The organism is Ruegeria sp. E5 (assembly GCF_056534105.1).
In genome coordinates, this window is sequence record NZ_JBQFPA010000005.1 from 54,204 (window position 1) to 110,520 (window position 56,317).

General features: G+C 53.4%; 58 protein-coding genes (2 of these 58 only partly in view). 38 read left to right on the forward strand and 20 right to left on the reverse strand.

Features of this window, described 5'->3' with window-relative positions:
• A protein-coding gene (locus tag ACR0BI_RS17475) for a caspase family protein (RefSeq protein WP_480562662.1) crosses the window boundary here: on the forward strand, positions 1–1,115 show its 3' portion. 625 nt of this gene lie to the left of the window's left edge; only the last 1,115 of its 1,740 coding nucleotides appear in the window; its start codon lies beyond the left edge, outside the window; its stop codon occupies positions 1,113–1,115.
• 255 nt (positions 1,116–1,370) lie between these two features.
• On the opposite strand, the gene ACR0BI_RS17480 is transcribed toward ACR0BI_RS17475, so the two are convergent.
• Positions 1,371–1,886 carry a hypothetical protein gene (locus ACR0BI_RS17480; protein ID WP_480562661.1) on the reverse strand — a complete coding sequence of 172 codons (516 nt, stop codon included), beginning with the start codon at positions 1,884–1,886 and terminating at the stop codon, positions 1,371–1,373.
• 211 nt (positions 1,887–2,097) lie between these two features.
• Between ACR0BI_RS17480 and ACR0BI_RS17485 the strand changes: the two genes are divergently transcribed.
• The 6 genes from ACR0BI_RS17485 (at position 2,098) to ACR0BI_RS17510 (ending at position 8,700) form a co-directional block, all read left to right on the forward strand.
• Entirely contained in the window at positions 2,098–2,322 is a 225-nt protein-coding gene (locus ACR0BI_RS17485) for a helix-turn-helix domain-containing protein (protein WP_367935763.1), read from the forward strand.
• Between the two features lie 256 nt (positions 2,323–2,578).
• Complete coding sequence (locus tag ACR0BI_RS17490; protein WP_480562660.1) at positions 2,579–3,274, forward strand: Tn7 transposase TnsA N-terminal domain-containing protein; 696 nt, start codon at positions 2,579–2,581, stop codon at positions 3,272–3,274.
• On the forward strand, positions 3,271–5,409 hold the full coding sequence (locus ACR0BI_RS17495; protein ID WP_480562659.1) for a transposase: 2,139 nt from the start codon (positions 3,271–3,273) through the stop codon (positions 5,407–5,409). Before ACR0BI_RS17490 ends, ACR0BI_RS17495 begins: the two co-directional genes overlap by 4 nt.
• Positions 5,402–6,394, forward strand: coding sequence for an ATP-binding protein (locus ACR0BI_RS17500; RefSeq protein WP_480562658.1), 993 nt, complete (start codon positions 5,402–5,404; stop codon positions 6,392–6,394). The genes ACR0BI_RS17495 and ACR0BI_RS17500 overlap by 8 nt, the downstream gene beginning before the upstream one ends.
• A complete protein-coding gene (locus ACR0BI_RS17505) occupies positions 6,391–8,229 on the forward strand; it encodes a TniQ family protein (RefSeq protein WP_480562657.1) in 1,839 nt (612 codons plus the stop codon). Before ACR0BI_RS17500 ends, ACR0BI_RS17505 begins: the two co-directional genes overlap by 4 nt.
• 120 nt (positions 8,230–8,349) lie before the next feature.
• Positions 8,350–8,700, forward strand: a complete 351-nt coding sequence (locus tag ACR0BI_RS17510) for a hypothetical protein (RefSeq protein WP_171181583.1) — start codon at positions 8,350–8,352, stop codon at positions 8,698–8,700.
• A gap of 113 nt (positions 8,701–8,813) precedes the next feature.
• Here the strand turns inward: ACR0BI_RS17510 and ACR0BI_RS17515 are convergent, their stop codons facing one another.
• From ACR0BI_RS17515 to ACR0BI_RS17545, 7 genes are all read right to left on the reverse strand, one after another.
• Positions 8,814–10,790, reverse strand: a complete 1,977-nt coding sequence (locus ACR0BI_RS17515) for a hypothetical protein (RefSeq protein ID WP_480562656.1) — start codon at positions 10,788–10,790, stop codon at positions 8,814–8,816.
• 453 nt (positions 10,791–11,243) lie between these two features.
• Positions 11,244–12,053, reverse strand: coding sequence for an NAD-dependent epimerase/dehydratase family protein (locus ACR0BI_RS17520; protein ID WP_480562655.1), 810 nt, complete (start codon positions 12,051–12,053; stop codon positions 11,244–11,246).
• The gene (locus ACR0BI_RS17525) at positions 12,041–12,943 is read right to left on the reverse strand and encodes a hypothetical protein (RefSeq protein WP_480562654.1); all 903 of its coding nucleotides are present in this window, start codon (positions 12,941–12,943) and stop codon (positions 12,041–12,043) included. Before ACR0BI_RS17525 ends, ACR0BI_RS17520 begins: the two co-directional genes overlap by 13 nt.
• Positions 12,944–12,995: 52 nt before the next feature.
• On the reverse strand, positions 12,996–13,991 hold the full coding sequence (locus tag ACR0BI_RS17530) for a substrate-binding domain-containing protein (protein ID WP_010437236.1): 996 nt from the start codon (positions 13,989–13,991) through the stop codon (positions 12,996–12,998).
• A 56-nt stretch (positions 13,992–14,047) separates the two neighbouring features.
• A complete protein-coding gene (locus ACR0BI_RS17535; RefSeq protein WP_174818509.1) occupies positions 14,048–15,034 on the reverse strand; it encodes an ABC transporter permease in 987 nt (328 codons plus the stop codon).
• Positions 15,035–15,036: 2 nt separating this feature from the next.
• Positions 15,037–16,590, reverse strand: a complete 1,554-nt coding sequence (locus ACR0BI_RS17540) for a sugar ABC transporter ATP-binding protein (protein ID WP_480562653.1) — start codon at positions 16,588–16,590, stop codon at positions 15,037–15,039.
• 147 nt (positions 16,591–16,737) lie between these two features.
• Entirely contained in the window at positions 16,738–17,409 is a 672-nt protein-coding gene (locus ACR0BI_RS17545; RefSeq protein WP_170663106.1) for a GntR family transcriptional regulator, read from the reverse strand.
• 106 nt (positions 17,410–17,515) lie between these two features.
• On the opposite strand from ACR0BI_RS17545, the gene ACR0BI_RS17550 reads away from it, so the two are divergent.
• The 13 genes from ACR0BI_RS17550 to ACR0BI_RS17610 all read left to right on the forward strand — a co-directional run bounded on the left by ACR0BI_RS17550 (position 17,516) and on the right by ACR0BI_RS17610 (position 28,229).
• A complete protein-coding gene (locus tag ACR0BI_RS17550; protein WP_480562652.1) occupies positions 17,516–18,385 on the forward strand; it encodes an SMP-30/gluconolactonase/LRE family protein in 870 nt (289 codons plus the stop codon).
• A 26-nt stretch (positions 18,386–18,411) separates the two neighbouring features.
• Positions 18,412–19,446 (forward strand): sugar ABC transporter substrate-binding protein, encoded by a 1,035-nt coding sequence (locus tag ACR0BI_RS17555; protein ID WP_480562651.1) that lies wholly within the window; start codon positions 18,412–18,414, stop codon positions 19,444–19,446.
• Positions 19,447–19,530: 84 nt separating this feature from the next.
• On the forward strand, positions 19,531–21,054 hold the full coding sequence (locus ACR0BI_RS17560; RefSeq protein ID WP_480562650.1) for a sugar ABC transporter ATP-binding protein: 1,524 nt from the start codon (positions 19,531–19,533) through the stop codon (positions 21,052–21,054).
• Complete coding sequence (locus ACR0BI_RS17565) at positions 21,051–22,052, forward strand: ABC transporter permease (protein ID WP_108861951.1); 1,002 nt, start codon at positions 21,051–21,053, stop codon at positions 22,050–22,052. The genes ACR0BI_RS17560 and ACR0BI_RS17565 overlap by 4 nt, the downstream gene beginning before the upstream one ends.
• 1 nt (position 22,053) lies before the next feature.
• Positions 22,054–22,842 carry an SDR family NAD(P)-dependent oxidoreductase gene (locus tag ACR0BI_RS17570; RefSeq protein WP_108861950.1) on the forward strand — a complete coding sequence of 263 codons (789 nt, stop codon included), beginning with the start codon at positions 22,054–22,056 and terminating at the stop codon, positions 22,840–22,842.
• A gap of 22 nt (positions 22,843–22,864) precedes the next feature.
• Positions 22,865–23,359, forward strand: coding sequence for a lactoylglutathione lyase family protein (locus ACR0BI_RS17575; RefSeq protein ID WP_108861949.1), 495 nt, complete (start codon positions 22,865–22,867; stop codon positions 23,357–23,359).
• On the forward strand, positions 23,352–24,383 hold the full coding sequence (locus tag ACR0BI_RS17580; RefSeq protein ID WP_480562649.1) for a C-terminal binding protein: 1,032 nt from the start codon (positions 23,352–23,354) through the stop codon (positions 24,381–24,383). The genes ACR0BI_RS17575 and ACR0BI_RS17580 overlap by 8 nt, the downstream gene beginning before the upstream one ends.
• Before the next feature lie 12 nt (positions 24,384–24,395).
• Entirely contained in the window at positions 24,396–25,085 is a 690-nt protein-coding gene (locus tag ACR0BI_RS17585; RefSeq protein WP_480492536.1) for an RraA family protein, read from the forward strand.
• A complete protein-coding gene (locus ACR0BI_RS17590) occupies positions 25,066–25,986 on the forward strand; it encodes a 2-dehydro-3-deoxygalactonokinase (RefSeq protein WP_170765392.1) in 921 nt (306 codons plus the stop codon). Before ACR0BI_RS17585 ends, ACR0BI_RS17590 begins: the two co-directional genes overlap by 20 nt.
• The gene (locus tag ACR0BI_RS17595; RefSeq protein WP_170347544.1) at positions 25,983–26,609 is read left to right on the forward strand and encodes a 2-dehydro-3-deoxy-6-phosphogalactonate aldolase; all 627 of its coding nucleotides are present in this window, start codon (positions 25,983–25,985) and stop codon (positions 26,607–26,609) included. The genes ACR0BI_RS17590 and ACR0BI_RS17595 overlap by 4 nt, the downstream gene beginning before the upstream one ends.
• On the forward strand, positions 26,606–27,307 hold the full coding sequence (locus ACR0BI_RS17600) for an SDR family NAD(P)-dependent oxidoreductase (RefSeq protein WP_170347545.1): 702 nt from the start codon (positions 26,606–26,608) through the stop codon (positions 27,305–27,307). Before ACR0BI_RS17595 ends, ACR0BI_RS17600 begins: the two co-directional genes overlap by 4 nt.
• Before the next feature lie 9 nt (positions 27,308–27,316).
• Positions 27,317–27,835 (forward strand): 2,4'-dihydroxyacetophenone dioxygenase family protein, encoded by a 519-nt coding sequence (locus ACR0BI_RS17605; RefSeq protein ID WP_010437260.1) that lies wholly within the window; start codon positions 27,317–27,319, stop codon positions 27,833–27,835.
• The gene (locus ACR0BI_RS17610; RefSeq protein WP_480562648.1) at positions 27,816–28,229 is read left to right on the forward strand and encodes a methylglyoxal synthase; all 414 of its coding nucleotides are present in this window, start codon (positions 27,816–27,818) and stop codon (positions 28,227–28,229) included. The genes ACR0BI_RS17605 and ACR0BI_RS17610 overlap by 20 nt, the downstream gene beginning before the upstream one ends.
• A 24-nt stretch (positions 28,230–28,253) precedes the next feature.
• Here the strand turns inward: ACR0BI_RS17610 and ACR0BI_RS17615 are convergent, their stop codons facing one another.
• The 4 genes from ACR0BI_RS17615 to ACR0BI_RS17630 form a co-directional block, all read right to left on the reverse strand.
• Positions 28,254–29,399 carry an alpha-hydroxy acid oxidase gene (locus ACR0BI_RS17615; RefSeq protein ID WP_480562647.1) on the reverse strand — a complete coding sequence of 382 codons (1,146 nt, stop codon included), beginning with the start codon at positions 29,397–29,399 and terminating at the stop codon, positions 28,254–28,256.
• Between the two features lie 45 nt (positions 29,400–29,444).
• A complete protein-coding gene (locus ACR0BI_RS17620) occupies positions 29,445–30,728 on the reverse strand; it encodes a TRAP transporter large permease (protein ID WP_010437263.1) in 1,284 nt (427 codons plus the stop codon).
• A gap of 10 nt (positions 30,729–30,738) precedes the next feature.
• The gene (locus ACR0BI_RS17625; protein WP_480562646.1) at positions 30,739–31,224 is read right to left on the reverse strand and encodes a TRAP transporter small permease; all 486 of its coding nucleotides are present in this window, start codon (positions 31,222–31,224) and stop codon (positions 30,739–30,741) included.
• A 78-nt stretch (positions 31,225–31,302) separates the two neighbouring features.
• Positions 31,303–32,301: a TRAP transporter substrate-binding protein gene (locus ACR0BI_RS17630; protein WP_010437266.1), complete on the reverse strand. Its 999-nt coding sequence runs from the start codon at positions 32,299–32,301 to the stop codon at positions 31,303–31,305.
• A gap of 116 nt (positions 32,302–32,417) precedes the next feature.
• On the opposite strand from ACR0BI_RS17630, the gene ACR0BI_RS17635 reads away from it, so the two are divergent.
• From ACR0BI_RS17635 to ACR0BI_RS17645, 3 genes are all read left to right on the forward strand, one after another.
• The gene (locus ACR0BI_RS17635; protein WP_480562645.1) at positions 32,418–33,089 is read left to right on the forward strand and encodes a GntR family transcriptional regulator; all 672 of its coding nucleotides are present in this window, start codon (positions 32,418–32,420) and stop codon (positions 33,087–33,089) included.
• A 442-nt stretch (positions 33,090–33,531) separates the two neighbouring features.
• Positions 33,532–34,413 carry an SMODS domain-containing nucleotidyltransferase gene (locus ACR0BI_RS17640; RefSeq protein ID WP_480562644.1) on the forward strand — a complete coding sequence of 294 codons (882 nt, stop codon included), beginning with the start codon at positions 33,532–33,534 and terminating at the stop codon, positions 34,411–34,413.
• 28 nt (positions 34,414–34,441) lie between these two features.
• Entirely contained in the window at positions 34,442–34,975 is a 534-nt protein-coding gene (locus ACR0BI_RS17645; RefSeq protein WP_480562643.1) for an SLATT domain-containing protein, read from the forward strand.
• Positions 34,976–35,071: 96 nt separating this feature from the next.
• Here ACR0BI_RS17645 and ACR0BI_RS17650 read toward each other — a convergent pair whose 3' ends face one another.
• The 3 genes from ACR0BI_RS17650 to ACR0BI_RS17660 all read right to left on the reverse strand — a co-directional run bounded on the left by ACR0BI_RS17650 (position 35,072) and on the right by ACR0BI_RS17660 (position 38,780).
• On the reverse strand, positions 35,072–36,850 hold the full coding sequence (locus ACR0BI_RS17650) for a hypothetical protein (RefSeq protein WP_480878989.1): 1,779 nt from the start codon (positions 36,848–36,850) through the stop codon (positions 35,072–35,074).
• Between the two features lie 311 nt (positions 36,851–37,161).
• A complete protein-coding gene (locus ACR0BI_RS17655) occupies positions 37,162–37,866 on the reverse strand; it encodes a hypothetical protein (RefSeq protein ID WP_480888634.1) in 705 nt (234 codons plus the stop codon).
• A 167-nt stretch (positions 37,867–38,033) separates the two neighbouring features.
• Positions 38,034–38,780 (reverse strand): IclR family transcriptional regulator, encoded by a 747-nt coding sequence (locus ACR0BI_RS17660; RefSeq protein WP_480562640.1) that lies wholly within the window; start codon positions 38,778–38,780, stop codon positions 38,034–38,036.
• Positions 38,781–38,996: 216 nt separating this feature from the next.
• On the opposite strand from ACR0BI_RS17660, the gene ACR0BI_RS17665 reads away from it, so the two are divergent.
• The 11 genes from ACR0BI_RS17665 to ACR0BI_RS17715 all read left to right on the forward strand — a co-directional run bounded on the left by ACR0BI_RS17665 (position 38,997) and on the right by ACR0BI_RS17715 (position 48,614).
• Positions 38,997–39,833 carry a cyclase family protein gene (locus ACR0BI_RS17665; protein WP_480562639.1) on the forward strand — a complete coding sequence of 279 codons (837 nt, stop codon included), beginning with the start codon at positions 38,997–38,999 and terminating at the stop codon, positions 39,831–39,833.
• Positions 39,834–39,894: 61 nt separating this feature from the next.
• Positions 39,895–40,239, forward strand: a complete 345-nt coding sequence (locus ACR0BI_RS17670; protein ID WP_419739867.1) for a cupin domain-containing protein — start codon at positions 39,895–39,897, stop codon at positions 40,237–40,239.
• Positions 40,240–40,250: 11 nt separating this feature from the next.
• Positions 40,251–41,036: an SDR family NAD(P)-dependent oxidoreductase gene (locus ACR0BI_RS17675; RefSeq protein ID WP_480562638.1), complete on the forward strand. Its 786-nt coding sequence runs from the start codon at positions 40,251–40,253 to the stop codon at positions 41,034–41,036.
• Between the two features lie 3 nt (positions 41,037–41,039).
• The gene (locus ACR0BI_RS17680) at positions 41,040–41,963 is read left to right on the forward strand and encodes a 3-hydroxyacyl-CoA dehydrogenase family protein (RefSeq protein ID WP_480562637.1); all 924 of its coding nucleotides are present in this window, start codon (positions 41,040–41,042) and stop codon (positions 41,961–41,963) included.
• Between the two features lie 43 nt (positions 41,964–42,006).
• On the forward strand, positions 42,007–43,287 hold the full coding sequence (locus ACR0BI_RS17685; protein WP_480562636.1) for an ABC transporter substrate-binding protein: 1,281 nt from the start codon (positions 42,007–42,009) through the stop codon (positions 43,285–43,287).
• 50 nt (positions 43,288–43,337) lie between these two features.
• A complete protein-coding gene (locus ACR0BI_RS17690) occupies positions 43,338–44,066 on the forward strand; it encodes an ABC transporter ATP-binding protein (RefSeq protein WP_480562635.1) in 729 nt (242 codons plus the stop codon).
• On the forward strand, positions 44,059–44,766 hold the full coding sequence (locus ACR0BI_RS17695; RefSeq protein ID WP_480562634.1) for an ABC transporter ATP-binding protein: 708 nt from the start codon (positions 44,059–44,061) through the stop codon (positions 44,764–44,766). The genes ACR0BI_RS17690 and ACR0BI_RS17695 overlap by 8 nt, the downstream gene beginning before the upstream one ends.
• A gap of 1 nt (position 44,767) precedes the next feature.
• Positions 44,768–45,631: a branched-chain amino acid ABC transporter permease gene (locus tag ACR0BI_RS17700; protein ID WP_480562633.1), complete on the forward strand. Its 864-nt coding sequence runs from the start codon at positions 44,768–44,770 to the stop codon at positions 45,629–45,631.
• Positions 45,628–46,656: a branched-chain amino acid ABC transporter permease gene (locus ACR0BI_RS17705; protein WP_480562632.1), complete on the forward strand. Its 1,029-nt coding sequence runs from the start codon at positions 45,628–45,630 to the stop codon at positions 46,654–46,656. The genes ACR0BI_RS17700 and ACR0BI_RS17705 overlap by 4 nt, the downstream gene beginning before the upstream one ends.
• 4 nt (positions 46,657–46,660) lie before the next feature.
• Positions 46,661–47,599 carry a 3,5-dioxohexanoate:acetyl-CoA acetone transferase gene (gene kce, locus ACR0BI_RS17710; RefSeq protein WP_480562631.1) on the forward strand — a complete coding sequence of 313 codons (939 nt, stop codon included), beginning with the start codon at positions 46,661–46,663 and terminating at the stop codon, positions 47,597–47,599.
• Between the two features lie 73 nt (positions 47,600–47,672).
• Positions 47,673–48,614 carry a YHYH protein gene (locus ACR0BI_RS17715; protein WP_480562630.1) on the forward strand — a complete coding sequence of 314 codons (942 nt, stop codon included), beginning with the start codon at positions 47,673–47,675 and terminating at the stop codon, positions 48,612–48,614.
• Positions 48,615–48,960: 346 nt separating this feature from the next.
• Here the strand turns inward: ACR0BI_RS17715 and yghX are convergent, their stop codons facing one another.
• From yghX to ACR0BI_RS17740, 5 genes are all read right to left on the reverse strand, one after another.
• Positions 48,961–49,848 (reverse strand): YghX family hydrolase, encoded by an 888-nt coding sequence (gene yghX / locus ACR0BI_RS17720; protein ID WP_170755656.1) that lies wholly within the window; start codon positions 49,846–49,848, stop codon positions 48,961–48,963.
• A gap of 89 nt (positions 49,849–49,937) precedes the next feature.
• Entirely contained in the window at positions 49,938–51,461 is a 1,524-nt protein-coding gene (locus tag ACR0BI_RS17725) for a malonate--CoA ligase (RefSeq protein WP_480562629.1), read from the reverse strand.
• Entirely contained in the window at positions 51,458–52,756 is a 1,299-nt protein-coding gene (locus tag ACR0BI_RS17730; protein ID WP_480562628.1) for a malonyl-CoA decarboxylase, read from the reverse strand. The genes ACR0BI_RS17725 and ACR0BI_RS17730 overlap by 4 nt, the downstream gene beginning before the upstream one ends.
• 1 nt (position 52,757) lies before the next feature.
• A complete protein-coding gene (locus tag ACR0BI_RS17735; protein ID WP_480562627.1) occupies positions 52,758–53,414 on the reverse strand; it encodes a GntR family transcriptional regulator in 657 nt (218 codons plus the stop codon).
• Positions 53,415–53,465: 51 nt separating this feature from the next.
• Complete coding sequence (locus ACR0BI_RS17740; protein WP_480562626.1) at positions 53,466–53,852, reverse strand: YciI family protein; 387 nt, start codon at positions 53,850–53,852, stop codon at positions 53,466–53,468.
• A gap of 84 nt (positions 53,853–53,936) precedes the next feature.
• Between ACR0BI_RS17740 and ACR0BI_RS17745 the strand changes: the two genes are divergently transcribed.
• The 4 genes in view from ACR0BI_RS17745 to ACR0BI_RS17760 are tightly spaced (at most 33 nt apart) and all read left to right on the forward strand, a layout consistent with a single transcriptional unit that may run on beyond the window.
• The gene (locus tag ACR0BI_RS17745) at positions 53,937–54,821 is read left to right on the forward strand and encodes a fumarylacetoacetate hydrolase family protein (protein ID WP_480562625.1); all 885 of its coding nucleotides are present in this window, start codon (positions 53,937–53,939) and stop codon (positions 54,819–54,821) included.
• Complete coding sequence (locus ACR0BI_RS17750; RefSeq protein ID WP_480562624.1) at positions 54,818–55,483, forward strand: malonic semialdehyde reductase; 666 nt, start codon at positions 54,818–54,820, stop codon at positions 55,481–55,483. The genes ACR0BI_RS17745 and ACR0BI_RS17750 overlap by 4 nt, the downstream gene beginning before the upstream one ends.
• An 18-nt stretch (positions 55,484–55,501) precedes the next feature.
• Positions 55,502–55,957 carry an OsmC family protein gene (locus tag ACR0BI_RS17755; protein ID WP_480562684.1) on the forward strand — a complete coding sequence of 152 codons (456 nt, stop codon included), beginning with the start codon at positions 55,502–55,504 and terminating at the stop codon, positions 55,955–55,957.
• Between the two features lie 33 nt (positions 55,958–55,990).
• On the forward strand, positions 55,991–56,317 hold the beginning of the coding sequence (locus ACR0BI_RS17760; protein WP_480562623.1) for a C4-dicarboxylate TRAP transporter substrate-binding protein. Its footprint extends 747 nt past the window's final position; 327 of the gene's 1,074 nt are visible here — the first part of the coding sequence; its start codon is at positions 55,991–55,993; its stop codon lies off the right edge, out of view.

Sequence of the window (56,317 nt, forward strand, 5' to 3'; positions counted from 1 at the left end):
AATGCTTCCGGCGCGTGTCCCAAGATGTCCTCCGTCATGAACGCCGACAGCAGGCATGGACCTACTCAAGTCTGGCTGAGACCCTCTCTTTTTCGGATTTGCCGCGCTTTTCGGCAATTCAACGCCACGCCGTGCCAAACCCAAACTCCGAGGGCGTCTATGCTTGGTCAACGATCGACGTTGAGGATCGCGGCGTGATTGTCGGCCTTGACAATCAAAGCGCATGGCGCGTGAGAATAACAGGATTAGAGATGGTATTCAGTACAGGTAATGATGACCTAACTGGTGCGGTGGCAATCGACAAACATCTACTGCTCTCAGGTTTGGAAGGCGCGCTGTACCAAGCTGGGGCCGGCTCTAAGCCTATACTTGATCTGAACTTACAGTCCGTTAATGGCCTGAGCGCAAACGCAGCAGGAACGAATTTTGTCTACTACGGGGCAGACACGGTCTACTGTTTCGAAGTCATATCAGGCACTATCAATTCGACCGCCCAGTACGATCTAGGGTTCGAAGTTTATTTTTGTGTGTGCATGCCCGATGGCTCGGTGTGGGCGGCTGGCGCAAATGGTAAGATCTGCGAGCTCGATCCAATCAATCCAACCTCCAAAGTTCGCGATATTGCACAATTCTCTTATCCTTTGAACGCGATGGCGGTGACATCGACGGGAGAAAACATTTTCATCGTGGGCCAGCACGGGTTGGCTGTTGAGATTGACCAGCATAGACAAGAGGTGGCGCAACTGCTACCGGATCGAAGGTTAAAGACGGCAGCCGGCATTCGCAACCGACTGGTCCCTTTCGCTGACGACGATAGTATTTACAGATTTATTTTTGATCAGACAAAACTTGAGCCGAACGTTCGTGATGAGTTAGATGAGGTTATCGGCTTCCCAAACTACCCTGCGTGCGCTATTGCGCCGAACCTCCCAATTCTTGCGATCTCTACGGATGAGAGTAGCGTTATCCTCATCGACACTCGAGATCGACAAGTGTTTCAAGAACTAGATGTCGGCTCAGGCTACTCATCCATGGTGACAGGTGTGCATTTTCTGTCGGATAAGGAACTGGTGGTTATTGGGGGGCGAGGAGATGTAACTTTCTTCAGCGCTTGAGGTAGCACTAAGTCCTCTTTTTGTAAGGTTAAAGTGTAGTGGTACACCAATGCGGATATAAGAAGTTTGCCCAGCTATTGGTTGAAAAGCCCTGTGGGCTATGATTTCGATTCGCCCCCGACTTCTCTTGTGCAGCGAAAGGCAAAAATGCGGACTGCGGCTGCAGAATGGCCGCACCGTGTCGAACGACCACTTTGGGCTGTGCCGAAGCTAGAATAGGTCTGCTAGAATGCCCCTGAGGCGCATACGAAAAACCTACGGCGGCCGTGATGATTTTGAGAGTTTTCTCGGTCGACCTTCATAACCCACGATCAGCTTTTCGTCCTTAAGTAGATATAACGCCGTTTCCCACCGAATATCGAACGCTCGCGCCACCCTGTTGATTACCTGTGTCTCAAACCAGATGCGGCGCAGCTTTTGTTTTGGCACTTTGGGCCTACGAACACCGCGCTGCACCTCAAAGCCGCGTTCCCTAAAGAGTTTGGACAGCGTTGCAGGCTTCATCCCGTTTGCGTTGGCGATATCTGAACAGGTCTTTCCCCTTTCATACTGCCTATAGAGGCGTTGAACATAGTCGACGCCAAGCAAGTCCAGGAGCCGACGCACAACCATAGGGCTAATTCCGAGCCGCTCAGCAAATTCCCTATGGGTTTTGCTAAGTTTGAGTAGAGCGAGGAGTTTGCGGCGCAGGTATGGCTGCCACGCATTTGGCGTCTCTCGCAGGAAAATAGTCGAAACTCTGCCGCATTTTATTTCGACTACTGTGTTCAAGCCTTATCCAGTTTCTTCAAGGTCATAGATCTTTGTTTGCATCCGTTGGCGCAAAGCCCTCGGCGTTACAGCAGCTTAACTGATGACGGCCTGACATTGCATTGAATTTTTGAGGCGCAAATGTGTAAATATCAGAAATTAAACAATAAAAATGACACCTGTAAAGTCATTTGTTAGGTTTCGTTAACTGGAATCAGTCGGAACATTTCACATGACAGGGAATTTGATTGTCGATCTCGCCAAGCATGAGCAGATCAAGTGTGACCTTCGGCTTAAAGGCAGTTCATTGGCCAAGCTGAGCCGTGACATCGGTCGTTCCATTAGCTCAGTGTCTACTGTGTCACAAGGATACAGGCGCTCCGACTATGTTCAGAAAGCCATAGCAGAGAAGCTTGGGACCACTCCCGAAGCTCTGTGGCCGGAACGTTATGGATAACGGAGGTGCCCAAATATGAGCTAGCAACAACCTCATAGGAAGGAAAGAAAAAGGCCTCGCAAGCCACTACACCGCGAGACCCTTCTATTCTGTATCGATAGCTTACCGATACACCTTCTTCCCCCGCCATGATCGCAAAGTCAACTGTTTCGTCGTCGCTTTTGGCGATGAGGTGGCTTGGCTTTGCCCAAGGAACATCAAAAGAAGGTGGAGAGGCACGATCGGCCCAAGCTGGTCGGCGCTCCAAATCACAGACATGAAAGATGAAGATTTCACATTAACGGGCGAGATGTCGCCCGAAACCAGCCGTGCGACACGGGGTATTCCCCGGAGATCAACACATAGCTCCCGAGGCGGAGTTGTTATGCAATTGCCTGGGCAAAACCGCCCGAGGGTCGTTCAATTTGAAAGTAAACTGGAACAGCGCGTACTGTTTTTGCTGCTGGCTAACCCTGCAGTGACCAATGTTTGGGAACAGCCACAATTCATCAGCTACCGCGATCAATCAGGCAATCGGAAAACTCACTTCATTGATTTTTTGGTGGAGCTAAAAAACGGTCGTCGATTGGCCGTAGCGGTGAAGCCGTGGAAGGTGGTGTTGGAGAAGAATTTCTGCCGCGAGCTGCAGCAGATCCGCGCAGCTATGCGCAAGGATTTTGCCGATGACATCGTGTTAGTGACGGAGCGCGATTTCACCCGCGCAGAGGCCCTAAACGCACAACGTTTTGTTGAGTTCTCAAAGACGCGAAATTCGGAGCATCAGGCTCATCTCAAATCCATCATCTGTGACGTTCGTTTTCCAGTAACGGTCAACGAGCTGTGCCAGTTGTTGGGTCTCGGTGGCGCAGGGTTCAGGAGCATCGTGATTGCGGTCTTTGAAAACGTTCTAACGGCCGACAGAAAGCACCTGATTGATCTCGACACTCTGCTTTCGAAGGGAGGTGCCGAATGAACCTGCCTTTCAGAGTGAGTGTCTTTGGCCGTCTGACGATCGATGGCCGGAAGTACAAATTAGACCGGAAAACAGACTTTGGTTACCACTTCGAAGATTCTGATGAGACTGGTCGAAACTTGTCTCTCACATTCGACGAATTTGCCGAACTCCTTCAAAGGCCCGATGTGACCTTTGATCCTGGGTATTTTCTGCCTGAACGCCAAGATGTGCGAATGAGTGCTGGTGTTGAAGCAATAGCAAGCCTGCCAGATGAAGTGAGATCCGAGGTGGTATGGCGTTTCTCCTGGGTCGACGGGTTCTATCAATTTGAGCGAGTCGATGAAGCGAAGCGGACCGATTTCTCGCTTCAGAGCGTCATTCCTTCCATTGAGGCCCATGTAAACAAACAGGCGCGGGCTGCCCAAAGCAATTGGCGGAATCCGAGGGCCGGAAAGAAGAACGTTTATCGGGACCCACCCAGTCCAAGAACCTTAAGGGAATGGGTGAAACGATACGAGAAAGCAGGCGGCTCTCCGCTCGGGTTGATCCCAGGTACACATAGGTCTGGCAACCGGACTGCGCGGTTCTGCCTGGAGGCTTCGAGATTGCTGGGCGAATGCCTCGAAGCCTATTTGACCCGGAAAAGACTCACCAAGAAGAACGTCGCGGATGTGTGCCGGGACCGGTTTAAAAGTGTGAACGAGCAACGAGCGGTGGAGGGTAAGCCGGAGCTCACAATTCCTTCGCGGCGCAAAGTTGAGCGCGCACTTTCTGAGCTTGATCCGTATTTCACATGCGTCCAACGGCATGGCGTCGACTACGCCAATCGCAAGTACGCGCTCTATGAAGAAGGTGTCGCAGCAAGCTACCCAATGGAGCGTGTTGAGATAGATGAATGGTGCGTTGATCTAATTACGATACTTGCTGAAAGGGGTGCGCTGGATCACTTGAGTCCCGAAGAGCTCGCCAAGCTAGATCGTGGGCGTCGTTGGCTTTACCTCGCGATCGACTGTGCCACGCGATGTGTGGTGGGTATGAGACTGGCGGAAAAGCCGAATTGCCAAGACGCCATGGCTCTTTTGTCTGACATCACACGCGATAAAACGGACCTTGCGATAGCGGCTGGCTGCAAATCGACCTGGCATCACTACGGCGGGGTGAGTTCCCTGGTGACCGATCTTGGCGTTGCTTTTGTTGACGATGAGTTTCGAAGTGCGGTCTTTGATGCGCATGGGGTTGTTGAGACGCCTCGTGGCGGGCTACCGCGTTTGCGCGGGCGCGTGGAGCGTATATTTCGAACCTTTGGGACGGCCCTGATGCCGCTCCTCGCGGGTCGCACATTTTCCGATCCTAAAGAGCGAGGAGATTACCCTTCGGAAGAGATGGCTTCTCTTTCAGATGACGTACTGATGGAAATCCTCATCAGGTTCGTTGTGGACGTGTATCACAACATGCCGCACCGCGGGCTGAACGGCGAAACCCCCAATAATTGCTGGAAACGCCTCGCCGATAAAATGGGTATTGTCCCCCAGCTCGCAGAAACCACCCGACGCAAAGCCTTTGGTGTGAGATATCGCAGGCGTGTTTTTGGCAAAGGAGTGAGGCTGTTTGGCATCGACTATACCTGCCAGGCACTACGTGAGTTTTATGTGCACGACCGCCGCCGTCACGTTCATTTAAAAGTTGACCTGAACGATCTCGGTTGGATCATGATTCAGATCGGGAAAAAGTGGTATGCGGCGCGCGCTCTGCAGAAGTGCTTTGACGCCGTGTCTTATGAACAGTGGGAAGCGACTGCGCGTCAGCTGCGGCTGAAACACAAGGCCGAGGCCGTGCTTCAGGAGAAGACTGTCTCTGACGCATTGCATGCCATCATCCAAAAGACCTCCGATGAAGAGCGCAGGTTCGGGGCTGTCCTGAAGCGTCAGACACCGGCAGGGCTTAGACGGGCCAGAGAAGATCTGTTCCTGGGTTTGAGCATCGAAACGGATGATCCTGAAAGCTTTGACCTTCCGCCGGAGCCAGATCTATTCGGCCATTTCATCCCGTCAATGGACGAAGGAGAAGACACCACCGAGGACGCAGCTGGCCAGGGGCAAAACCCCACTGGGGATCGTCCCAGAATTTCGAAATGGAGGATTGAAGATGACTGATCTCCGCGGCGACCCGTCTGATGAGATTGACGCCCAGATTGCGCGTCTTCGAGATATGTTCGTTTCACACCAGGTATTCCACGATTTCAAACTTGTTTTTGATCGCCATCTCCGCCGAAGAAGGGCGGCTATCCGATTGGGTAGCCGAAGCGAGGCGCGTGGTCTTGCTCTGATCGGGGCGTCCGGCAGTGGGAAATCCACTCTCGCAGACCGCTTGTTTGACAATCATACGGACCTGATCCTGCCAACGGAGGGCTTGGACGTGGCGGAAGTGATCCGGCTATTGGTGCCGTCACCAGCGACGCTAAAGAACGTTGGCACGACGATCCTGTCCAGTCTGGGGTATCCGCTCGCTCGGGACAAATCGGTTGGGATCATATGGACGCAGGTGCGTCAGTTTCTCCAAATGCGAAGGACCCTGTTTGTGCATCTGGACGAGGCTCAGGACCTTTACATCAGCAAAGGCGTCAAAACCCGCAATGATGTGGTGAACACCCTAAAATCGCTTATGAACGATAAGGACTGGCCGGTTGGTCTTGTTCTGTCTGGCACGCCCGATCTGATCGAGATGATCAATTCTGATGTTCAGCTTAAAAGGCGCATAGATGTTGTGTACCTGGGTGCAGTGAGCTGGATATCCCACGAACCCGAGGTCACAGAGATCTTTACTGAGTTCGTTGAGAAGTCTGGTCTGACACATTCCAACGAACTTCAACAGGGAGAGTTTCTCAAGCGGCTGGTTCACGCAGGCGGCAATGAGTTTGGAATGATCATCGAAATGTGTCTGAGTGGGATAGAAGAGGCGCTCTACGACGGAGAAACCCAGCTCCGACTTGGACATTTTGCAGAAGCATTCCGGCGCAAGTCGGGTTGTATACCTGCTTTCAACCCATTCCTTGCCCAAGACTACATTAGCATAGATGTTAGGACCATCATGGGCTGGTTGGATCACGGCGACCCCTCGTTGGACGGAGGGTTTCAATGAAACGACAACTCGCTCTCACTCTGCCTCATCATCACATGGAGACGCCTGCTTCCTATGTCGCCCGACTGTCACGTCGCAATCTTAGTGTTACGAGGGAGTTCTGTTCAGATCTGGGTCTGAGATGGCCCCATATCTGCTCGGCCCATCCGGATCAGCTTGAGCGGCTGTCACAACTGGCTGGAGTGTCATTTGAAGCGTTGGAGTTGGCGGCGGCCAGATTGGTTGGCCCCTGTCGGTACCGCGTCGGGCATTCCTTTGCCACCTCCGGTTCGTTCCGCCGGGCTACCACCCGGATTTGTCCGAGATGTATTGTGGAGGCCAAGGAGGCTTCTGGTCCTGAGAACGCGTTCCAACTTCTTGAATGGTTGGTGCTGCCGATCAAGACCTGTGCCAAACATGGCGTACCGTTGCTCCAGCTTCCCAACGCGTCGCATGCGCATCTCACCTACGACGTGGTTGAGCAAGTGGCGCGTCACCAGGATCTGATCTTTGAGGCCGCTCAAGACGCAACAAATCTTGGGCGATCTTCGTTTGAAACCTACCTGAGCCGCCGAATTGACTTTGGGGTCGCTGATGACTGGTTGGACTCGCTGGAGCTGACGCATCTTCATCAGGCCGCTCTGACATTAGGTATGGCGATTGCTATGGACCGGGGCGTCTACCGTTCGGACTTGGACTTCGAACAAGAGCGTGCTTGCATGTCGGCTGGTTTCGAGGTTTTGAAGAGTGGGCCGGAAGCCCTGAAATCTGAATTGGAGCGTGCCAGGCGCCAGACTTCCTCTAAACGGTCTTATTTCACGACAGATATGGGCGAATTCTACACCTGGCTTAAGGAAACTGAAGAGGACCCGGCGCCAGCAGTCCTCAGGGCTTGTGTGCAGGATTTTGTGCGTGAAAACTATCCGCTGCAGACCGGCGCAAAAGTTCTGGGTACGGAAATCTCAGCGCCCAAACTCATCACGCTTGAACGCGCGCGGGAGCTACATGGGGTCGGCGAGGTTCGGGTGCGAGGTATTCTCGCCCATCTTCGCGGTATAAATGCGAGCGACCTGTCATACATGAAAGATGTCAGCCATGAGGATCTGGCTGCCGTGCTCGACTTCTGGTCTGGGTTGCAGAATACCAAATCCACCGCGGTCCAGCTGAATATCCATCCGGTCCATGTTAAGGCACTGATCCGGCATATTGTTCTGGAAGCCTATCGCTTTGGAACGTCTCTGCGCTATGTTCCATCGTCCTCGGTACAGACCTTGCTGACTAGGCTTGAAGGCCTGCGCATTGCCTCTCGGGCACGTCATAGGTTGCCCCTCTCGGAGTACAGCCGACAGAGCAGGGTGGCCCTGGCTCGCGTTGTCGCCGATTGGGCAGCAGGCCGACTGACCGGCGTTTGGAGAGATCCCGACGTAGAGGGGTTGGCTGGAATTCTTATAGACTGCGCTGAGATCTTGGAAAAATCGGAGCGCGTGTTTTCTGGTGATCTGTCGCTTCTGGATGCAGCGGCACGCTTGAGAATTAGCGTCGGGTCAATCCGGCTATTGCGAGATGATGGATACCTGAATCAGATAAGACTGCGAAACCCAGACACACAGCACTACCGTTGCTACATCACTGAAGAGAGTATTAAGGCTTTTGAAAAACACTATGTAACGCTGGGCCAAATGGCAGAGCAGTTTGAGATCGCCGCGATCCATTTGGGTCCGGCACTGGATCGTAAAGAAGTTGAGACAATCCCCTGCGAGGCTGGGTTTGTTCGTGCCTACCCGAACGAGACACGAGATGTGGTTCGGGAACTGATGATTGGGGGGGCAAAACGTCAATCTAAACTGACTGGTTGAGTCAACAAAAGCTGGTAGCGGAGCTAAGTTGATGCTCCGCCGCTCATGCTCATCAGTTTTAGTGGCGGTCCCTCGATTGGGCCAACTACGTTGAATTGCTGAACTGCGAGGTGAAGAAAAATGACTAGCAGTCGAAGAAATCTTACTGAACGGCTTCAACCAATATGGGAGGCTGTAGGCAGGCTGGGTGAGAATATTCCCGAGCTTAATCTACGGGCTTATCTCGATGAGATGTGGAGCGAAGGCGAAACAACTACTGCTTCATTGGGGACCGGAAAGAGCTCCGCTCGACGAGACGAAAAAATTGCGGAAGATCCTGAGGCTCAATTCAAGATGATTGCGGTCGCTTATGCCACTGGAGAAATGGATGAAATCGACCGGGTAGTTAACTACCTAGCATTCATACGCCGCATAAAAAAACAGGGTATTTACGAATTTGGGCACTGCAGTGATGAGGACCCAGATGGGTGACGATACAACCAGAAGGTGGCCCACGTGACACCCCTCAGAGGTGTTCACAGATTTCTGCAGGATTTCTCTTCGCACAAGGTTTTCTTGTGCGAGACCTTCAAACTCCAAAAAGCTCATCTTTCGGTAACATGAGGGTCGGGTTTGTTTTTCGACAGTGCATCCAATTGCTCAGTCAAAACTAGCCGAAACGCTTCGGCCTCTGACGCTACATTGGTATCTGGAGACGCATTCAATGTAGCTAAAATTCCGTCAATTTCGGCAATCGACGTCTTCAAAATGTCTATTGGATCGCCGCTTTTTTCCTGAAGATTTACTGTATAGTTAGCAAATACGCGGTTTAGCTGGACCAACGCCCAATAAATGGGGCTTTTCTGTTGATCAGAAATTGATTCCGCCAAATCTAGATATTCTTTTGCAGAAATTTCCATTCCGCGCGAACCATCAATACCTAGCTGGTAAATTCGCATCGAGACTATCGCTAAATCAATGCATGTGTTGAAAAGCTCAGCATGGTTGTTGGTTTTTCGATAATACTCAAATGCAGACATCCCAGCGAACAATGCATCCAAGTAGAGCTTGTGGTTAGCAGCTTCGTTTTTCTTATTTAGCCCGGCGAGTTGGCCGTAGCATGCGACCAGATTACGGTTAACCATCGCGTTCTCAGACGGGTAACTGTCTGGCGTAAATCTCTCTAATGATAGGAGGTATAACTTCTTGGCCTTCAGTAGCTTCGCTTTCTTTTTCTCTACAGTTTTTTCAAAGCGCGCCCGAAGTTTCACTGTATTTGCTATGTTGTTGCTGGTCATCGCCAAATCGAAAGGCATCTTGTCTGGATCAATGACCCTTTTTGCTTCGCTGAATGCCTTCTCAGCGAGCTCAAGGTTTTGGATTGCCTCTTTACCGGTGAGGCTATCTGATAAGTGTAGATAAATATTTCCGATATCGTTCTGTACCGCTTGATACTCAATAATTTGGCTATCAGGATTAACCAACGCCAACGCATCTCGCATTAGCTTCAATGCAAAATCGTATCCTTGATGTCCATAACGCTGTCCATAATTGGTCAACATCGGTTCAAGTGTGCTATGCATGTAAACGGCCATCTTATCACTGATCACCAGATAGCTGTTTGCCGCAGTTGAAAGTGTCCTGTAAGCTTTCTCTACGTCGCCACGCAAGAGAGAGATGTTGGCCTCGGTGGTAAGCAGTTTTGTATTCTCATCTAGTGCAGGTTTTAGGATACTTTCTTGATGAATTTCCTTTGCACTAGAGATTAAAGCCTCTGCCTCTTCCAAATCCAAATTTCTTAGAGCTTCTGAAGCTGCTGAGTGAACATTGTCAACGCGGGGGTTTAAGCCCTTCAAAGCTGCGATCTCAACTTTCAGCCGAGCTAGTTCATCAGACTTCAACGTAATATAGTTTACTAAATCGTCCTTTTCGCCCAAGTCCTTACCTCCAAATTTACTGGCAAGTGCTCGGAGCTCCGAAAGTGTCAAGGCCGCGGGCTTGGAAACAGCGGTTTCCAAGCCTCCCATTCGGCTAGCGAGATCTTCCAAAGTACTTCTGATAGCTTCTTGTTCTTCGGACCACTTTTTGCTCGATGATGCTATTTCATTCAGTTTTCGTAGCGTCGCTTTGGTTAGAGGGACTCGAATAGCCGCCTCCAATCGCGGATCGTTACAAAGATCCACCAATATTGGTTGGTATAGTTTCTTGAAAGCTGTGAAGTGCTCTGAGCGAAAGTCTGGATTTCTTGGAATCGATGCTTCAATACGTTTGTAAATCGCAGCTGCATCTAGTCCCACTTCAGCGAGGTCATCTGCATTTAGAATAGATTTTTCCAGCATCTGGGGAAGCAGTAGGCGTGCGTCAGTCGGTTTGTCAAAATATGGTTTTGCAAGTTCTTGGGCGCATTTCCGGTCAATCTCTTTCGCTAGTTTCTTGAGATCAGAGTTTTCGGATGAAAAAACATCAAACACATGTATCAAAGTATCTAGTCCGGCTCCGACTGCAGCGAGACCGGTTGGATCAACTGAAACGGCTGCTAGCGTTACCAAGACCTTGCCGGTCTTTAAAGATTTGTTAAGCATCGTTGCCTCATTAGAACTCAAAGAACGTGTAGAGCACGATACCCCTGCATTCAATCTCAGGTCGCGAAACGCTTCGAAGCTTGCTTGAAACTAGTTGAGTGCGCGACGCACAAAATTATGAAAAGCTCAACAAAAGACATGTGCCCTAGGTTGACGGTTATGAAGAAGTACGTAGTTAGTTAACGAGCATCCTGCATGAAAAGGCAGCCTTTGGTACTTGTTCCACTGAGCGGTCATCACTCAACCAGAGATCGCTTCACATAAAACCGCTTCAGCGATGTGCGCAAGTCGTCATCGAATCATCAAACATCCAATGGTTGCGGAATCTGGCGCTCGTTATGTCGCTCTCCGTCTACCGCGAAGCAGACAAAGCTGACCTTTTCAGCGCTTACTTCGATGCGAGGTTTCGTAAACTGGTTGCGCAACGCAACAACAATACTCGGATCTTGTACTCTACCAATCCGGGAAACGTGTCGCGAAAAAGCTGGGGAGTCGGATTGTAAACAGCCGCTGCAGCATGGATCTCAAGGAAATGCCCACTGTTATTTTTGCGGGGCTTCCATCCTCTGGAGCGTAGCCAATCGCTTGCCGTGTTTCGGTGATATCCCAGCGCATACCTGGGTTATCTGACATTAGGTTCAGGGCTGCGAAGGAAATATCCTTGGCATCTATTGCGGCGCGCATTCCGCTTAGAAAGTCCCGATCACTCAACCACATTTCCTGACCCCACCGGCCCATCGCCATGTGTGTGCCGGGTTGGTTGCCGTGAGTCCATTGCGTCCAGCCGATGCGCAAGCAGATGACCGACAGTCCGTGATGCTCGGCGAAATAGGCCCCTGTCCGTTCACAGAATAGTTTTGACATGCCATAGGCGTTTACTGGCCCTGGTGGTGTCGTGCTGTTGAGCACCTCATGCGTGAACCTTTTGTCGCCGTGAACCCAGTTGGAGCTGGCAAGAACCACGCGGCTGACGCCCATGGCTGCCGCATGGTGATAGAGAGAAAGCGTTGCATCCATATTGTGTTTGATCGCGGAGGCCCAAGTGGCGGAGGGCTCTCGGTCTCCGGCAAGATGCACGATAACGTCCACTCCCTTTAGCAAACTGACCCAACTGCTGTCGTCGGACAGGTCTGCGGTGTGAATGTCGGGATGATCAACGGGGCGAATGTCGATGCCAGAAACGGTGTAGTCGGGGTCGCTTTCTAGCGCGTCAAAAAGTTTGCGGCCGAGATGCCCACCAGCGCCTGTAATCAGGACATGCATGACAGGAACTCCTTGTTGTTTGTGAGCCCCAATGGCATTTGGGATGCATCTTCCTCCGCCAAGACGCGGAACGTCTGCCGAAAACTCAGCGTTTCATTTGGTGCGAGATTGCGTGCCGGGGAGTGCCACTCCGCTTCGCAATAGGCGTAATCGCCCGAATTAAAGACCTCAAACGGATTGTCGTGTGCAAATTGATCGCTCAGTTGCGGTTCTGGTACCGAGCACATCAGCAAGGGCGCATCAGAGCCGCACCGCACCAGTGTACGTCCGTTAGGGTTCGGCAGCCCGACCTTGAATTCCTGCTGTCTTATACAATCAGCAACAACGCTTGCCTCGTGTGTGGTCACAATTCCTTCGGCCGAGCCAAAAACAGGGTAAAACGCTGGATGATCCATTTCGACGCCGATCTTGGTAGGGGTGTTCAGCATCATGACTGACCAAATGCCGGTCAGTCGCGACGAGGTCCCATGGTTGACCACGATGTGTTCTATATGCCAGCTCTCCGCGGATGTCAGTGTGATGCGGCGCGACACCGACAAGTGCGAAGTCGGGCATATTGCGCTGGTCATGTCGATATGAGTGCTGCTTCTTGACGTGATCTGGTAAGCGCCGCTGTCCAACACGGGAAACGGAGCGCCGTTTACCCAGGATGCATCTGGGGCGATCCATGTCTTCTCTCCGCCCCAGAGCGGAAAACCAAATTGTGGAGAGCGTGTGGGCAGATCAGTAAGCCGTGTGTCATCGACCTCCAACCCGATGAGATCTGCGTTCTGAAATAGGAGGGAGCGACCTTGGAAGTTTATATCCCATAGGCGGCCCCCGATGCCGGGCAGGAGTGTCAGCTGCAGATAGTTTTGCTGAAGGTGAAGAACGCTCCATCTGTCCGACATGTACCCCCTCCTATCGGTTTCCCGGCGCGATCGAATGCGCCGGGACAATCCCTTAGGTGTGCTTGAACTGGACGACGTTCTCGGCAGTAATCGGCATAACCCCGGTTTCAACGCGCTCGGGTAGAGGATTGATGCCAGCCGCCTTCCAATCGGGCAAGACCTTCAGCGCATCAGTGTTCTGCCAATGCATCATGTGGAAGGCGAGAAAGATCTCCAGATAGGATTTCTGAGCCACAGCGCCGTGAATTGTGCCGTCTTCGATATAGGGAAGCATATCATCATTTCGGTCCATCGCGACGATTTTGATGTCCTTGCGTCCCGCCTCATTGACGGCAATTGCCGCGCCTTTGCCGCTGTCGCCGTCCGTGCCGCCAATGCCAACAATATCCGGGTTCGCCTGAATTGCCTGAAGGTAGGCTGTCGGCGCATAGGACGGGTCGGCCTTATCGTTGACGACGTCGACGACCTCGATATCTGGGTATTTCTCAGCAAAGATTTGTTTGTACCCCTCGACCCGCTCCAATGTGGAGGGGGCAGGGAAAGTGCCGAGGATAACCTTGCCTTTCCCGCCAATCGCTTGCGCGAGCATTTCACCTCCGACACGTCCTGCCTGAACGCCGTTGATACCAAGGAATGTGGACCGGGGACTGTCGGGAATATCGCCAATACAACATGTGACCGGAATGCCCGCCTCGACCGCACGTTCGACGCCGGGAGCCAGAGTGGCCGGATCACCGGGGAAGATAAGGATGCCTGCGGGACGTCTTGCGATCAGTTCATCCAATTGGCGTGCTTGTGCGGCCGTGTCGAAATCCAACGGGCCGGTGAATGTGGCCTTGATGCCCATTAACTCTTCAAGGTCTTCCATCGCATTGCGATAGTCCACCCAGAACGGCACCTGCGTTACGATGGACAGGAACACATACTCTTTGCCGGCCGCTTGTGCCATGGCTTCTTTGGACAGCATGGGCAGTCCGAACGCTGCGGCCAATCCAGCGGTGGTACCCGCTGTCAGCAGCCTGCGCCGATTCACATTCAATTCAGTCATCGTAGTCTCCCTGTTTTGGATCTTTGGTAGTTGTTGGGTTTTGGAAAGCTTATGGATTAGCCCCGTTTGCTTCGGATCAGCATGTCCAAGGCCACCGCTGTAACGAGCACACCGCCGATGACGATCATCTGCCAGTAGATCGATACGGCCAGCATCGTCATAGTGTTGTTGATCAACGCGACAAAAACGACGCCGAGGAAAGCACCGAGAATAGTACCTTCGCCGCCGCGTAGGGATGCGCCACCGATGACCGCAGCCGCCAGAACCTGAAGTTCGATACCGTTGCCTGCCGTGGGCGTACCGCTCATCAGGCGGGAGGCCAGCAATACACCCGCCAAAGCAGCCAGAATACCGGTCAGTGCGTACAGAATGATACGCACGCGTGTGACATGGATGCCTGACAACATCGCGGCCTTTTCATTGGCGCCGATGAAATAGACCTGGCGGAAAAAGCGTGTATGGCGGACGGCCAGGTCAAACAGGACGACGAGCAGAATGGTGAACAAGACGATTACCGGAAAGCCGCCTATGTCAGCTTTACCGATCCAGGCAAATGATGCCGGCAGGCTTGAGACAGAGAAACCTTCCGTCAGGACAAGAGCGATGCCTCGCGCAATCGACATCGTGCCGAGGGTTGCGATAAGCGGATTGATCCCGAGGCCGGTCACCAGCAAACCGTTCACTACGCCGACAATTCCACCCAGCACCAATCCGCATACAACAGCGAGCGGAATTGGCATGCCGGTCAAAAGCAGCATGGCTACGACGGTAGAAGACAAAGCCATAACCGATCCAACGGAAAGATCGAACCCGCCGGATGCAAGTAGGATCGCCATACCGATCACGATGATCGCGGTGGGGGCCATGCCCACGGCTACGGCTCGAAAGTTCGAGAAGCTGAGGAAATAGGGATTAACGTTGGACATCACGATGATGATGGCGGCGATCAGAACGATCAGCGTCAGTTCACGAATATCGACAAAAGCTTGCAAAACACGGCGCAGCAGCGGACGCTTCATGGGCAAGTTGGCTTGAGCGGTCATGGTCACGTCGCGACTCCTGATTGATTGGATTGGGGCGCATCAACAATTGGGGCGGAATTTCCGGCGGCCATTTGAAGAAGCGTGGTTTCGGTTGCCTCAGCGGCTGCGATGTCTCCCATGAGGCGACCGTCGTGGACGACAAGGATGCGGGTCGAGAGAGAGACAAGTTCGGGAAAATCGGATGACACGACGAGGATGGCCATTCCCTCGGCTGCTCGACGCAAAAGTTCCGTGTGGATTTGGAATTTGGCTCCGACATCGACCCCTTTTGTGGGCTCCTCAATGATCAGAAGAGCTGGCGCGCGTTTGAGCCACTTGGCCAACATAATCTTTTGCTGATTGCCCCCTGAGAGATCACCAACAAGTTCGTTAATCCCGCTGGTTTTGACACTGAAGGCGTCAATGGCTGTTTGGCTGGCTGCTTTGATCGAGCCCGAACGCATGAACCCAGCGGACGCATGATCGGAAAGACTCGCCGCGATCAGGTTGTCGCTGAGTGATTGTTCCAGAAAGAGGCCTTCAGTCTTGCGTTCTTCGGGAACAAACCCGACCCCAGCACGCATCGCCTGCCGCAAGGACGCAAAGTTAACAGGCTTGCCGTGAAGTCTGATCTCCCCGGTCGCGCCATGCATCAGCCCGACAATCGATCGAACAATCTCGCTGCGGCGAGCGCCCATCAACCCCGCCATGCCTACAATCTCTCCGGCTTTAATGGAGAAGGAAATGTCTTCGAATTCACCTGGATGGGTTAGGTGTTGGACATGCAAAACCTCTTCGCCGTTAACCTTACCTGACCGCGTGACATCACCGGGGTGAGCGCCGCCGATCATCTCGGCGACGACTTGTTCCTGAGAAGTTTCCGAAACCGGTAAAGTGCTGATGTGGCGCCCATCTCGCAAAACGGTAATGCGATCCGAGATCTGGAAAATCTCGGCCATATGGTGGCTGACATAGACGATGCCAATCCCTTTTTTTGTCAGGGACTTTAGGACTTCAAATAGTACGTCTACTTCGTCGGGTGCCAATGCCGATGTCGGTTCATCCAGCAAAAGGACGCGGGAATTCAACGACAGAGCCTTGGCGATTTCAACAATCTGGCGGGAGCTGATCGGCAAGTTTTCCACGGGTGTTGAGACGTCGATATCCAGACCGAATTCCGCCAGCAACGCCTCCGCTCGGCGGCGCAGTTCGGGCCAGTCAACTACGCCGAACCGGGTGGGTACGCGGCCCGCGTAGATGTTTTCCGCGACAGAGAGCGCGCCAGCGAGGCTGAGCTCTTGGAAAACACAGCCGATGCCCAGGGATTGCGCGTGCGATGGGCTTTCGACTCGCTGTTCCCTGCCGTCGCACAGGATACGCCCAGCAGAGGGTTGGTGAAGCCCATAAAACAGGCCGAGACAGGTGGATTTTCCGGCGCCGTTTTCCCCACAAAGCGCGTGAACTTCGCCGGGTCTCAATTCAAAGTCGACGCCATCCAAAACAATGTTCGTGCCGAAGCTTTTGCCAACCCGATCCAGCTGGATCAGTGGCTGTAGCCCCGGTGAATCAGGCTTCATTACTGGCGTCATACAAGCTTCCTCCCGCCTTTTGATTGGCATCTGATATCTCAGATGTCAACTGAAAAAGAAAAGACCGGGAGGTGCCCAAGAGAAAGGGGCGGCGCCGTTTTGGCCCGCCCCCGTCACAACGAAGCTACGTTTTTGCTAGGATGCGGTCGCTCCTTCGAGGACGATGGCGGCGCTTTTGTAGGCCTGTCTGGTGCGGTCAATATGCGCAGTGAGAAGAGATTTGATTTTGGCCATGTCGCCTTCGCGAACGGCAATAGCGATTTTCGAATGCTCATCGAAGGAGAGCTCAGTATGCTGTGGCAGCTTCGCCAAATGGGTTCGCAATGCGGCAATCTTACCGATGTAGCGTGTATAGCTGGCCGTCAGGTAGTCGTTACCTGCATGTTCAAAAATCAATTGATGAAATGTGGTATCCAGTGAAAGGTAGCCCTTTTCATTACCTCGCCTGCGTTCTTTCTCCATGTCCTTCACGACACGCTGCATGTCGCCGGCAAGACCTTCCGGGTTCCGCAACAACGCAAGTTCAAAGGCGGCAGTTTCGATGGCCTGTCTGAAATCGCAGATCTGAGTCACTTCCGGCTCAGACAGTGAAAAAACACGTGCGCCTTTTTGAGGCTCGATACTGACCAACCCTTCGTCACGTAGTTGAGCGAGTGCTTCGCGGACCGGCGATTTCGATACGCCCAGCTCTTCGGAGATTTTTCGCTCCGACAAAACCTGACCCATTTTCAGGGAGCCATCGATAATACTATTCCGCAAGTGTTCCAGTGCGAGTTCACGCAAAGACTTGGGTCTCTCAAGCGCCATCTGAGGATATCTCCAAAAAAAGGTGTTGCCAGATGCAAGATATCTGATACACCAGATTAGGCAAGCTGGTATATCAGATATCAGAATGTACTTAGGAGATCAAAAAGTGCGCGCAGAGTTGGTCGTCGATTGTAAGAACCTGCACGGGGAAGGGATTTTCTGGAATCCCGCCGATGGCCTTATCTGGTGGACCGACATTGAGGGCTGCGCGCTTTGGTCATTTGATCCTGCAACGTCAGAAACCGCCTCTCATGAAATGCCGGAGCGTGTGTGTTGCTTCGCGCCGCGCGCGTCTGGCGGTCTGATTGTTGCTTATGCGGATCGAGTTGTCTTGTTCGATTCGCCCAATGGCGAGGAAACCCTCGTGGCACGGTTCGAGTCGAGCAATCCGGAGACCCGGCTGAACGATGGGCGAACTGATCGCCAGGGGCGATTGATTGTTGGAGGCATGAACGAAGTTTCTGGTAAAGCCGATTCGTCAGTCATCTGCGTCGATAAGGATTTGAGTGTACGGACGATTATCGAAGGGGTGTCTTGCGCCAATTCTACTTGCTTTACGTCCGACGGTGAGACGATGTACTTCGCGGATACCCCGGATCGGGAAATCGTCGCATTTGATTACGACGCCCGCAGTGGAACCGTTTCGAACCGTCGGCGGCATGCTTCTTTCAATGATGAGCCTGGCTTGCCTGATGGGTCCTGTGTCGATGTCGAAGGGGGCGTCTGGAACGCCGAATGGGAAGGCCATCGCGTTGTTCGCGTCGCACCTGACGGCACGATAGATCGCGTGATCGAGGTGCCGGTCTGGAAGCCCACCTGTTGCGCTTTCGGTGGCCCTGATCTCGACACGCTGTTCATCACGACCTCAAGGCTGATGAGTGACGAAGCAGCTTTAGCAAAAGAACCGGAATCCGGCGGCCTCTTTGCTGTGACACCTGGCGTTCGTGGCGTGATCGACGCGCCATTCAAAGGATAACCAACGAAATTCTGGAGGAGAAAACTATGTTGAAAACGCTTATGACCACTACGCTTGCTGCGGGGTTCGCCACGCTGGCAACGGTCGCTCTGGCGGAAAATTATCCGGCACCGGTTCCACTTGAGGACGGGGCACAAGCGCCAATCGACGCGATAGAACCCAAGAACGAAACGTTCCGGATCGCGTATATGCCGCCGGCGACTGAGTTCAACTACTACATCGCCATCGGTGAAGGCATTAAAGCGGTTGCTGCTGAGGCCGGGGTCGAAGTCTTCATGCTTGCGCCCCAGTCCGGCGCGGACATCAATGGCCAAATGGGTATGATCCAGGATGTGCTGACGCAGGATGTGGATGCGATCATCTTTGGGACACACGATGAATTTGCTGCCGCACCGCTGCTAAAGCAGGCAGTAGACAAGGGCATGGCGGTTCTGATGATCAATTCGGACATCCCGAACTTCCCGACACCAATTCATGGCGTTGTCGGGTACTCCCAGCGCAACGGCACACATGCTATCGCTGATTGGGCCATTGAGACTTATGGTGATCAACCGCTGAAGGTCGGCATTATCGAAGGGCAGCCTGGCTATCACTCGACCGAACGTGTTGGCGGCTTCCTCGACGGTATCGAGGGCAACGAAAACTTCGACGTTGTGGTGTCTATCGACGGTAAATGGAACGTTGAGGGCGGCAACACTGCTGGTATGGACATCCTGCAGTCGAACCCCGATCTCGACATGATCTTTGCGGCGAACGACTACATGATCATCGGGGCATCTTTTGCGGCGAAAGCGCTTGGCCGCAGTGACATCGTCCTTTTGGGCAATGATGGCGACACGTCCGGCCTTGAAGAAATTGCGGCTGGCAACATCACGGCAACCGTCAACACCTCACCGTTTTTGATGGGTAAAGCGGCTATGCACGCAACCATTGATGCGCTCAACGGGTCCTATCCCGGCGGCTGGATCGAAACGCCCACATCAATTGAAGACAAAGACGGTGCAATCAGCGTGCTGCAAGAGCCAGAAAAGCTCTTCCCGCAGCCGTCCAAAGAGTACTGAGCTTTCTCCCCGCTTCCCGGTGGCGCGTGCGCGTGCTGCCGGGTCGCAACTCAACCGAGTTTCGCTTTTAACGAGGCAATCGTAATGACACCCGCAACGCCACTTTGGGAGTTTGTCGATATCACCAAGGCCTATCCCGGGGTTTTGGCGAATGACAAGGTTTGCATCCGGCTTATGCCCGGTTCCATTCATGGGCTGCTGGGTGAAAATGGCTGTGGCAAGTCGACCATGATCAAGACTCTGTCCGGCGTACAGCAACCCGATAGCGGTCAAATCCTGCACAATGGCAAGCCGGTCACGATTAGCGACCCGCAGGCGGCACGTGAACTGGGTGTCGCAACAGTTTTTCAGGAATTCTCGATCGTACCCACCTTGTCGGTTGGCGAAAACATCTTCCTTGGCAATATGCCTCGGTCCCGCTTTGGCGTGATCGACTGGGCCAAGGTCCACAACGAAGCCGCTCGTGTTTTGGCGGAAATGAATGTCGATGTTTCACCCGAGACCATAACCGGCTCGCTATCGGTGGGCGAGCAACAACTGGTCGAGATCGCGAAGGCAGTCGCGATGGACGCCCGCATGATCATCCTGGATGAACCGACGGCGGCATTGGGTGAAGATGAAATTGAGCGCCTGCACCAGTTACTGCGCAATATGCGCGAACGCGGCACAGCCATTCTCTATGTTTCGCACAGGCTGGATGAGGTTGAACGGATCGTTGATGAGGTGACGATCTTGCGCAACGGCTGTGTTGTGCGCGCAAGTGGCGAGACCAACATCAACGTCTCTGAGATTGTCAGCGCAATGGTCGGTGAGGACATTGGTGAGCATTATCCCAAGGAGCAAAACGCCACCAAGGATATTGTGCTGGAGGCGGCGGGTCTGGCCACCAATTCGGGCGTGAAAGATGTATCGTTTTCGTTGCACCGGGGTGAAGTTCTGGGCTTGGGTGGCGTATTGGGCAGTGGCCGCACAGAAATCGCTCGCGCCCTGTTCGGGACAGACGAGCTGACGGGCGGACAGATAACACTTAACGGCAAGCCGGTTCGCTTCCGCCGGGAAATCGATGCTATCCGTGCTGGATTGGCCCTTGTTCCAGAGAACCGTAAGTTTGACGGGTTGTTCTTCAATTTCCGCGCAAGCGGGAACGTAACCGCAGCCTCCCTCGGCGGGCTTAGCCGGTTCGGCGTGCTGAATCTTAAGGCGGAAGAGCAAGCTACCCATGACCTGATCCGCGATCTGGAAATCTCGACCCAGGCTGAGGAAAAGACGGTCAACTTCTTGTCTGGTGGTAACCAGCAGAAGATTGTGATTGCACGCTGGCTGTTCTCAGCCTCTGACATCCTGATCCTTGATGAACCGACGCAGGGGATCGATATCGGCGCCAAGATCGCTGTTTACAAGCTGATTAACAGGCTCACGCGGGCGGGAAAATCGATCATTCTGATCAGTTCAGACCATGATGAGTTGCTTGCGATGAGCGATCGGATTGCCGTCGTGCAGCACGGAACGATAGTGCGCACAGTCGATGCATCCAACCTTACTCATGACGACCTTGTGCGCGCGTCCGCCGACACTCCTCAATCCAAGCCTAAGGAGGCTTTCGCATGAAGCGGATCTTTGACACCCAGTTGATCGGACCATTTGCAGCAATGGTGATCGTCGCACTGATCGTGGCACTTACGACGGAACGCTTCCTGAACCCGGGCAACCTTTCTAACTTGTCGCTACAGGTAAGCATCGTGGCCTTGATCGCAATCGGGTCTACTATCGTGATCTTCGCTGCGGGCATCGATCTGAGTTCCGGGTCTATGGTGGCTTTGCTGACCATGATCCTTGCGCAGATGTTGAAATTTGTCGGCATTCCACTGGTTCTGGCGTTGCCACTCATTCTCTTCATGGGCGGATTGCTTGGTCTGTTCATTGGGCTGATAACAGCCTACGGGCGTATCCCGTCTTTCATCACAACATTGGCGGCGTTGATTGCCTTCAGGGGCCTTGCGCTGACCTTCAACAATGGGTCTCCGATCTTCTCGCTGGATCCCGCGCTAGAGCCAATCTTTTACGGCAAGCTGTTCGGCGTTCCGATGCCTTTCTTCTACCTCGTGTTCTTCTACGTCCTTGCCGCGTTCACTATGAACTTCACGAAACTCGGCCGTGAGATCTATGCCGTGGGTGGTAACCCAGCTGCTGCCGTTCTGACGGGTATCAACGTACGTAAAGTTCAGACGACAACATTTGTCATCGCAGGTTTCATGACTGCGGTTGGTGCGATCCTGATGTCAGCGCGCCTCAACTCTGGTTCGCCCAACTATGGCCAGACGCTGGAACTGCAGGCCATTGCCGCTGCTGTTGTCGGCGGAGCCAGCCTTGCAGGCGGCCGCGGCAACATCCTCGCCACGCTGATGGGGGCGATGACAATCGTTATCGTCCAGAATGGTTTGAACCTAAACGCTGCGCCATCTTCGGTTCAAAACATCGTGTTGGGCCTGATCATTCTGTTGGCCGTCGGCATAGACATGTGGCGCGCGGAGATTTCGGGCTTGATGGGTCGAATGTTCGGCCGCACTTCATCGCAGCAGTCATCTAACGTCAAGAAGGAGGCCTGAGATGGATCTGGGGCTCAAAAATAAACTGGTCCTGGTGACTGGTTCAGGTTCCGGCATAGGCAAAGCCACTGCGCGGGTCTACCTGGAAGAAGGCGCGCGGGTCATCGTGCATGGCCTGACCGAGGCGGAAGTGTTCGACTGCGTCGACGACCTGTCATCACTGGGCAAGGTCGAAGGCATTGCGGCCGACTTAACCAAAACCACTGATGCGGAAACTCTGGCAGAGTTTGCCCGCGAGCGCGGTGCGGTGGACGTTCTTGTGAATAATGTTGGCATCTTTTCGGTCAAACCGTTCGAGGATCTCACGGATGACGACTGGATGCATTACTTCAACATCAATGTCCTGTCCGCCGTTCGGATGAGCCGGATTTTCCTGCCTGAAATGCTTGGCCGGGATAAGGGATCTATCATCAACATGGCCAGCGAAGCGGCAGTGAAACCACTACCTCAGATGGTGCATTATTCTGTCACTAAAACTGCCATGTTAGGTCTGACACGTGGCATGGCAGAGTTGACAAAGGGGACAAAAGTCCGGGTTAACTCGATCCTGCCTGGTCCAACCTGGACCGAAGGTGTCGAAGCCTATTTTGACGGCCTCGCCGATCAAAAGGGTGAGCCGCTCGACACGATCGTCGACAATTACTTCAAATCAGATGAGCCCACATCGCTCATACAACGCTTTGTCCAACCAGACGAAGTCGCCCGCATGATCGTCACGATCTCTGCAAGCACAGCCTCCAATGGTTCTGCGCATCGGATCGAAGGCGGCATCGTTCGCAATATTCTTTAACTGCTAACTGGAGGAGCCCTACATGGCCGCTCTCACTTTCTCTCACATCGGCATCACAGTTCCCGACCTAGAAAAAGCCGTGGAGTTCTATTCCAAGGCGTTCGGCCTGTACGTGCTGATGGAACCAACTGAAATCCTGCATGACGAAAGCGCCATCGGTCAGATGTGCGACGATGTGTTTGGGGAAGGTTGGGGAAGCTTCCGCATCGCGCACTTGTCAATGGGCGACGGTGTTGGCATTGAATTGTTTGAGTTCCCGAAGACCGTCGAAGAAGAACGCCCGTTTGAATATTGGCGGCGTGGCTTGTTTCACTTCTGCGTACAGGACGAGGATCTGGAAGGCCGCATCAAGGTTATCGAAGACCTGGGCGGGCGCCAGCGCATGAGCCAAGTGCGCAAGTATTACCCAGGTGAAAAGCCTTATCGCATGGTCTATATGGAAGACCCGTTTGGCAACATCTTCGAGCTCTACAGCCACTCGTACGAATTGACCTATTCGGCGGGTGCTTATGACTGATCGCGCCGACTTTTCCCCCAGAACGGACAAACCCAAGGTCGTGATAACCGATTACGACTTTGGTGATGTTGCCGTTGAGACGGAAATCCTGGAAGCCGCAGGAGCCGAGGTGATTGCGCTTCAGGCCAAGCGCCAGGAAGACCTGTTTGATGTCGCGCCGCATTGCGCAGCGATGATGAATCAATATGCCCGGATCGGGAAGGAAACGATTACGCGGATGCGGAACTGCGAGGTCATCGCGCGTTATGGCGTAGGCGTAGATATCGTGGATGTCGGCACGGCAACGGAAAAAGGCATCCTCGTTACCAACGTGCAAAACTATTGCACCGAGGAAGTCGCCGATCACGCGATTGCCCTTTGGCTGACCCTGGCGCGCAAGTTGCCCGACTATGATCGGGCCACTCATGCAGGGGTCTGGAAGTGGCAAAGCGGGCAGCCGGTCTACCGGTTGCGCGGGCGGACGATGGGTGTCGTCTCGCTGGGAAAAATAGGGCAAGCCATCGTAGCGCGAGCGCAATCTTTCGGAGTTACGGTCATCGCCTACGATCCGTATTTGCCAAGAGAAGTCGCGGCAAAGATTGGGGTCGAGCTGGTGAGCAAGCCTGAATTGCTGGCAAGGTCCGACTATATCCTGATGCAGGCGCCGATGACGCCGAACACGCATCACTTTTTGTCGGATGCCGAATTTTCGGTCATGAAACCCGGTGCGATACTCGTGAACACTGGACGCGGACCAACGGTCGACAACAAAGCCCTGTTCCGGGCGCTGACCGAAGGCCATCTGGCAGCCGCAGGGCTCGACGACCCCGAAGAAGAACCGGCCAAGCGCGCCAACTGGACGCCTGATGACAACCCGTTGTTCAAACTGCCCAACGTCCTCGTAACGCCACATGCGGCCTACTATTCCGAGGAATCCATACACGCAGCGCGGGTCACTGCGGCCACTCAGGTGGCCAAGGTCCTGACAGGACAAAACCCCGACTACACAGTCAATGCCGACGCGTTGGCCGTATCTACCGCATAACAGGAGACAAGAATGCCAGACGTCAGCACGGACCTCAGGGTTTTCAATGATTTTGAAAGAAACCCGGAACTTCTCAAAAAATTCGACAAGGTGTTGGAGGCGTACTCTGCTGCTGCCATTTTTGCGGATGTGCAGTACCGAACAGGCGTGATGGACAGCGCCATCAAGCCCGCTTTCCGTGCCAAGGTTACAGGCCAGGCCGTGACGGTTCAGCTTTCAAAAGGTGATCTGGTCGATCCTTTGAGAGCGCTTGAAATGGGACAACCCGGGGACGTGATCGTCGTGGACGCGGGTGGTGATCGTCAAACGTCAGTCTGCGGCGGTTTAATGGGCGGTCTGGCCAAGAATCGTGGCATACGCGGTATGATCGTTGATGGCACAGGGCGCGACACAGATGAGCTGGAAGACATCAATTGGCCAATTTGGACGCGCGCGATCACACCGCGTGGAACGCACACGATGTTCTCGGAACGTAAAGAAGAACTTTCGATCAATGTGCCAATTGCCTGTGGTGGCGTCGTCGTAAACCCCGGCGATTTCATTGTAGCTGATCTAATGGGCGTCGTCGTTATTCCACAAGAAATCGCCGAAGAAACCGTGCGCCTTGCTCAAGAGCAAGCTGACCGTGAGGAGGAAACCCGTAAATGGGTGGCCCAAGGCAAAACTGTCGAGGATCTGCTGAATGAATTCGGTCGCATCTGAGCCGGCGCTGATCGGCGTAGATTGGGGCACTTCATCGTTCCGTGCATTTCTCATTGGTGCGGAGGGCGAGGTGATCGATGGGGTCTCGTCGCCTGAAGGTATCATGCAGGTTGCGGGACAAACCTTTGAGGCGGTCCTTGACCGTCTCATCGGCCCTTGGGTCGCCAAGGCTAACCTGCCGATCCTGGCATCTGGCATGATCACCAGCCGCAATGGTTGGGTAGAAACGCAATATGCTGAAATGCCGCTGGGTGCTGGCGGTCTTGCGCGAGCGTTGGTCCCGCACGAAGCGGCCAACGGAGCGCGTATTCATTTTGTGACCGGTGCTTCGACAGAACATGCTGGAGGACCGGACGTAATGCGCGGCGAGGAGACCCAGATCATTGGGGCATCTTCGCTAGGCTTGAGCGAAGGTATGTTCGTGATGCCGGGAACGCACAGCAAATGGGTTCAGGTTGCGGACGGGAAGATCGTGGATTTCTCGACTTACATGACAGGTGAGATCTTTTCGGCGCTGAAAGAACACACGATCCTTGGCACATTGATGAAGGAGGACGCCTTCAGCGAAGACGCATTCGTGATGGGCGTAAAGGCGGGCCTCAGTGGTGAGTCGAACCTGCTGCACAGCCTGTTTCATGTTCGGACGCTTCCTCTCATGGGCAAAATCCCAAAGGTTGCCACGGCCGACTACTTGTCGGGCTTGTTGATCGGGACCGAGGTTGCTGCCGCGACCGGCGAAGTAAAAGACGTCGGCACGATCACTGTTGTTGGACGCAGCGACTTGTCCGACCGATACGAAATAGCGCTTCGAACTGCTGGTTTCGACAGCCGTCGCGCGCCAGATGATATCGTTGCGAAAGGGCATTTTCTGATTGCTCGCGCTGCGGGGTTGGTTGGATGATTGACCTCACCGCAGCTCTTGCCGAGAACCCGCTGATTGCGATTTTGCGGGGGCTAGCACCAGAAAATGCGCGCCCGGTGTCTGATGTACTCTTCGATGCCGGGTTTCGGATAATCGAAGTGCCGCTCAACTCACCGGACCCGCTGGAATCGATAGGGCAGATCGCCGTGAAACATGGCGCTCAGACCATCGTCGGCGCTGGCACAGTGTTGACTGTGGATCAGGTCGCAGCGGTTGCTGATGCAGGCGGGCGTATCATCGTGTCGCCCAATATGAACCCGGACGTCGGGCGCGCGGCTGTCGCTCGGGATCTTTATTGGTGTCCAGGAGTCATGACGCCCTCCGAGGCCTTTACGGCGTTGGATATCGGAGCATCGGTCCTCAAATTCTTTCCGGCGGAAATGGTGCCGCCAGCTGCCATTGCTGCCATGCGCGCCGTATTGCCTGCAGACGCAGTCGTCGCTGCGGTAGGGGGCATAACGCCGGATACGATGGCGTCATATCATGCTGCGGGTGTAGATGGGTATGGGCTGGGATCCGCACTGTTCAAACCGAGCTATACATTGGATGATATCGGCAGGCGCGCGCGCGCCTTCACCAGTGTATTGGAGGAACTTGGATGAAACAGGCGCTTGTAACGGGCGGTACGCGAGGGATTGGTGCGGGTGTTGCACGGTCGTTGGCAGACGCAGGTTGGTCCGTCATTGCCGCATCCGCCTCCCAATCCGAATTGGATGCATTCGAGCCTCGGGACGGGTTAAAGGTGCAGCTCTTGGATGTCACCGACCAGACGTCCATCAATGATGTATTCGGCGAACTCACGGGTCTCGATGCCTTGGTGAACTGCGCAGGTATTCTTTTGCGTGGCGAAGAATATGACATCGACGTCTTCGCCAAGGTGCTCGATGTGAATCTGACAGGCACCATGCGCTGCTGTCTTGCCGCGCATCCATTGTTGGCTGAAGCGAGTGGGGCCATCGTCAACACCGCCTCTATGCTCAGTACCTTTGGTGGGCCTTTGGTTCCGGCGTATTCCGCTTCCAAGGGCGGCGTGGCACAGTTGACCAAGGCGCTCGCAGGTCGCTGGGCCGAAGACGGTATCCGGGTCAATGCCATCGCGCCGGGTTGGATTGAGACAGAGATGACCCAGGGCCTTCGGGAAGACCCTGAACGAACAGCGGGGATCATGGCGCGTACGCCTATGAAGCGCTGGGGGAAACCCGAAGAAGTCGGTGCGCTTGTGCAATGGCTTTTGAGTGAAAACGCCAGTTTTGTGACCGGATCGATCTATCCGGTCGATGGCGGTTATCTCGCTATGTGAGGAAAATCTATGAATGACGATGACACCGCCCGAATGCCATATCAATTGCCATTCCCCAAGGATGCGCAAGACGAGATCGTGATCCCGAATGCCATGAGTGAGGACGACAGACTATGGGTTCCGCAGGCAGAGAACGTCTGGTTCCGACCGCTCTGCCTGAACCGCTCGCAAGGTTATTGGATGAACCTTCTCAAAGTACGCAAAGCTGGTGTTCTTTCGCGGCACCGCCATCCACAGCCAGTCCACGGCTTCGTTCTGAAAGGGCGCTGGCATTATCTGGAACATGATTGGGTTGCGGAAGAGGGGGGATATGTCTTTGAGCCGCCGGGTGAGACTCATACTTTGGTCGTTCCCGACGATGTTGAAGAGATGGTCACCTATTTCCAGGTCAATGGCGTGATGTGCTATGTTGATCCGTGGGGCAAGGTCACTGGCTACGAAGATGTCTTTACCAAGATTGATCTGTGCCGAAAACACTTCGGGGAAGTTGGTCTTGGAGAAGATTACGTTGAACAATTCATCCGGTGATGCGCCGCGTTTCGCGCTTGTAGCGCATGATGCGCGAAAGGACGAAATCGTTGAATGGGTGGGTCTGCAATTGGCCCGCCTGTCCAGAGTACAAATCTTTTCGACTGGGACTACCGGTAGTCGCATTAAGCAAGCCTATCCAGAACTGGATGTTACCTGCTTGAAAAGCGGACCACTCGGAGGCGACCAACAGATCGGCGCCATGATCTGCGAAGAGAAACTGGATGCATTGATTTTCTTTGTCGACCCTCTGTCGCCCATGCCACACGACGTCGACGTTAAGGCTCTGACCCGTCTCGCCACGGTATATGATCTGCCAATGGCATGTTCACGCTCAACTGCGGATCTGATCGTGGAGGGACTGATTGACGGGGATGACAACACGCCTGTCTGATACGCCGCACGTCGGAATTGCCGATCAGCTGGTTCTCAGAAGGTGCTCTGCCAGACTGCCGAGGTTTTCGCTGCCAAGCTGGCTCATGTTGGCCTCTATGTCAGCTTTCAGGATGTGAACGAGATGGTCGATCCCTCGTGCTCCGAACGCTGCAACGGCATATTGAAAGGCGCGTCCGACCATGACGAAATCTGCACCTTTCGCCAAGGCACGCATGATGTCCAATCCCCAGGCAACGCCAGAGTCATAGATCAGTGGCACATCTGTTCCGACCGCCTCGCGGATGTTTGGGAGTTGGTCAATGACCGCGGGTCCGGCTTCGAATTGACGCCCGGAGTGGTTTGAGACCCAGATGCAATCCACGCCCTCGGCCACCATTTCTTGCGCGTCCTCCGGCCGCAGGACACCCTTGACGATCAGGTGACCCTCCCATTCCTGTCGCAGTTCGCGCAGGTAGTCCCAATCTGGAATCCCACGGATCAGAGCGCCTGCATGGGTAAAGCTTTCTCGCCCGCGTGTCGGGACGTAATCGTCAAAGAACCGCATACGTGGCATGATGCCCTCGCGCAGATGCGCAAGGCACCAGGAGGGTCGTGACGCCATTTCTTTCAGCGTGCGCAGGTCAGCTTTTGGAGGCACCGTCAGATTGGCGCGGCGCTGTCGTTCGCGCCGGCTCTCTTCTGGAACGTCCACCGTGATAATCAGCGTATGAAATCCCGCTGCCTTAATCCTCGGCAGCATCGCGCGGCGCAGATCGCCGGAGTTCACCGGGTAATGCTGAAACCATCCGTTATTGCCAATGTAAGGTGCCACATCTTCCGGTGAAGCAACCGCCACGCTGGACAACGAGAACGGAATGTTGTGAGCAACCGCTGCCTTGGCAAGCATCCGCTCTGCTCCTGCCCACATCAGGCCGGACATGCCTACCGGTGCTATCCCGAAAGGCAGATCGTATTTTTGACCCATCAATGTAGTCTGTAGGTCGGCCTTTGTTCGGCCACATAGCACACGCGGCATGAATCCGATGGCATCCAGTGCGTCACGGTTGACCTTCAATCCCAGCTCCCGGCCGGTCGCGCTGTCGAGGTATTCGAAAGCAAACTTCGGAATGCGCTTTTGTGCGGTTTTCCGAAGGTCTTCTATCGACGGGTGGGAAAGGTCCAGATCCATCCGGGTCCTCTGTTCGTTGTCTAACGTTTGAAGCTCCTCAGTCGGTCACCAAAGGGATGGCAGGGCCAAGGAAATTGCGGGCACATAGGTGATGAACATCAACAAGATCAGCATGCCGACAAAGAATGGCAGGATCGCCCGGCTGAGGCTTTCGATGGAAACCTTGGAAATGCTACTGGCCACGAACAGGTTCACACCCAATGGCGGTGTGCAGAACCCAATGGCCAGGTTGACCGTCAAGATGACACCAAAAACAATCGGATCGACACCCAGCGCGGTTGCAACCGGCAGCAGGATCGGCGTCATGATGATGATCGACGAAATCGTCTCCATGAACATGCCGATCACCAACAACAGCAGATTGATCAGCAACAGGATGATGATTGGGTTGTCGGACAGGCTGGTGATCGTTGTTGCGAGCTCTGTCGGGATTCTTGCGAGCGTGATCAACCTGCCAAAGGCGGTCGCCATGATCACCAATATCAGAATGGTCCCGCTGGTCTTTGCACTGCCCGCCAAAACCTCTGGCAGGTCTTTGAGGGTGATGTCGCCATAGACGAATATGCCGATGAAAGCGGCATAGACTACGGCCACGGCACCGGCTTCGGTTGGGGTGAAGATACCGCTGTAGATGCCCCCAAGGATAATTACCGGCACCAATAGCGCCCAGATGGAAGACCGGAAGCTCTGCCAGACGCCCGGGCCTGAGAACGTAGTCGTCGATTGCTGAACAACCTCGTCCTTTCGCAGCAGAACACGAGCGACCAACATGAACATGAGGGCAAAAAGGATGCCAGGAACAACGCCTGCAAGAAACAGTTTGCCGATCGAAACCTCGGCAGTAACACCATAGATGATGAAGGGAATACTTGGCGGGATCATTACACCGATCATTCCTGAGGATGCTGTCAATGCGCCGCTGAATTTGCGCGTATAGCCGACCTTTTCCATCTCTGGGATCATGTTCGACCCGATGGCGGCTACGGTCGCAGGAGATGAGCCGGATATGGCGGCAAAAAACACACAGGCGAGCACGTTCACATAAGCCAGCCCACCCCGGATATGACCGATCAGTGCATTGGCGAACCCAACCAGTCGACGAGACATTCCACCGTGCTGCATAAGGTCGCCTGCCAATATGAACAGAGGGACGGCAATTAGAGGAAAGGAGTCCGCGCCTGTTACCACCGACCGTGCCAGAAGAACCATGGGTGGCGTGCCATCTACAAAGACCATCACGATCATAGTGGCCAATCCCAGACAGATGCCAATAGGCACGCTGAAGAGCAACAGGGCAAAGAGCGTCAAGAAAAGCGTTGTTGCAAGCATGCCGGGTTCCTCACGCTTTGGTTCCTGCGATCAGACGCAGGGTTCGGTTCAGATGTTGAGTGACGCGGATCGCGGACAGGCCCGCGCCAATCGGCGCCGAAGCATAAAGGATCGGAATCGGTAGCCCCAAAACGACCGAAGTCTGGCTGGCGACAAAAGGCTGTCGGATAAGCTTGATGCATTCAATTGTCAGAACGATCAGAAATCCAAGGACAAGAAGCGCGATCACAACATCCGCGTAAAGCCTTGCGCGCTCGCTCAGGACATCACGCAGGACCGTGATACGCACATGATCGCCTGTGTGGAACGCATAGCTGACGCCTAGCCAGACAAACCATACAAACAGCCAAAGCGTTAGCTCTTCGCCCCATGAAAGAGAGGCATTCAGAATGTAGCGCATGAACACATTTCCAAAGATCAACAAGACAATCGCGGCCAAAAGTGCACTGGCTAAGACCTTTTCGGCATTCATATCGATCCATTTGATAACCGACACCGTTCACCTCCCCTTGAACGAAAGGGGCACCCGAACTTTCATGGCGCGGGTGCCCGTATTGGCTGAGTAGTCCGAGGGTCAGCTTCCGCTCGCTGCGGAAACCGCTGCTACCCAGTCGTCATAGGCTTCAGCGCCAACCTCGTCGCGATACTGCAGACGGACGCTTTCGGTTTTGTCGGCAAAGGCCTGTCGCTGCTCTGCAGTCAGTTCCAGAACCTCGACACCAGCAGCACGAATCTGTTCCAGTTGTTCCGCATCTTCGCTCGCGACCAGTTCAGCCTGATATTCACGTGCGGCGGCCATCGAGTCCCGGACCAGTTGCTGATGCTCTGCGGACAGCGAGTCAAAGAACGGTTTGGAGATGACGGGCATATAGACCGCAAAGACATGGCCGGTGGTCGAAAGGTATTTCTGAACCTCGTAGAAACGCTGTGAGGTAATGATCGCCAGTGGGTTTTCCTGGCCGTCGATGACGCCTTGCTGGAGAGCAGAATAGACCTCACCAAAGTTCATTGGCGTCGGGTTGGCCCCGAGCGTTTCGAATGTCGCCACATGCGCCGGAACCTTCATGGTACGTAGCTTGACACCCTCGAGATCTGCGGGGGTTGCAACCGGGCGGACATTGTTGGTCACATTGCGTACACCCAATTCAAGCCAGCCAAGACCTACCAATCCCTGGTTTTCGACCCGTGCAAGCATGCCATCACCAGCATCACCATCAAGAACATCAAAGGCGATGTCCTTGGAGGAATACATGTAGGGCAGTTCAATTACTGCAAAAGCCGGATCCCAGCCCGCGAAGAAAGAGGAAGGAGGAATGGCCATTTCCAGAACGCCGGTTTGAACACCTTCGATCATTTCGCGATCAGGGCCCATCTGCGACGAAGGGAATATCTGTACGTCGATCTCACCATTCGAGCCAGCTTCGACCAGTTCTTCAAATTTCAGTAGCGCGCGATGCATATGAAACGCTTCTGCTGCGCCATGCCCAACCTTAATGACTGTTTCAGCGGATGCTGCAAAAGCAAGCCCGGCTGACATGACGACGCCAAGCGCCAATGTTGATTTCTTGAACAAGGTATCCTCCCACGGATTTAGTTTTTTCGATCTATTATCTGAGATATCAGATATAATATAGAAATCAAGCTTACATGTGCTATTGTGTTAGAGAGACGAAATAGGACGAAGTGAAAATGACCGAGATTTTGCCGATTAAGCGCCCGGATTCGTTGAGTAAAACTGCTGAAGAGCATATCCGAAAAGGCATAATCAATGGCACGTTTCAATTGGGTGAATCGTTGCCGGAAGTGAAGTTGTCAAATGCCATGGGCATCAGCAAAACTCCGATTCGCGAAGCTCTATCAGCTTTGAATCTTCAGGGCCTCGTTCAGATCTTTCCTCATCGAGGAGCCTTTGTATTCTCTCTTTCTCAAGAGGACGTGGTGCAGCTTTGCCAGTATCGGCTAATCCTGGAATCTGCAGCTTTGGAGCAGGCGCTTGAAAAGAACCCTTCGGTTCTGATCAATGAGCTGTCTACAATTGTTTCGAAGATGTCGGAAGCGCAGGAAGCGGATGAATTCGAACAGTACTTGGAACTTGACGCCGAGTTTCACGACGCGTTTTTCAGGTCCTGCGGAAACAGTTACCTGCGGGATGGATATCAAAAAGTCAGTGATATCGTCCAAACTATGCGGACACACCTGTCCAAACGTTCCAATCGAACGAAGAAATCTTTCAAGGAACATCAAGCGATCACATCGCTATTGGACGAGGGTAAAGTAAAAGCAGCAACGAACACCCTCAAACGTCAAATCACTCGCGGTGAGCGTTCTTATTCTGATTTGGTTGGTGTCAATCAAACATAGGAGGCTCAGTTATAGAAGTAGCACTGAAGACTAGTGGCAGCTTTTTGACCATTCTGATTTGATGGAAAGCCTTTGAGTCGCAAATGGCAAAGTTTGCGGGCTTCAGAAAACCAAGTTTTCATAAAATCAATTACTTAGATGTCGCCGAATGGCAAAACTATGTGTCGCCCGACACTTTGATTTCATTGGAAAATATGGCGGTTTTTACCAGCTACCCGCCAACATACCCGCCAATCTTCTAAGGAACCTACTTCCTATCTGTCAGGTTCAGGTCGCTCTCTGTTGATCCCTAGTAGCTCGGTTGTTGGATCACCGCTGGACTTGTCGCTTTAGCGTTATCTGTAGAGCGAGCGTCTCAATTTGGGATTTCCCGCTTGCAGCCGTTTATCCAAACAATACTGTGCGCCGCAACGAGGATTGAAAAGTAAGAACAGGCCATTGAATGAGCGTAGCAAATTGGTTCAGTGATTTTTGCAGCAACATAACCGTAGATAAGAAGTATGCGATTTCTCAGCGCTATCGGGCGCTTACAAAGCGCCTCAATACAGATTTTTGGAACAACACATCTGAAACCCAAAACAGTTGGTATGTTGGTTCCTATGGCCGAAACACCGCTACAAATCTAATTAGCGACGTGGACTTTCTATTTCGGCTCCCATGGAGCGTCTATAGCAAGTTCAATGCCTACGCTTACAACGGTCAGTCATCGTTGCTTCAAGCAGTAAAAAATTCTGTGGAAAAGACTTACTCCGTTACGCGAATCAAGGCCGACGGTCAGGTGATATCCATACCATTTACTGATGGAATTGAGTTCGAGCTTGTTCCGGCCTTCAAGCATTCCGACGGGCGTTTCACTTTCGCGAACGCTAACAATGGTGGCAGTTGGAAGACGACAAACCCTTTGCCAGAACTGGAAGCGATGCGTAACCGCAATCTGGTGGTCAACAAAAATCTTATACCTCTTTGCCGGATGATGAGGCACTGGAAGGCTGCCCAGAACGTTCCGATTAGCGGGATGTTGATTGACACTTTAGCCTATCAATTCATCGCCTCGTGGGACTACCGGGATAAGTCGTTCTTGTACTATGACTATATGTGTCGAGACTTTTTTGATTATCTTGCCAAGCTAGATACACAAAAAAGCTATTGGCTTGCACCCGGAAGTGGTCAGCGGGTCTACAAGAAAGGTGCGTTTCAATACAGAGCCAAGCAAAGTCACAATCTGACGCTGGCAGCAATAGACTACGAGACACGCAACCCCAAAATGGAATGGTCAGCCAAGCAGAAGTGGAAAGAGATTTTTGGAACCAAATTCCCATCATGAGACCGGATGCATAGCACTTGAAGGGCAATTGAGAGAGAGCTATGGGCGTGTGGCCTATTCTCACAAAATCCACGAGAAGTGTGCCGATATTCTGCAGACGCAGCTAGCTTGGGTTAAGAACTCTCAGATCGTTCTATCTGCCGTCACCACTGGTGGCATCCTGCAAACGCTTCTTGGTGAGAACCAGACTGGCTTGTTGGTTTCGGCGGTTGCGTCAACGTTGCTGCTTATCCTGAACACTTATCTAAAGGATAATGATTGGGGAAAACTGGCACAGACACATCGAGAAGCTGCATCAAAGATTTGGCTGATTAGGGAGCGCTATCTTTCCCTGATTGCAGACCTTGCAACGGGGATGAAAACGCCTGAAGGAGTTATCAACACGAGAGATCAGTTACTTACCGAGCTACAGGCGATCTATGCTAACGCGCCCGGGACTAACAGTAGGGCATACTCTCAGGCGCAAAAGGCGCTAAAGAATAACGAGGAACTTTTCTTTACCGATGATGAATTGGATTTGTTACTGCCGCCTGATCTGAGGCGGAAGAAAAATCAGCAGTAGTCTGCGCTATAGTTCGCGAGAAGTTCAGGCGGCGGCAATGAAAAAGAGAAGACACAGAAAGGGTGAGTTTTGCCGTTGTTGATGTCGATCCAAAAGCTATTCGCGTTCATAATCAAAGATGAAGCTTCGCCCTTTTCTTTTTGGCAATGACCAAATAAATCCTAGTGGTTCACCGTTCTCTAGTCCATTTAGATACTGGTCGTAGGCATGTTGTGCATAGTCAAAACAGGACTCGAATGTATTGTAACCATTTTTGGATGCCGACAGGTCCATGCAAAAAAGCAAACAAATATCGAAAAAGTCATGTGCATTTTCAACGAGGTACCCCGTGAACTCCGGTGATACGCCAGAGTGAATAATTCGATTACGGGAACGATATATTCGATGCAATTGCCAGCGAACAAGATTGTAATGTCGATTCAATCTTTCTTTGGTTTTGTCCGCGCTGCGAAGCATCATTGCGATGTTGTATATCCGGAAGCGCAACAATTCGAAATCCCGACATCTGTTTAACAGGTCTTCTAGGGCCGGTTCGCTATCCAGATTGGTCAGCAAAAAAACGAATTTACTGCGTAAATCAGAAAGATGTGAGGTGTCAGCTTTCGCCAGAGCCGTTGAAAATGATCGTCGGTCCCACCTCAGTATGTCAAAAAGCAAGCTGGTTACCAGCCTATTAGTATACCCTAGCATTAGTGCGGGCATTAGGGCTGTTACCACCGCATCAATATTAGATTGTGCTCCTCTAGACGGAGATATTGTCTCCAAACAAGTCCAAATATTGACCAACTGAATATCGGGACTTTCTGAAGATAGGCTCATGCCATGAATATTAACAACATTTCGGAATTTGTTTTTATCAGGACCAACATCCAGAGTGATTTCGTCGTGGAATTTTCGGAAGTTTCTCGACGCCTCTAAGTGCCTCATGTCGCGAATGTAGTGCATGTGATTAGCTGAAACTTCAACTGTCTTGGAAATGCCCTCACAGCACGCCTGTATTGCAACTGCATTGTCACTTACGAGAAATTCCGATCTATGACTAAAAACTTTGAAGAAGTTTCCGACATCGCCCAAAATAGATTTTGCACGTGAAACTGCTGAGTTGTAGTCGGTTGCGCCTACCTCTACCAGCACCACTTGCTCAGAGTTTAACTCGTCTTGAAGACGGAGACGCGCCTCTTCGTTGATACCGTTATTTTCGGCTCCCTCGTCTAACCGAAGCACTCCCAAAGCGCTGAGGTTCTCGGAAGGAATTTCTCTTATTTCGGCGGATACACCAATAGCAACGCTATAGTCGTGCCTATGCGGATAAACAATTTTGCAAAACTCTTTTAAGCACTGACTGCTGGATATCTCCTCACTTTGATAAAAAAATTCAATCAAACTGGTATTGATATGATCTCGTGATACACCCAGCCCTTGTAGCGTCGCCACAAATTCTTTTGCCAAAATATCAATTTTGGATTTTTGGCTACTATGGACGGACAAAGATATTAATTGGTCGACAACTTCTGATATGTATTGTAACCCATCAAGTTCTGCGCCCACGACCTCCAGATAACGTCTGAATTGATCTATCGTCGACGTCTTAGGGTCGAGTTTCGAAAGCTCATCAAGCGTCACGCTGAGGCATTGCTTGGCGACCCAGTTGCTATTCAGACGAAGCTCAAACTCTTTGAGTATTTGGCCTACAGCCTTTTTAGCTGAAAGCTGTCGTGGTTCCGGCGCATCAGCCGCGTCGCGCAGCAATGAGCTTGCTTCGAATGCTAGCCCTTGCAGTGAAGTGGTCGGAGACTTGTAACTATCTAATGTGTAAGGGAAAGTTAGCTCTTCGCACCGCTGCACAAAGTACAACAGTCCTCGCGTTTCGTCCAAGTTTGTCCAATTTCTCAAATTTCTATATTTCAAAAATTCGTTCCCGTGATCGCAATTCACTGCTCAGTTCTATTACCTTTTTCTGCACTACAGCACGCGTGCGTTCAACCAGAGAAATACAAACAAAATTTTCTTAGACTTTGCCGTTCGCCAGTACATGACAGGGCAGATCGCGGAGGGACTTCTGAGTTTATATTGGTCACGTTTGGCCCGGCGTTTCCTTTCTCACTCACCAAAACTCAACCTCGATCCCTGACAGCCTGACACAGATAAATCCTTCTACTTGTCTAAGAGATTGGGTTGGACCCACTTCAGCATTCGGCTTCAGTTGAGTTTTGTGGGACATATCTTGCATAATCGTAAAAACCACAGGCTTGCAGAAAGCGGTGTTTGTCCGCTTCCGCCGCGAGTGCTGTCTCCATAGCTTTCAGGCGAACTGATGCGTCGATGCTGGTTGCTGCAATCTCCATGCAATCGGTTCTGACCATGTGATAAAAGGCGAGTGCCTCACCTACCAATGTCGCGATGTCTGCGTGCTTTGCTTCGGACGAAAGGCGATCCGTCAGCTTGTCAAAGAGGCGCTGGGCTTGCTTGGCGGATATTCCGAGCAACGCCCCGATCTGCCCAAGAGGTGCGCCCCTCAGCGACAGGCGGTGGACAACAACCAGTCTATACTCATTGATGTAGTCGACGTCGTCAAATTCGACATTTGCAGTTTCGTCCTCGCCAACGGTTTCAATGTCGTTTGCACCCGGGTTCAAAACGGAACGCGAATAACTTATCTCCACTCGTCTGGGATGAGCACCAGCGTGGGGAAACACATGGTTCAAGCGAATTTGGCGATCTTCCCCGATGGCGGCTTCGATTTCTCTGTCTATGCCGTCCAACGCTTCCGGTGGCCGTTCGGGATACTGCCTGACGGAGCATTGTATTTGTTTTCGTATATGCTGCATACGCCGACCCTCAGTGAAACCGCTACTGCGACGTTCGCGGTTCGTTACGCTGTCGACAAACATCCAATGATTGCAAAACTTGCGATTCAACACGAATGTCAACTTTCGCGACCACGCGGAACTAGCCGCAATCCGTTGGGTGCAATGTATGGATTTTTTCCGTTGGAAGCGCGGGCTGCCAGACAAGGTCGGTCGTGAGACCCAATCTGCCTCAAGTCAGCTTCAAAAGCTTATTGGAAGGTTTGATGTATATTCGTGGACGTCTCAATTAGCGCTTGTTCGATGGTTGCTCTTTGCCGTGCAAATCGCGTCGTTGGCACTGGAATTGAGATCGCGTGCAGGTCTCCGACCCAGTCGATGAAAGAAAATCCGATAGCTGATACACCGGCAGAATGCTCGTCCAAATCATAGGCAAGACCCCGATCGCGGACCGTATTCAGTTCGGAAAGAAACTCATCCAAATTCCTTTGGATACCATTCCGTTCCCATTCGTTCTTAATGAGTTTTGTTGCATCTCCTTCATCGAGCTGAGCGAGACAAGCTTTCCCGTTTGCAGTGGTGGTCAGTGGAAAAACCTCGCCTACTTGCGAGACCGTAGTCAAACGGTAAACGCCCGGAACTTGATCCAGAAAAACCATACCAATCCCACGCATCACAGCGAGGTCTGTGGTTTCCCCGGTTTTTTGGGTTAATTCCGTCAAAAGCAGTCGGCAGTGTTCGACGATGCTGTACTGCGCGGCGCCTGCAAGAGCGCTCAGTTCGGGTCCGAGCCTCAAACCACCCCCATTTGCGTCGGTTATGACAAGTTTCTCTTCGGCAAGAGCGCTTGTGATTCTCTGTACCGTAGAGCGGGGCAGATCAACGCGCTCGGCGATTTTCCCCAAGCTCATTCCGGATTGGTTTTCTTTTAGAACACGCAAAATCGAGGCCGCTCTGGAAATGACCTGAATGCCACCTTTATCCGCTTTTTCAGACATTTAACCTACCCCATTCTGTCTTGGCATCGTAGCTCGGGATGCCTGGCGATTTTTTAGTGTTGTATCACAATGCGGTGCAAGTCAACCGTATAGTGAGTTTTTAGTTGACCATAATGCGGTGCGTATGCATCATCATACGGGACAGGTGGGGAGGCCACCCAGACAATTGAGAAGCGAACACCGCCGCGTCGCCGGCGTACAGAGGAGATATGCCCAATGGTTGAAATCCGTGGCATTGAGTTTCAGGCAAACACCGACAACGAGATGGGGCTTGAGTTCTACAACCTGAGCCACAGATACGGGTTTCAGTGCCCTAACTGGCCCTATTTCAAGGACGTCCAGATCGACCGAAAGCACTATATGGCCAAGTCCGGCGTGTTGTCTCAGACGATTACCACGACGATGCACGTGACCACGCATATTGATGCGCCAGCGCATGTTGTTCAGGGAACGCCGTTCATTGACGAGGTACCGCTCCCCCATTTCTTTGGCTCGGGTTTGGTGGTTTCCGTACCCAAGAAAAAATGGGAGCAAATCACCGGAGATGATCTGGAAAAGGCCTGTGGTCATGCAATCCGCAAAGGCGATGTGCTGATCATCAACACCGGCTGGCACAAGCAGTATGAAGATGGCGACTACTTTGCTTATTGTCCGGGTCTCGTTCCTTCCGCTGCTGAGTGGATGATCGAGAAAGGTGTGAAAGTCGTCGGCCACGATACCCAGGCGAACGATCACCCGCTGGCAACTGCCATTGGTCCGCAGCGTAACGGTCCGATCATGCCGCATCTTGAGAAAGAGTATCTTGAGTGGTCAGGGGGTACGCCGTGGGAAGTTGATTTCCCCGAGTGGGAGCCAGTGCACAACATGCTTTTCTCCAAGGGTATTCTCGGTATCGAAAATGTCGGTGGCGATCTGGATGCAGTGACCGGCAAGCGGTGCACCTTCGCGTTCTTCCCCTGGAATTGGGACCGTGGCGACGGTTGCATCATCCGCTTGGTTGCGATGATCGACAAGAACCAGTCCTACCGCATCGAAGCTGGCGAAAATTTCTGAACACTCACGGACCGGTCGCCGGTTCGCCGGTGGCCGCCAACAACCTTGAGCGGAGACGGACATGCATCTGAAGCGCTTTCAAGACGCCCAACCCTACGAAGCACCGAACCATTTTGGGTGTCATGGGCTTCGTCTGCAGGGGTTTGAGAAAGGCGGGCCGGCAAATCAGTGGATCGGCTTCAGCCAGTTCCTACCAGGCGGTGGCGCAGGGCCGGACTCTACGCCTTTTGAGAAAGTCTACGTCGTTCTGGAAGGCGAAATGACCGTCATCGTTGATGGTACCGAATCCACTCTTGGACCCATGGACAGCTGCACGATCGCAGCGGACGAAGTGCGCAAAATTGAGAACCGCGCCAACCACATCTGCAAAATGCTGGTGGTCATTCCGTATCCACCAGAAAACTAAGGACAAAAAGAATGTCTGATCCACTCAAGATGTTTGACGTAAAAGACAACGTCACACTGATCACCGGAGCATCCGGCGCGTTTGGCATGGTTGCTGCGCGCGTTCTTGCTGGTGCCGGGTGCAATCTGGTTTTGGCTGCGGGCAATCAAGAAGCGCTCGACGAGATTGCTAAAGAGTGCGAGGCGCTTGGTGCGACCGTAGTTGCAATAAATATGCGCCCGACTGATGAAGCGTCCTGTGGCGCATTGGTCGACGAAGCCGTTAACAACTTTGGTAAGCTTGACATTCTTGTTGTCGCGTCCGGCATGAACAAAGTTGCACCGATCAACGACATGGCGCCGGAAACCTTTGACGCAGTGATGGACGCCAATGTGAACCAGAGTTGGCTTTTGGCGCGCGCGGCGGCGGCACACATGAAGCAAAGCGAATATGGCAAGATCATTTTCGTCAGTTCTGCGCGCAGCATCCTTGGACACCCTGCTGGCTACACGGCGTATTGCGCGTCAAAGGCTGCCGTGAACGGGATAACCAAAGCCTTGGGATGTGAGCTGGGTCCAACAGGGATTACCGTCAACGCGATCGCGCCGACGGTATTCCGTTCACCTTTGACGGCTTGGATGTTCGAAGAAACCGACGATGCGAAGGCAGTGCGCGATGGCTTCCTAACCCGTGTTCCCAAAGGACGACTGGGTGAGCCTGAAGACCTTGCCGGTCCGCTCCTGTTTCTCGCCTCACGCGCCTCTGATTTTTACACCGGGCATATCCTTCATGCCGACGGCGGATATACGGCGGGATAAAGAATGGTGCGCAAGAAGCAGCAAATAGCGGTAATTGGTGCAGGCCTGATGGGGCATGGTATTGCCCTGACTTTGGCGAAAGCAGGCCAGTATGTGGCTATCACAGATCCCTTTGAGGAGGCACGAGCCAGCGTGTCTGACCGCATCCGCGCCAGCATGGCCGCGATGGGGGACGACGAGGTTACAATCACAAAGACTCTCAAGATGATTGAGATCTTCGCGACGACTGAAGGTGCGGTTCAAAATGCCGATGCTGTATTCGAAGCCGCGCCCGAAAAACTGGAACTTAAGCAAACGATTTTTGCTGAGATTGAAGCGCACGCACCAGAGACCTGCATTCTCGCATCAAATACATCGGTCATGCCGATCACTCAGATCATGTCTGGGCTGCGGCTGAAAAACCGGGCCCTCGGAACACATTGGTGGAACCCCCCGCACATGATCCCGTTGGTCGAAGTCATCAAGACGGAATGGACAGACCCTGAGATTGCACAGACGATGTTCGATCTGTCGAAGGATGCTGGAAAAACTCCGGTGATGGTCGAGAAGGACGTGCCCGGCTTTATTGGCAATCGTCTTCAACATGCGTTGTGGCGCGAAGCGGTCAGTCTGGTGGAAAACGGTATTTGCGACGCGGAAGCTGTTGATACTGTGATCAAGTCCAGCTTTGGGCGGCGATTGGCGGTTCTCGGTCCATTGGAAAACGCGGATTTGGTGGGTACCGACCTGACCCTCGATATCCACGAAAACGTGCTGCACGATCTTGAGGCGCAAAAGGGTCCTTCATCCTACCTGAAGTCGCTTGTCGAAGCGGGCAAGCTGGGCATGAAATCCGGTGAAGGGTTCAGGAAATGGGCTGAGGGCGAGGCAGACCAAGTTCGCCTGCGTGTCGCGACACATCTGAAAAATCTCGAGAAGACTTTGTAAGATCAATCAAACACTGGCGGGAGGCCGGTGAAGGGAGGACGCAATGACAAGGACTTTTAAAACGGCCACAAGGCGCAGTTTCCTGGCCGGAGCCACGGCAGCAATCGCAGCTCCGGCTATCCTCCGGGCAACCCGCGCCTATGCCGCAAATCCGACACTGCGGATTGGCAACGTCAGCCCGCGCACCGGACCGCTGGCGGGTTTCGCCGAGGCTGATGAATATGTGCTTCAAGCCATACAGCAAGCCTTTTCGGCCGGGTTGGACAACAATGGAAAGACCTGGAATGTCGAAATTATCTCAAAAGACAGCCAATCCAACCCCAATCGCGCAGCCGAAGTCGCCGCTGACCTGATCTTGGGCGATGAGGTCGATATCATCGTTGCGGCTTCAACACCGGACACGGTAAACCCTGTCGCTGATCAGGCAGAGATCAACGAAGTTCCCTGCATCACGACCGACTGTCCTTGGCAGCCTTATTTCTTTGGCCGTAATGGTGTTCCGGGTGAGGGTTTTGAAACGACCTATCACTTCTTCTGGGGGTTGGAGGATGTGATCGCAGCATTCCTCGATATGTGGGATAAAACGGGTGTCACAAAAACCGTCGGCGGTCTTTTCCCCAACGACGCTGACGGCAATGCTTGGGGCGATGCGGAACTTGGTCTACCAAAACCGCTAGCCGCCGCTGGATATACGCTGACAGATCCCGGTCGCTATCAGCCACTATCCGACGATTTCTCAAATCAAATCGCAGCGTTCAAGGCTGCCGGTTGCGAAATCGTAACAGGCAATATGATCCCACCGGACTTTGCGACATTCTGGAGCCAGGCCGCCCAACAAGGGTTCAACCCGAAGGTTGTGACAATCGGCAAGGCACTGCTGTTCCCGTCCGTCATTGAATCGCTGGGCGACCGAGGTGATGGGTTGTCCACCGAGGTCTGGTGGTCCCCGCATCATCCTTTCTCGTCCTCACTCACCGGCATTTCTTCGAAAGACCTTGCCGAAGGTTATACAGCAGAGTCGGGTCGACCCTGGACGCAACCGCTCGGCTTTAAGCACGCGCTGTTCGAGGTCGTTGCGGATGTCATCAAACGGGCGGATGATTTGGAAGACCCGTCTTCGATCATTTCGGCAATCACGTCCACCAACCTGAACACAATTGTCGGGCCGGTGAACTGGGGTGATGGACCGATGAACAACGTCACCAAAACTCCGCTGGTCGGTGGCCAGTGGCAAAAGTCGGGCGACACATACGAGCTGCAGATCGTTGCAAACAGCACCGCGCCCGAAGTTCCGGTGACGGCAGATATGAAACTGCTGGGCTGACTAGACGTTCGGCGCTGATCATGGCGCCGAACCCTCTATCCGAGAGACACATGACAACGATCCTGAAACTCCAAGACCTGAGCAAGGCATTTGGCGCGGTCACTGTCGCCGATGCACTGAGCTATGAGGTCCAGCAAGGCGAGGCACTCGGGGTAATAGGCCCCAACGGCGCTGGCAAAACCTCGATGTTCAACCTGATCACTGGGACGCTCAAATCCAATTCCGGGGTGATAGAATTCAGTGGGCAGAACGTCACCAAATGGAGCGCTGCAAAGCGCAGCCATGCAGGCATCGCGCGTTCTTTTCAGGTCCCACAGCCGTTTTCGGGCATGACTGTTTTCGAAAACGCGATGATCGCCGCCACGCAATCAGCTGGCATGCACGGACATCAGGCCGAGCGCTTTTGTCTGGAGGTCTTGGACCAAACAGAACTGCTGCTCAAGGCAAACGTTCTTGCCGGTAGCCTGACTTTGCTGGAGCGCAAACGCCTGGAACTAACACGTGCGCTTTGCGCCAAGCCCAAACTGCTGTTGCTGGATGAGATTGCCGGTGGTTTGACCGAAGCCGAGTGCAAGTCACTGGTCCAAACCATCAAGGACATCCACGCGTCTGGAGTCACCATCATCTGGATCGAGCATGTTGTTCACGCGCTGCTGGCCGTTGTTGACCGCCTGATCGTTATCGACTTCGGAAAGAAGATCGCCGAGGGCGAGCCGCAGGCAATCATGGAAAGCGCTGAAGTCAAACAAATCTATCTGGGGATCGAAGCCGATGCCTGACTCAATTCTTCAGACACGCGGTTTGAACTCTTACTACGGCGATTTCCAAGCGCTCTATGATGTCGAATTGGACGTCGGCGAGGGAGAAGTTCTCGCAATCATTGGTGCAAACGGCGCAGGCAAGACGACCCTGATGCGGTCAATCACCGGGTTGCTGACGAACGGAGTGGATCAGATTCACTACCGAGGTCAGGATATCAGCCGGCTTCGCGCAGACGAGGTTGCAGAACTTGGCCTCGCCATGGTTCCAGAAGGTCGCCAGTTATTCCCATCGTTGTCAGTCAAAGAAAACCTGATGATCGGGGCTCAAGTTGGTCGCTCAGGCCGTTGGGATCTGAAAGCTGTCTATGATCTGTTTCCGATCCTTGAGGAGCGAAAAGATCAGGCCTCTACATCGCTGTCGGGCGGTCAACAGCAGATGGTCGCCATAGGGCGTGCCCTGATGTCCAATCCAGACCTCATCCTTTTCGATGAAATCAGCCTCGGGCTGGCACCGATCATCATCAAAGACATCTACGAGGCGCTGCCCGGCATCATCGGTGAAGGCATGAGCGCGATCATCGTCGAGCAGGACATCACCAAGGCACTGTCGGTCTCAAGCCGGGTCTACTGCCTGCAGGAGGGGCGCGTTTCGCTGGAAAGTGCGTCTGACACCGTTTCGCGCGAAGACATTTCGCGCGCGTATTTCGGGATCGAATAATATGGAATGGCTGAACGCTATCGTGCAGGGAACTCTGCTGGGCGGGCTATACGCGCTGTTTGCCGCAGGTCTTTCGTTGATCTTTGGGGTCATGCGGCTCGTCAATATTGCCCATGGTGATCTCATCGTGCTGGCGGCATATCTCGGGCTGACCGTGACGACCGCGACCGGGATGCATCCGATGGCCGCCTTGGTGATCGTTGTGCCCGTCATGGCGTTGATCGGGTATGCCCTTCAACGCGGCCTGCTTAACCAAACTCTGGGCGATGATATTCTTCCACCGCTGCTTGTGACCTTCGGGCTGAGTGTAATTATCCAGAACGGATTGCTGGAGGTCTACACGGCCGACCCGCAAACACTGAATGCCGGTGCGCTGGAAACAGCCAGCGTTGCAGTAGGCGGTGTGACCCTTGGGATCTTACCGCTGCTGACCTTCGGGATCGCCATCGCTGTGATCTGGGGGCTGCAATGGACCTTTTATCACACCGCACTTGGTCGAGCATTTCGGGCTGTTTCCGACAATCAAGACATCGCCCAGCTTATGGGCCTCAATCGCCGGCACATCTTCGGGCTGGCCATGGCGCTGGCTCTCGGAGTGACAGCTGTCGCTGGTATCCTGCTTGGCATTCGGACAAGCTTTGACCCTTCCATCGGTGGAGGTCGCCTGATCTTTGGCTTTGAGGCCGTTATCATCGGTGGGCTTGGCAACCTTTGGGGTACATTAATTGGCGGCGTTATTCTTGGCGTCGCGCAAACCATCGGAGCCAAGATTGATCCGGGCTGGCAAGTGCTTGCCGGACATATCGCTTTCCTTGTCATTCTTGCCGTTCGTCCGAACGGCCTCTTCCCGAGGGTTTCCGGATGAACCTGCAGGACTACTCTGTTTCTCGATCGTCTAAAGCAGCACGAGTTGCCGCGATCCTTGCCGCAATCGGTTTGCTTGTTCTGATTGCAGCGCCCTGGTGGGCAGGCCGCGCCGACATGCGCCTGATGGGAGAGCTGTTTCTTTACCTGTCCTTGGCCACTCTCTGGAACCTCATGGCGGGTTATGCTGGTCTCGTCTCTGTTGGTCAGCAAGCCTATGTGGGCTTTGGCGGCTATATGCTCTTTGCACTGACGATGCTGGGTGGGCTGAACCCATTGGTTGCTATTGCGGCCGCAGGCGTGATGGGGGCTTTGATCTCGATCCCGGTGGCTGTTCTGATCTTCAGGCTTCGAGGCGCTTATTTTGCCATAGGTACCTGGGTCATCGCTGAAGTCTTTCGGCTGAGCTTCGCGCAAATCTCAGCGCTTGGTGGGGGATCAGGGTCTTCGCTGCCCGTTGCCATCGTCAAATCTCTGGCGTCCGGGCGCGCGATGCGAGAGGCGCTTAGTTATTGGCTGGCGCTCGGAGCTGCCGTGCTGGTGGTGACTGCCGTGTATCTCTTCTTGCGGTCTCGCCAAGGTTTGGCGTTGACGGCAATTCGCGACAACGAGTTGGCAGCCGGTAGCCTCGGCATCGATATCTGGCGCACGAAGTTCATCGTGTACGTTGTCACGTCGGCGTTTACGGCAATGATCGGCGCTCTGATCTTTTTGCAAAAGCTACGCATATCGCCGGATGCTGCGTTCAGCGTCAATGACTGGACCGCCTTCGTCATCTTCATCGTCGTAATCGGCGGTATCGGCACCATCGAAGGGCCAATCATCGGCACACTCGTCTTCTTTGCGCTGCGCGAAACGCTGGCCGACCTCGGAACAACTTACCTTATTGTTCTCGGCGTCGTTGCGATTGTCGTCATGCTCAGAGCGCCAAAAGGCATCTGGGGAGTGATCCGAAGCCGTTTTGATCTGCAACTTTTCCCGTTGGGCTATCGCGTAAAGCACATCGGACAATCCAAGGAAAACTGAACCTATGGCCCGTCAGAAAAAAACGATCATCACATGTGCCGTAACCGGTGCAATACATACGCCCACCATGTCGGATGCGCTGCCGTACAGCTATGATGATATCGCGCGGCAGGCGATCGAAGCTGCCGAGGCTGGTGCGTCGATCCTGCACCTGCATGCCCGCAACCCTGACAACGGATCGCCATCCGTTGATCCGAATGACTTTGCGCCTTTCCTGCCCCGCATAAAACAGGCGACAGACGCCGTAGTGAACCTGTCCACCGGAGGATCGCTGACTTTGTCGATTCAGGAGCGGATCAATCCGGCCAAGACTTTCAGCCCCGAAATGTGCTCAATGAATATGGGATCGATGAACTTTTCGTTTCACCCGCTGGCCAACCGGTATGGCGATGACGATTGGAAATTTGATTGGGAGAAGGACTATGTCGCGAACTCCGATCAGAACATTTTTCGCAATACGTTCCGGGACATTCGCGAGGCGGCTGAAACACTCGCGCCACATGACATCAAATTCGAACATGAATGCTATGACGTCGGTCACTTGTACAACTTGAAATTCTGCATGGACATTGGGCTGTTCAAGGCGCCCATTTTCATTCAGTTCATCTTTGGCATCCTCGGCGGCATCGGGTCCGAAGTCGACAACCTGATCTTCATGAAACGGACGGCCGACAGGCTGTTTGGTGACGATTACCGGTGGTCGGTTCTGGGAGCAGGTGGAGCACAGATGTCGCTGGCTACGACGGCCAGTCAGATGGGCGGCAACGTTCGCGTTGGATTGGAGGACAGTTTGTTCATCTCTCGCGGAAAATTGGCCGAAAGCAATGCTCAGCAAGTCGCTAAGATTCGACGTATTGTAGAAGATCTGGGCAGTGAGGTCGCGACCCCTGATGAAGCAAGGGAAATCCTAGACTTAAAGGGAGGAGACCGCGTCGCCTTCTGAAGGTAGGATGACCAAAATCAACTCTAGTCGATTTACATTTTTGGAATTTCCGAAAGCCCAAGGAGATTGAGCCATGCGATTGAAAGTTCTGATATTCAGTGCGCTTCTGACAGGAATTGCGACCGTGCAGGCTCATGCGCAAAACGCGCCACAAGAAATCACCAATCTATTGTTCAGCAACCGGTCCGGAGACTGTGCGGATTATGCGGGGGTGTATACCGCTTCTGTGGAGGACGTAACGCGCCAAAAACAGTTTATCTCTGAAATCGAAATATCGGCAAATAGCCGGCACTGCACCCTCAAGACCAACGGTATCCCCAATCATGATTTCAACGGGCCTACAGCCAACTTCGCTAACAATGTACGCGAATTGCCTGGCACTTTTCGGATTCCCAGAAATCCGGAAAAGGCCCGGAACCAAACCGCGCTGTCGCAACGGAGTTACGACGCCATTTTGTTGAATGGCGTGCCGGTCGATTTGCTTTCGGCTGGGTGTTATCGCCCGAGCGGCCCGCGAGCAGATAAGAACGGCAATGTGTTGGCAGGGTGTCGAGACACTGATCCTTGGCTGCTCGATCCGCCGTCCTACGATCAGTATTTTGGCGTAGATCTTCACAATGCTCACGCCCAGCCCGATGGGAGATATCACTACCATTCCAATCCAAATGCTCTGTTTTTGGATCACGACCTTGATAAACCGTCACCTGTTATTGGCTTCGCAGCTGACGGCTTTCCGATCTACGGGACGATTTTCAAAGACAGCGACGGCAAAATTAGACCTGCGATCTCTGGCTATGAACTCAAAACTACACCACGACCTGCTCCACCTACAGGGCCGGGTGGTACGCCGGACGGGACATATATCGACGACTACGAGTTCACAGAGGCTGGCGATCTAGATAAGTGCAATGGCATGACTGTGGATGGCCAATACGGATACTATGTCACGACAAGCTACCCGTGGGTGCTCAACTGCTTGGTCGGAGCACCTGACAGGTCATTCGACAAAAGGTGATCTCTAGCCCCGATTTCGGAGATGCAGTTTTGACCTATCCTGGATTGACCCAGACACTTTGCGTTTTCTCCGCGATGCTAACGGAATTGCAAAATCGCTCGCAATTCTAATCTGATTTGGATTGCCATCTGTTTAAAGCGGTCAAAGTGGTTCATTGAATTTGAGACTGCTGCCTTGGGGCTCAGATCAAATGTTCTTTGCACCCAAGCCTTTTAGCCAAGCGTTCCTGTCGATCTATCGGATCATGAGAAATAGAATACCGGGGCTTCAAATGGCTTGGCCCCGGTGAACTGTGAGTTGCGACGAAGCGACGAAAACACAATGCTCGCTTCGCCGTACACTGTAGTTACTTTAGGTAGGTGTTGAACCAATCAATAGTGCGGTCCCAGGCTAGGTTTGCCATTTCCTCGTCATAACGAGGCGTACTGTCGTTATGGAAACCGTGGTTGGCATTTTCGTAGATGTAGGCTTCGTATACCTTTCCGTTGGATTGCAGAGCGGCTTCAAAATCCGGCCAACCTGCGTTGATGCGCTCATCAAGCTCTCCCATCTGAATCAGCAACGGTGCCTGAATTTTGGCTACATCCTCAACTGCTGGCTGGCGACCATAGAATGGCACGCCCGCGGCCAATTCGGGGTAGGCCACGGCAATTGCGCTGACCACACCGCCGCCGTAGCAGAAACCCACAGCACCGACCTTTCCAGTACAATCATCTCGGTTCAATAGGTATTCAAATCCATTGAAGAAATCGTTCATCAATTCGACCCGGTCCACTGTCTTTTGCAGCTCGCGCCCATCCGCGTCGTTGCCTGGGTATCCTCCCACTGACGTCAGACCGTCGGGGGCCAGTGCCATAAACCCGGCTTTTGCCAACCTGCGCGCCACATCCTCGATGTAAGGATTCAGGCCGCGGTTTTCGTGGATCACCAGCACCCCGGGCAGGGGCTCTTCAACGCCGGCAGGTCGGACAAGGTATCCGCGAACATCACCGGTTCCATTCGGTGAAGGATAGGTGATGTAGTCCGCGTGGATATCGGGATCGTTGAACGACACTTGCTGAGCCATCGCGTAGTTCGGGCTGAGCATGTTCAGCAGCGCGACCGCTGTCACGCCGCCGACCGCGAACTTGCCTGCGCGGTCCAGGAATTGGCGCTTGGTGATCTTGCCGTGCGCGTAAAAGTCATACAGGTCCAGAAGTTCCTGGTCGAAGTCTTTTGCCGTCATGCGAGTCATTGTGGATCTCCTGATGAGTTTGGCAGTCTGAAGGGTGGGTAGTATCCGATCTGAAGGTCTTGATTTGATTGAGCGTCTGGCTGGGCTTCCTAAGATAACGCCGGTGACCGTTCCTTGTTCGCGTACAGTTCGCGCAGCGCGTTCTTTTGAACTTTTCCCATAGTGTTTCGCGGCAACTCCTGGACGAGTTCGTAGCGGCGAGGATGTTTGAATCGCGACAGCTTGTTTCTGATGATTGCCTCGATCTGTTCCACCTGAAGCTGTGCTCCAGGCTCGGCAACCAGAGCGGCAATGATTGCTTCACCGAAGTCTTTGTCGGGGACGCCGAAAACCGCCGATTCCTGAACGCCATCGACATCGTTCAAAACGTCTTCAATTTCTTTAGGGTAGACGTTGTAACCACCAGCGATGATCAGGTCTTTTGACCGACCTACAATCGACAGGTAGCCATCCTCGCTGTATTGGCCCAGATCTCCGGTGATGAAAAATCCATTTTCTCGAAGCTCTTCAGCCGTTTTTTCGGGCATTTGCCAATAGCCCTGAAAAACATTGGGGCCACGTACTTCGATCATTCCGATCTCGCCCTGGGGCAGCGGTTCTCCAGTTTCAGGGTTGGTTACGATCACCTCAGTGCCGGGTATGGCCATACCAACAGTTCCCGCGCGACGCTCACCGCCATAAGGGTTAGAGGTGTTCATGTTCGTTTCGGTCATACCGTAGCGCTCAAGGATACGGTGGCCCGTGCGCGTTTCGAACGCCACATGGGTCTCTGCCAGCAACGGGGCTGAGCCGGAAACAAACAGACGCATGTTCTCTGTGATCTCATCGGTGAAACCTTCATCGGCCAGCAATCGGGTATAAAAAGTGGGGACTCCCATTAGAAGGGTCGAGTGGGGCAATTCCTCCAAGATCACACCAGTGTCGAATTTTTTCATCAGCCGCACTTTGGAACCGGCGAGTAGTGATGTGTTCATCGCCACGAAAAGCCCGTGCGTGTGAAAGATGGGCAACGCATGAATCAAGCGATCAGCGTCGGTGATACCCCACAAATCCACAAGGGCTTGGGCATTGGACAGCAGGTTTCGGTGGCTGAGCATCGCGCCCTTGGACCGGCCCGTGGTACCTGATGTGTAAAGAAGCGCCGCGAGGTCGTCCGGCGCGCGATCCACAGTTTCGAATACACAAGGCTGTGCGTCCGCTTCGCGGCTCAAGCTTGGATTTTCGCCGCCCAAGGTCAGCAGCTTTGCACCAGACCGGGTCGCCAATTGTTCGAATTCAACTTTGTCGTGGCTGTCGCAAACGATTAACGCAGGTTGCGCATCAGAGATGAAATAGTCCAACTCCGCCATGGTATAGGCAGTGTTTAGGGGCAGGTAGACAGCACCTGCCTGAACCGAAGCGGCATAGAGCGCAATCGTGTCGGCCTGCTTGGGCGCTTGCACAACGATACGACTGCCAGGGGAAACTCCGCTGTTCTGCAAGACATGCGCGATTTGCGCGGTGCGCTGCAGAAACTCATCATAAGTGACCACCTGGCCATTATCGAGTTGCAGGAATGGAGCCGTGTTGCCCTCGTGGCGGGCAAACAAACTGTCGTAAAGTGTATTAGTCACGCTGTATTTTCCCTTGGCTTTACCGCAAGCGTCGCAGTTGAAGCCGCGCGAATTGAACGCGAGGCTTGGATCGTGGCACGTGTCGCGAATTCTTCGTGGTAACGTTCTGTTTTGTTCAAATCGTAAAGGTAATTGACCATCGCACCTCCGGACTGGGCGCGTCCGTTTGGCGACTGATCTGCCTGGGCATGCAGGTCATGAAGCTCGGCACCATTTCCCAAGTGAAAGCGCGCCACAGGGTCAAGCGGCATGCCATCTTCGCGCTTGGCGAACATCAAGTACCGGGCGGCCATCGCGCGCACGTCCTGCGGTGTTGCTGTTTCTGCAAGCACGGCCTCGGCGGCATGCCCGTGTTCCGGGTTGTCTGTTTCACCAGCCAGCCACCGATTTAGCCCCGGTATCGGCGACAATGTCACAAAGGTATCAAGCCCGCGAAGCTCCCGCGAAAGCTCGGTCACAACCTGCTTTATCAATAGATTCCCAAAGCTGACGCCCGCCAAACCCTTTTGGCAGTTTGAAATGGAATAGAACGCCGCGACCTTTGCCTGCTCGGCTTCGATCGGTTCTGGTGCCTCGGATAGAAGCGTATCTATTGCATCCGGGATTTCGGCGGTCAGAGCGACCTCAACAAAAATCAGTGGCTCATCTGGCATCGAAGGATGGAAGAACGCAAAACAACGACGGTCTGGCGGGTAGAGCCTTCGCCGCAAATCGTCAAGATCGTTGATTTGGTGCACCGCTTCATAGGCGACGATCTTATCCAGAACGCGGGCAGGGGTGTCCCAGCTGATTTGCTTGAGGACAAGAAAGCCCCGGTTGAACCAGCTGCGCAATAAATGGACGAAATCGATATCTGTTCGCTTGAGTTCCGGTTTGGATTTGAGAAAGCGCAGCAGATCAACGCGCATGGCTACAAGTTCCTGCGTCGCACCAGACGGCTGGTTCAGCCGTCGCAATAACTCTTGCCGCCGTGGCTCTGAAACTTGGCTAAGTCTTTCATAAAGGTTGACACTTTGGTCACTGGCGTAGAGGCGGGCTGCTTCAGAAAGCTGATTTGCGTCCAACTCAAGCTTGTCATTCAAAAAGACAAAAAAGTCTAGTTTCTCCGCATCATTCAGGGTGTGGTAGCGCTCAAGGATCGTAGACGCGAGAGTGAATCCTGAAACTTCACCTTCCGCGGACAAAAGCGCCTCACATAGTTCGGCAATGGACCGTTTGTCATCCTTGCCACGCCTTTTGTCGGGACGGTCCAGCAATTGGTTTAGTAGATCACCCAGAAACCAATTCCGCTGCATTTCAGGGCTCCATCTGGCTGCTAAGGTACTCACCTGTTCGGCGGTAGTGATCGATTAGGTGCCGAGTTGCACTATCTGCGTCGTGACTTAATGCGGCGTCCAGGATTTGCTGATGTTCGGCGGCGATGTCTCGCTTTTTGTAGCTCGACCCGCCAGCCGCCAGATAGCGGTAGCGAATGTTCAGGTCATACAGCTGCGAGCAATACCGCAGCAGCAACGGCAATTTCGAATTGTCCAACAAGGCCATATGAAACGCCTTGTGAGCGTCCTCAAAGTCCCGCGCCCCGTTCTGGCTGGCCTTTTTCATATGATGGTGACGTAACACAAGCCGATCTTCCCAGGGCGCATCCGCATTGGTGATGGAAGCGCGCAACGCGGTTTCCTCAAGGTTGCAGCGCAACAGAAGTATTTCCTCAAAATTACACTTGCTGACTGGCGCTGCCCGAAATCCGCGCTGATCAATCCGCTCGACCAACATGTCCGAAGTCAAAAGGCTAAGCGCTTCACGAACCGGACTGGCGCCAGTGTCCAAAAGTCCGCGAAGCTGTTCGATCTTGAGTTTTTGACCCGGAGGTAATTCTCCTGTCAGGATCATTTCGCGCAGCCTTCGATACGCTCCGTGAGTGGCTGATGTCTCTTTGCCCTCAGTGTCAAGCATGGCGTCCATATCCGACTGTTCCTATTTCGCGGCTAATACTCTTGAGTGCACTTAACTGAAGGCACTCGTTCCAGTCGATAGACCAACTGAAAGGTTCAGCGAGCCTTCGTTGATCAACCAGCGTCGAAGTACAAAGCTACGTGCCCCGCTTTTGTGCATAGGATCGTCTTCGGCCAGCTTCCGGGCGGATCCAAGATTGTCGGCGCGATAGATGATCAGGCCCATTCCTTGCATATGCTCGCCGGTTTCATCCGACATGGGGCCTGCAAAAGCCAGCTGCCCCGAACGTTCCAACTGCGCCTGATACGCCAAGTGATCTGGCAGTGACGCCTTTACATCTTCGGGCGCTTTGGCTGGCGTGCTCAGCGCGACGTAAAGCTCCAAAGCAAGCGCACCGCGGCTTTTTGCTTCTGATTTGTAGTCTGCCCAAGCAACCATTTGCCGCCTCCAAAAATATCGATATTATTTGACATATGGCAAAATAGTCGTCAAAAATCAAGCGAACTGACATGGATGGTGAAAATGAAATACCTGGTGGGAGAGACTTCGGAAGGCACAGCGGTTTTTGCTGTAGACGGTGAAAACGCAGTGAATCTAACGGCTTTGGACCCTGCTGTCGGTTCGGATTTGATGGGTTTGATAGCCAAGCCTGAACTGGCCGACTCACTTGCCAGCAAAATTGACGCGGCAGACAGTGTGCCCGTGTCTTCCATCACTCCGGCATTGCCCGTTACCGCTCCAGGAACGATCATTTGCATGGGGTTGAATTACACGGACCACATCAAGGAAGGCGGGTATGATATTCCGGAGTATCCGACGCTGTTCATGCGCGGGAAGAACTCGATCATGGCGGCGGGGCAACCCATGGTGCGGCCTGCCTGTTCCGAGAAGCTCGACTACGAAGCCGAACTTATGCTGATCGTTGGAAAGCGCGGACGCCATATCTCGGAGCAGGACGCACTGGATTATGTCTTTGGCTACACTGTATTTAACGATGGTTCGCTGCGGGACTATCAGCGCAAAACCGTTCAGTGGACGCCCGGCAAAAACTTTGATGACACGGGCGCGGTCGGCCCTCTCACCGTGACTCCGGATGAGTTGCCCGAAGGGGCATCAGGTCTGAAGATCGAAAGCCGTGTGGGTGATGAAATCCTTCAAAGCTCGAATACCGCCAACATGATTTGGGGGGTTCGTCAGGTCATCGCGACGATTTCGGAATATACTACTCTGGAGCCGGGGGATTTGATTGCGCTGGGTACGCCGCCCGGTGTCGGACACGCCAAAAAGCCCAATCCCCGTTGGCTGAAGCCCGGCGAAACCGTTGAGGTCGAGATTGAAGGCATCGGAATCTGCGCCAGCCCAATCATTGACGAAAAGGACGCCAAATCCAAGGTGGCTGCAGCATGAGCGCACCAACCGGGGCAGAGCTGGAGGCACTTCGCGCCAAGGCGCAGCAAGATCACCGCGATCTGCGCGAGCGCATTCCACGCTTGTCGGATGACGCGATCGCCTTGATCTTGCGCGAATCCAGATCGCACTACGCGTGGACCAACAAGCCTGTTTCTGACGACATACTTGAAGAGATCTACGACATCACGATCAACGGCGCGACCAGCATGAATACTTTGCCCGCGCGTTTCGTTTTCGTGAAAAGTCCCGAAGGGAAAGAGCGGCTTGCAAAGTCTTTAAAGCCGAAGAATGTGCCAAAGATGATGGATGCTCCGGTCACGGCGATCATTGCCTATGACATGGACTTCTGGAAGGAACTGCCCTTTCTTTTCCCGCACGAAGACCGTCGGCCATTGTTCGAAAACAAGCCCGACTACGTGGCAGACACGGCCTTTCGAAATGGCACGCTTCAGGGCGCTTACTTCATGATTGCGGCCCGGGCGGTCGGGTTGGACGTCGGCGCCATGTCAGGTTTTTCGAACAAAATCGTCGATGAGGAGTTCTTCGCGGGCACGACGCTCAAGTCCAATTTTCTTTGCAATCTGGGCTACGCGGACGAGACCGGATTGTTCCAGAAGCTTCCACGTTTTCCATTCGAAAAAGTTTGCTCTTATGCATGAGGAGGTGACGCTGTGGCTATGAAAGTGAAACCCGTCGTGACTTACCGCACGACAGCTCAGTGCCCGACTCATGCGCGGACTGAAATACCAATTCGCGATCTAGATGTTGTTGTAGATGAACCCGTCGAACGCGGCGGGACAAATCTTGGTCCGTCTCCGACAGAAACCGCAATGGCAGCCCTGATCGCCTGTACGAATGTCATCGGGCACAAGAACGCACATCGGTTGGGAGTTGACCTCGGCACTGTGACAATCGACGCGAAATGCAGGTTGGACCGGCGTGGTGTGCTGATGGAGGAGGAGATCGATGTTCCGTTTCCGGAAATTGAACTCACCGTGAATTGTGAGACGCCCGCCAGTCAGGAGGAACTGACGCGCGTGGGCGAGGAGACAGCCAAGTATTGCGCCATTGCAAAACTGTTCGAAGCGGCAGGCACTGACCTGACCGTCAACTGGGTCAAAACAAGCAAATAAAGACAAAAGACCCAACTTTCTGGGAGGAGAGAAATGAAAAACTGGACCAAACGCAGCCTAGTGGGCGCTGCTCTGGCGGGCGCCATGGCGATGCCCGTCGCGGCAGAAGAGACCATCTCTGCCGTCGTGATTGATGGCTATCCCGACCGCGCGTTGTGGGTGAAAGAATTCACCAACTTCTTCATTCCAGAAGTGGACAAGCGGCTGGCAAAGTCTGGCGACTACAAGATGAGCTGGCAAGAGAACTATGGAGGTTCGATCGTCAAACCCAAGGGCGTCCTGGAAGGTATTCAGTTGGGCTTAGGGGACATTGGCATCGTTACCACCATCTTCCATTCTTCGAAGCTTCCCAGCCAAGGG

Excerpts from the sequence above, each read along its gene's own strand:
- ACR0BI_RS17485 (WP_367935763.1), top strand. The coding sequence starts at position 2,098 with ATGACAGGGAATTTGATTGTCGATCTCGCCAAGCATGAGCAGATCAAG.
- ACR0BI_RS17490 (WP_480562660.1), top strand. The coding sequence starts at position 2,579 with ATGAAAGATGAAGATTTCACATTAACGGGCGAGATGTCGCCCGAAACC.
- ACR0BI_RS17495 (WP_480562659.1), top strand. The coding sequence starts at position 3,271 with ATGAACCTGCCTTTCAGAGTGAGTGTCTTTGGCCGTCTGACGATCGAT.
- ACR0BI_RS17500 (WP_480562658.1), top strand. The coding sequence starts at position 5,402 with ATGACTGATCTCCGCGGCGACCCGTCTGATGAGATTGACGCCCAGATT.
- ACR0BI_RS17505 (WP_480562657.1), top strand. The coding sequence starts at position 6,391 with ATGAAACGACAACTCGCTCTCACTCTGCCTCATCATCACATGGAGACG.
- ACR0BI_RS17510 (WP_171181583.1), top strand. The coding sequence starts at position 8,350 with ATGACTAGCAGTCGAAGAAATCTTACTGAACGGCTTCAACCAATATGG.
- ACR0BI_RS17515 (WP_480562656.1), bottom strand. The coding sequence starts at position 10,790 with ATGCTTAACAAATCTTTAAAGACCGGCAAGGTCTTGGTAACGCTAGCA.
- ACR0BI_RS17520 (WP_480562655.1), bottom strand. The coding sequence starts at position 12,053 with ATGCATGTCCTGATTACAGGCGCTGGTGGGCATCTCGGCCGCAAACTT.
- ACR0BI_RS17525 (WP_480562654.1), bottom strand. The coding sequence starts at position 12,943 with ATGTCGGACAGATGGAGCGTTCTTCACCTTCAGCAAAACTATCTGCAG.
- ACR0BI_RS17530 (WP_010437236.1), bottom strand. The coding sequence starts at position 13,991 with ATGACTGAATTGAATGTGAATCGGCGCAGGCTGCTGACAGCGGGTACC.
- ACR0BI_RS17535 (WP_174818509.1), bottom strand. The coding sequence starts at position 15,034 with ATGACCGCTCAAGCCAACTTGCCCATGAAGCGTCCGCTGCTGCGCCGT.
- ACR0BI_RS17540 (WP_480562653.1), bottom strand. The coding sequence starts at position 16,590 with ATGAAGCCTGATTCACCGGGGCTACAGCCACTGATCCAGCTGGATCGG.
- ACR0BI_RS17545 (WP_170663106.1), bottom strand. The coding sequence starts at position 17,409 with ATGGCGCTTGAGAGACCCAAGTCTTTGCGTGAACTCGCACTGGAACAC.
- ACR0BI_RS17555 (WP_480562651.1), top strand. The coding sequence starts at position 18,412 with ATGTTGAAAACGCTTATGACCACTACGCTTGCTGCGGGGTTCGCCACG.
- ACR0BI_RS17560 (WP_480562650.1), top strand. The coding sequence starts at position 19,531 with ATGACACCCGCAACGCCACTTTGGGAGTTTGTCGATATCACCAAGGCC.
- ACR0BI_RS17565 (WP_108861951.1), top strand. The coding sequence starts at position 21,051 with ATGAAGCGGATCTTTGACACCCAGTTGATCGGACCATTTGCAGCAATG.
- ACR0BI_RS17570 (WP_108861950.1), top strand. The coding sequence starts at position 22,054 with ATGGATCTGGGGCTCAAAAATAAACTGGTCCTGGTGACTGGTTCAGGT.
- ACR0BI_RS17575 (WP_108861949.1), top strand. The coding sequence starts at position 22,865 with ATGGCCGCTCTCACTTTCTCTCACATCGGCATCACAGTTCCCGACCTA.
- ACR0BI_RS17580 (WP_480562649.1), top strand. The coding sequence starts at position 23,352 with ATGACTGATCGCGCCGACTTTTCCCCCAGAACGGACAAACCCAAGGTC.
- ACR0BI_RS17585 (WP_480492536.1), top strand. The coding sequence starts at position 24,396 with ATGCCAGACGTCAGCACGGACCTCAGGGTTTTCAATGATTTTGAAAGA.
- ACR0BI_RS17590 (WP_170765392.1), top strand. The coding sequence starts at position 25,066 with ATGAATTCGGTCGCATCTGAGCCGGCGCTGATCGGCGTAGATTGGGGC.
- ACR0BI_RS17595 (WP_170347544.1), top strand. The coding sequence starts at position 25,983 with ATGATTGACCTCACCGCAGCTCTTGCCGAGAACCCGCTGATTGCGATT.
- ACR0BI_RS17600 (WP_170347545.1), top strand. The coding sequence starts at position 26,606 with ATGAAACAGGCGCTTGTAACGGGCGGTACGCGAGGGATTGGTGCGGGT.
- ACR0BI_RS17605 (WP_010437260.1), top strand. The coding sequence starts at position 27,317 with ATGAATGACGATGACACCGCCCGAATGCCATATCAATTGCCATTCCCC.
- ACR0BI_RS17615 (WP_480562647.1), bottom strand. The coding sequence starts at position 29,399 with ATGGATCTGGACCTTTCCCACCCGTCGATAGAAGACCTTCGGAAAACC.
- ACR0BI_RS17620 (WP_010437263.1), bottom strand. The coding sequence starts at position 30,728 with ATGCTTGCAACAACGCTTTTCTTGACGCTCTTTGCCCTGTTGCTCTTC.
- ACR0BI_RS17635 (WP_480562645.1), top strand. The coding sequence starts at position 32,418 with ATGACCGAGATTTTGCCGATTAAGCGCCCGGATTCGTTGAGTAAAACT.
- ACR0BI_RS17640 (WP_480562644.1), top strand. The coding sequence starts at position 33,532 with ATGAGCGTAGCAAATTGGTTCAGTGATTTTTGCAGCAACATAACCGTA.
- ACR0BI_RS17655 (WP_480888634.1), bottom strand. The coding sequence starts at position 37,866 with ATGTTTGTCGACAGCGTAACGAACCGCGAACGTCGCAGTAGCGGTTTC.
- ACR0BI_RS17660 (WP_480562640.1), bottom strand. The coding sequence starts at position 38,780 with ATGTCTGAAAAAGCGGATAAAGGTGGCATTCAGGTCATTTCCAGAGCG.
- ACR0BI_RS17665 (WP_480562639.1), top strand. The coding sequence starts at position 38,997 with ATGGTTGAAATCCGTGGCATTGAGTTTCAGGCAAACACCGACAACGAG.
- ACR0BI_RS17670 (WP_419739867.1), top strand. The coding sequence starts at position 39,895 with ATGCATCTGAAGCGCTTTCAAGACGCCCAACCCTACGAAGCACCGAAC.
- ACR0BI_RS17675 (WP_480562638.1), top strand. The coding sequence starts at position 40,251 with ATGTCTGATCCACTCAAGATGTTTGACGTAAAAGACAACGTCACACTG.
- ACR0BI_RS17680 (WP_480562637.1), top strand. The coding sequence starts at position 41,040 with ATGGTGCGCAAGAAGCAGCAAATAGCGGTAATTGGTGCAGGCCTGATG.
- ACR0BI_RS17685 (WP_480562636.1), top strand. The coding sequence starts at position 42,007 with ATGACAAGGACTTTTAAAACGGCCACAAGGCGCAGTTTCCTGGCCGGA.
- ACR0BI_RS17690 (WP_480562635.1), top strand. The coding sequence starts at position 43,338 with ATGACAACGATCCTGAAACTCCAAGACCTGAGCAAGGCATTTGGCGCG.
- ACR0BI_RS17695 (WP_480562634.1), top strand. The coding sequence starts at position 44,059 with ATGCCTGACTCAATTCTTCAGACACGCGGTTTGAACTCTTACTACGGC.
- ACR0BI_RS17700 (WP_480562633.1), top strand. The coding sequence starts at position 44,768 with ATGGAATGGCTGAACGCTATCGTGCAGGGAACTCTGCTGGGCGGGCTA.
- ACR0BI_RS17705 (WP_480562632.1), top strand. The coding sequence starts at position 45,628 with ATGAACCTGCAGGACTACTCTGTTTCTCGATCGTCTAAAGCAGCACGA.
- kce (WP_480562631.1), top strand. The coding sequence starts at position 46,661 with ATGGCCCGTCAGAAAAAAACGATCATCACATGTGCCGTAACCGGTGCA.
- ACR0BI_RS17715 (WP_480562630.1), top strand. The coding sequence starts at position 47,673 with ATGCGATTGAAAGTTCTGATATTCAGTGCGCTTCTGACAGGAATTGCG.
- yghX (WP_170755656.1), bottom strand. The coding sequence starts at position 49,848 with ATGACTCGCATGACGGCAAAAGACTTCGACCAGGAACTTCTGGACCTG.
- ACR0BI_RS17730 (WP_480562628.1), bottom strand. The coding sequence starts at position 52,756 with ATGCAGCGGAATTGGTTTCTGGGTGATCTACTAAACCAATTGCTGGAC.
- ACR0BI_RS17735 (WP_480562627.1), bottom strand. The coding sequence starts at position 53,414 with ATGCTTGACACTGAGGGCAAAGAGACATCAGCCACTCACGGAGCGTAT.
- ACR0BI_RS17740 (WP_480562626.1), bottom strand. The coding sequence starts at position 53,852 with ATGGTTGCTTGGGCAGACTACAAATCAGAAGCAAAAAGCCGCGGTGCG.
- ACR0BI_RS17745 (WP_480562625.1), top strand. The coding sequence starts at position 53,937 with ATGAAATACCTGGTGGGAGAGACTTCGGAAGGCACAGCGGTTTTTGCT.
- ACR0BI_RS17750 (WP_480562624.1), top strand. The coding sequence starts at position 54,818 with ATGAGCGCACCAACCGGGGCAGAGCTGGAGGCACTTCGCGCCAAGGCG.
- ACR0BI_RS17755 (WP_480562684.1), top strand. The coding sequence starts at position 55,502 with ATGAAAGTGAAACCCGTCGTGACTTACCGCACGACAGCTCAGTGCCCG.